The organism is Paenibacillus zeirhizosphaerae, from assembly GCF_030705605.1.
Lineage (GTDB): Bacteria > Bacillota > Bacilli > Paenibacillales > Paenibacillaceae > Paenibacillus > Paenibacillus zeirhizosphaerae.
On the sequence record NZ_JAPCKK010000016.1, the window covers coordinates 749,727 to 807,397 of the forward strand.

60 protein-coding genes and 1 other RNA gene (1 of these 61 only partly in view) are annotated in these 57,671 nt (G+C 49.7%); 20 read left to right on the plus strand and 41 right to left on the minus strand.

What is annotated here, in order from left to right; genetic code table 11:
* Nucleotides 1–136: 136 nt before the first annotated feature.
* Complete coding sequence (locus tag OIN60_RS13155; protein WP_305755302.1) at nt 137–376, minus strand: ferredoxin; 240 nt, start codon at nt 374–376, stop codon at nt 137–139.
* A 113-nt stretch (nt 377–489) separates the two neighbouring features.
* Complete coding sequence (locus OIN60_RS13160; RefSeq protein WP_305755303.1) at nt 490–1,770, minus strand: DNA polymerase IV; 1,281 nt, start codon at nt 1,768–1,770, stop codon at nt 490–492.
* Nucleotides 1,771–2,033: 263 nt separating this feature from the next.
* Between OIN60_RS13160 and cimA the strand changes: the two genes are divergently transcribed.
* The gene (cimA, locus tag OIN60_RS13165; protein ID WP_305755304.1) at nt 2,034–3,653 is read left to right on the plus strand and encodes a citramalate synthase; all 1,620 of its coding nucleotides are present in this window, start codon (nt 2,034–2,036) and stop codon (nt 3,651–3,653) included.
* Nucleotides 3,654–3,707: 54 nt separating this feature from the next.
* Here the strand turns inward: cimA and OIN60_RS13170 are convergent, their stop codons facing one another.
* Nucleotides 3,708–4,271 (minus strand): TlpA family protein disulfide reductase, encoded by a 564-nt coding sequence (locus tag OIN60_RS13170; RefSeq protein ID WP_305755305.1) that lies wholly within the window; start codon nt 4,269–4,271, stop codon nt 3,708–3,710.
* Nucleotides 4,272–4,430: 159 nt separating this feature from the next.
* Here OIN60_RS13170 and OIN60_RS13175 point away from each other — a divergent pair, with 159 nt between their 5' ends.
* Nucleotides 4,431–5,735: an MFS transporter gene (locus tag OIN60_RS13175; RefSeq protein WP_305755306.1), complete on the plus strand. Its 1,305-nt coding sequence runs from the start codon at nt 4,431–4,433 to the stop codon at nt 5,733–5,735.
* A gap of 107 nt (nt 5,736–5,842) precedes the next feature.
* Nucleotides 5,843–6,292: a M67 family metallopeptidase gene (locus OIN60_RS13180; RefSeq protein ID WP_305755307.1), complete on the plus strand. Its 450-nt coding sequence runs from the start codon at nt 5,843–5,845 to the stop codon at nt 6,290–6,292.
* Here OIN60_RS13180 and OIN60_RS13185 read toward each other — a convergent pair.
* From OIN60_RS13185 to OIN60_RS13195, 3 genes are read right to left on the minus strand one after another with little or no spacing between them, the layout of a single operon-like run.
* Nucleotides 6,278–7,015, minus strand: coding sequence for an exonuclease domain-containing protein (locus OIN60_RS13185; protein WP_305755308.1), 738 nt, complete (start codon nt 7,013–7,015; stop codon nt 6,278–6,280). The genes OIN60_RS13180 and OIN60_RS13185 overlap by 15 nt on opposite strands.
* Complete coding sequence (locus OIN60_RS13190) at nt 7,012–8,094, minus strand: DUF294 nucleotidyltransferase-like domain-containing protein (protein WP_305755309.1); 1,083 nt, start codon at nt 8,092–8,094, stop codon at nt 7,012–7,014. The genes OIN60_RS13185 and OIN60_RS13190 overlap by 4 nt, the downstream gene beginning before the upstream one ends.
* A gap of 36 nt (nt 8,095–8,130) precedes the next feature.
* Nucleotides 8,131–9,531, minus strand: coding sequence for an ammonium transporter (locus OIN60_RS13195; protein WP_305755310.1), 1,401 nt, complete (start codon nt 9,529–9,531; stop codon nt 8,131–8,133).
* A 287-nt stretch (nt 9,532–9,818) separates the two neighbouring features.
* On the opposite strand from OIN60_RS13195, the gene OIN60_RS13200 reads away from it, so the two are divergent.
* Together OIN60_RS13200 and OIN60_RS13205 are read left to right on the plus strand one after the other, a co-directional pair.
* Nucleotides 9,819–10,244 carry a MerR family transcriptional regulator gene (locus tag OIN60_RS13200; protein WP_305755554.1) on the plus strand — a complete coding sequence of 142 codons (426 nt, stop codon included), beginning with the start codon at nt 9,819–9,821 and terminating at the stop codon, nt 10,242–10,244.
* Nucleotides 10,245–10,289: 45 nt separating this feature from the next.
* The gene (locus tag OIN60_RS13205) at nt 10,290–10,964 is read left to right on the plus strand and encodes a zinc metallopeptidase (protein WP_305755311.1); all 675 of its coding nucleotides are present in this window, start codon (nt 10,290–10,292) and stop codon (nt 10,962–10,964) included.
* Between the two features lie 78 nt (nt 10,965–11,042).
* Here the strand turns inward: OIN60_RS13205 and gltC are convergent, their stop codons facing one another.
* Together gltC and OIN60_RS13215 are read right to left on the minus strand one after the other, a co-directional pair.
* Nucleotides 11,043–11,966 (minus strand): glutamate biosynthesis transcriptional regulator GltC, encoded by a 924-nt coding sequence (gltC, locus tag OIN60_RS13210; RefSeq protein WP_305755312.1) that lies wholly within the window; start codon nt 11,964–11,966, stop codon nt 11,043–11,045.
* A gap of 44 nt (nt 11,967–12,010) precedes the next feature.
* On the minus strand, nt 12,011–12,631 hold the full coding sequence (locus OIN60_RS13215) for a rhomboid family intramembrane serine protease (protein ID WP_305755313.1): 621 nt from the start codon (nt 12,629–12,631) through the stop codon (nt 12,011–12,013).
* Between the two features lie 133 nt (nt 12,632–12,764).
* On the opposite strand from OIN60_RS13215, the gene tpx reads away from it, so the two are divergent.
* On the plus strand, nt 12,765–13,283 hold the full coding sequence (gene tpx / locus OIN60_RS13220; protein ID WP_305755314.1) for a thiol peroxidase: 519 nt from the start codon (nt 12,765–12,767) through the stop codon (nt 13,281–13,283).
* Between the two features lie 82 nt (nt 13,284–13,365).
* Here tpx and OIN60_RS13225 read toward each other — a convergent pair whose 3' ends face one another.
* From OIN60_RS13225 to cshA, 4 genes are all read right to left on the minus strand, one after another.
* On the minus strand, nt 13,366–13,758 hold the full coding sequence (locus OIN60_RS13225; protein ID WP_305755315.1) for a DUF1499 domain-containing protein: 393 nt from the start codon (nt 13,756–13,758) through the stop codon (nt 13,366–13,368).
* Between the two features lie 217 nt (nt 13,759–13,975).
* Nucleotides 13,976–14,168, minus strand: a non-coding RNA gene (ssrS, locus tag OIN60_RS13230) — 6S RNA.
* 55 nt (nt 14,169–14,223) lie between these two features.
* Nucleotides 14,224–14,985, minus strand: coding sequence for a YesL family protein (locus OIN60_RS13235; RefSeq protein WP_305755316.1), 762 nt, complete (start codon nt 14,983–14,985; stop codon nt 14,224–14,226).
* A gap of 211 nt (nt 14,986–15,196) precedes the next feature.
* Nucleotides 15,197–16,771 (minus strand): degradosome RNA helicase CshA, encoded by a 1,575-nt coding sequence (cshA, locus tag OIN60_RS13240; RefSeq protein WP_305755317.1) that lies wholly within the window; start codon nt 16,769–16,771, stop codon nt 15,197–15,199.
* Between the two features lie 337 nt (nt 16,772–17,108).
* On the opposite strand from cshA, the gene OIN60_RS13245 reads away from it, so the two are divergent.
* The 4 genes from OIN60_RS13245 to OIN60_RS13260 all read left to right on the plus strand — a co-directional run bounded on the left by OIN60_RS13245 (nt 17,109) and on the right by OIN60_RS13260 (nt 21,234).
* Nucleotides 17,109–17,930, plus strand: coding sequence for a YitT family protein (locus OIN60_RS13245; protein ID WP_305755318.1), 822 nt, complete (start codon nt 17,109–17,111; stop codon nt 17,928–17,930).
* Nucleotides 17,931–18,101: 171 nt separating this feature from the next.
* On the plus strand, nt 18,102–18,290 hold the full coding sequence (locus tag OIN60_RS13250; protein WP_305755319.1) for a hypothetical protein: 189 nt from the start codon (nt 18,102–18,104) through the stop codon (nt 18,288–18,290).
* Between the two features lie 214 nt (nt 18,291–18,504).
* On the plus strand, nt 18,505–19,689 hold the full coding sequence (locus OIN60_RS13255) for a putative glycoside hydrolase (RefSeq protein WP_305755320.1): 1,185 nt from the start codon (nt 18,505–18,507) through the stop codon (nt 19,687–19,689).
* A 171-nt stretch (nt 19,690–19,860) separates the two neighbouring features.
* On the plus strand, nt 19,861–21,234 hold the full coding sequence (locus tag OIN60_RS13260) for an MATE family efflux transporter (protein WP_305755321.1): 1,374 nt from the start codon (nt 19,861–19,863) through the stop codon (nt 21,232–21,234).
* Nucleotides 21,235–21,263: 29 nt separating this feature from the next.
* On the opposite strand, the gene OIN60_RS13265 is transcribed toward OIN60_RS13260, so the two are convergent.
* From OIN60_RS13265 to OIN60_RS13285, 5 genes are all read right to left on the minus strand, one after another.
* Nucleotides 21,264–22,946, minus strand: a complete 1,683-nt coding sequence (locus OIN60_RS13265) for a glycoside hydrolase family 13 protein (protein ID WP_305755322.1) — start codon at nt 22,944–22,946, stop codon at nt 21,264–21,266.
* Nucleotides 22,947–23,083: 137 nt separating this feature from the next.
* On the minus strand, nt 23,084–24,055 hold the full coding sequence (gene pfkA / locus OIN60_RS13270; RefSeq protein WP_305755323.1) for a 6-phosphofructokinase: 972 nt from the start codon (nt 24,053–24,055) through the stop codon (nt 23,084–23,086).
* Nucleotides 24,056–24,075: 20 nt separating this feature from the next.
* A complete protein-coding gene (locus OIN60_RS13275; RefSeq protein WP_370872495.1) occupies nt 24,076–25,101 on the minus strand; it encodes a tetraprenyl-beta-curcumene synthase family protein in 1,026 nt (341 codons plus the stop codon).
* A gap of 150 nt (nt 25,102–25,251) precedes the next feature.
* Nucleotides 25,252–26,655: an MATE family efflux transporter gene (locus OIN60_RS13280; RefSeq protein ID WP_305755325.1), complete on the minus strand. Its 1,404-nt coding sequence runs from the start codon at nt 26,653–26,655 to the stop codon at nt 25,252–25,254.
* 148 nt (nt 26,656–26,803) lie between these two features.
* Nucleotides 26,804–27,001: a cold shock domain-containing protein gene (locus OIN60_RS13285; RefSeq protein WP_305755326.1), complete on the minus strand. Its 198-nt coding sequence runs from the start codon at nt 26,999–27,001 to the stop codon at nt 26,804–26,806.
* 157 nt (nt 27,002–27,158) lie between these two features.
* Between OIN60_RS13285 and OIN60_RS13290 the strand changes: the two genes are divergently transcribed.
* From OIN60_RS13290 to OIN60_RS13310, 5 genes are all read left to right on the plus strand, one after another.
* Nucleotides 27,159–27,392, plus strand: a complete 234-nt coding sequence (locus OIN60_RS13290) for a hypothetical protein (RefSeq protein WP_305755327.1) — start codon at nt 27,159–27,161, stop codon at nt 27,390–27,392.
* A 6-nt stretch (nt 27,393–27,398) separates the two neighbouring features.
* The gene (locus OIN60_RS13295) at nt 27,399–27,581 is read left to right on the plus strand and encodes a hypothetical protein (protein ID WP_305755328.1); all 183 of its coding nucleotides are present in this window, start codon (nt 27,399–27,401) and stop codon (nt 27,579–27,581) included.
* A gap of 195 nt (nt 27,582–27,776) precedes the next feature.
* A complete protein-coding gene (gene pepF / locus OIN60_RS13300) occupies nt 27,777–29,564 on the plus strand; it encodes an oligoendopeptidase F (protein ID WP_305755329.1) in 1,788 nt (595 codons plus the stop codon).
* 134 nt (nt 29,565–29,698) lie between these two features.
* Complete coding sequence (locus OIN60_RS13305; protein ID WP_305755330.1) at nt 29,699–30,040, plus strand: LapA family protein; 342 nt, start codon at nt 29,699–29,701, stop codon at nt 30,038–30,040.
* 16 nt (nt 30,041–30,056) lie between these two features.
* Nucleotides 30,057–31,094 carry a M42 family metallopeptidase gene (locus OIN60_RS13310; RefSeq protein ID WP_305755331.1) on the plus strand — a complete coding sequence of 346 codons (1,038 nt, stop codon included), beginning with the start codon at nt 30,057–30,059 and terminating at the stop codon, nt 31,092–31,094.
* Between the two features lie 79 nt (nt 31,095–31,173).
* Here OIN60_RS13310 and OIN60_RS13315 read toward each other — a convergent pair whose 3' ends face one another.
* The 7 genes from OIN60_RS13315 to hemE form a co-directional block, all read right to left on the minus strand.
* The gene (locus tag OIN60_RS13315) at nt 31,174–33,117 is read right to left on the minus strand and encodes an ABC-F family ATP-binding cassette domain-containing protein (protein WP_305755332.1); all 1,944 of its coding nucleotides are present in this window, start codon (nt 33,115–33,117) and stop codon (nt 31,174–31,176) included.
* A gap of 13 nt (nt 33,118–33,130) precedes the next feature.
* Entirely contained in the window at nt 33,131–33,937 is an 807-nt protein-coding gene (locus OIN60_RS13320) for a DUF92 domain-containing protein (RefSeq protein WP_305755333.1), read from the minus strand.
* Nucleotides 33,938–34,183: 246 nt separating this feature from the next.
* Complete coding sequence (locus OIN60_RS13325; protein ID WP_305755334.1) at nt 34,184–34,807, minus strand: fumarylacetoacetate hydrolase family protein; 624 nt, start codon at nt 34,805–34,807, stop codon at nt 34,184–34,186.
* Nucleotides 34,804–35,583: a glycerophosphodiester phosphodiesterase gene (locus OIN60_RS13330; protein ID WP_305755335.1), complete on the minus strand. Its 780-nt coding sequence runs from the start codon at nt 35,581–35,583 to the stop codon at nt 34,804–34,806. The genes OIN60_RS13325 and OIN60_RS13330 overlap by 4 nt, the downstream gene beginning before the upstream one ends.
* A gap of 39 nt (nt 35,584–35,622) precedes the next feature.
* A complete protein-coding gene (locus OIN60_RS13335; protein WP_370872484.1) occupies nt 35,623–36,714 on the minus strand; it encodes a CapA family protein in 1,092 nt (363 codons plus the stop codon).
* A gap of 113 nt (nt 36,715–36,827) precedes the next feature.
* Nucleotides 36,828–37,772, minus strand: a complete 945-nt coding sequence (hemH, locus tag OIN60_RS13340) for a ferrochelatase (protein WP_305755336.1) — start codon at nt 37,770–37,772, stop codon at nt 36,828–36,830.
* Nucleotides 37,773–37,811: 39 nt separating this feature from the next.
* Nucleotides 37,812–38,876 carry a uroporphyrinogen decarboxylase gene (hemE, locus tag OIN60_RS13345; protein ID WP_305755337.1) on the minus strand — a complete coding sequence of 355 codons (1,065 nt, stop codon included), beginning with the start codon at nt 38,874–38,876 and terminating at the stop codon, nt 37,812–37,814.
* 224 nt (nt 38,877–39,100) lie between these two features.
* Between hemE and OIN60_RS13350 the strand changes: the two genes are divergently transcribed.
* Nucleotides 39,101–40,318, plus strand: a complete 1,218-nt coding sequence (locus OIN60_RS13350) for an MFS transporter (RefSeq protein ID WP_370872486.1) — start codon at nt 39,101–39,103, stop codon at nt 40,316–40,318.
* A gap of 323 nt (nt 40,319–40,641) precedes the next feature.
* On the opposite strand, the gene OIN60_RS13355 is transcribed toward OIN60_RS13350, so the two are convergent.
* Nucleotides 40,642–41,271, minus strand: coding sequence for an O-methyltransferase (locus tag OIN60_RS13355; protein WP_305755339.1), 630 nt, complete (start codon nt 41,269–41,271; stop codon nt 40,642–40,644).
* A gap of 148 nt (nt 41,272–41,419) precedes the next feature.
* Here OIN60_RS13355 and OIN60_RS13360 point away from each other — a divergent pair, with 148 nt between their 5' ends.
* The gene (locus OIN60_RS13360) at nt 41,420–42,577 is read left to right on the plus strand and encodes a THUMP domain-containing class I SAM-dependent RNA methyltransferase (RefSeq protein WP_305755555.1); all 1,158 of its coding nucleotides are present in this window, start codon (nt 41,420–41,422) and stop codon (nt 42,575–42,577) included.
* 195 nt (nt 42,578–42,772) lie between these two features.
* Nucleotides 42,773–44,731, plus strand: coding sequence for an LTA synthase family protein (locus OIN60_RS13365; RefSeq protein ID WP_305755340.1), 1,959 nt, complete (start codon nt 42,773–42,775; stop codon nt 44,729–44,731).
* Nucleotides 44,732–45,009: 278 nt separating this feature from the next.
* Here the strand turns inward: OIN60_RS13365 and OIN60_RS13370 are convergent, their stop codons facing one another.
* The 11 genes from OIN60_RS13370 to OIN60_RS13420 all read right to left on the minus strand — a co-directional run bounded on the left by OIN60_RS13370 (nt 45,010) and on the right by OIN60_RS13420 (nt 51,222).
* The gene (locus tag OIN60_RS13370; RefSeq protein ID WP_305755341.1) at nt 45,010–45,279 is read right to left on the minus strand and encodes a hypothetical protein; all 270 of its coding nucleotides are present in this window, start codon (nt 45,277–45,279) and stop codon (nt 45,010–45,012) included.
* A gap of 145 nt (nt 45,280–45,424) precedes the next feature.
* On the minus strand, nt 45,425–45,664 hold the full coding sequence (locus OIN60_RS13375) for a YuzB family protein (protein ID WP_305755342.1): 240 nt from the start codon (nt 45,662–45,664) through the stop codon (nt 45,425–45,427).
* A gap of 22 nt (nt 45,665–45,686) precedes the next feature.
* Complete coding sequence (locus tag OIN60_RS13380; protein WP_305755343.1) at nt 45,687–45,989, minus strand: iron-sulfur cluster assembly accessory protein; 303 nt, start codon at nt 45,987–45,989, stop codon at nt 45,687–45,689.
* Between the two features lie 141 nt (nt 45,990–46,130).
* On the minus strand, nt 46,131–46,406 hold the full coding sequence (locus OIN60_RS13385; RefSeq protein WP_305755344.1) for a hypothetical protein: 276 nt from the start codon (nt 46,404–46,406) through the stop codon (nt 46,131–46,133).
* A 170-nt stretch (nt 46,407–46,576) separates the two neighbouring features.
* Nucleotides 46,577–47,512 (minus strand): M14 family metallopeptidase, encoded by a 936-nt coding sequence (locus OIN60_RS13390; protein WP_305755345.1) that lies wholly within the window; start codon nt 47,510–47,512, stop codon nt 46,577–46,579.
* Between the two features lie 180 nt (nt 47,513–47,692).
* Entirely contained in the window at nt 47,693–48,508 is an 816-nt protein-coding gene (racE, locus tag OIN60_RS13395) for a glutamate racemase (RefSeq protein WP_305755556.1), read from the minus strand.
* 194 nt (nt 48,509–48,702) lie between these two features.
* Nucleotides 48,703–49,044 carry a YtxH domain-containing protein gene (locus tag OIN60_RS13400; protein WP_305755346.1) on the minus strand — a complete coding sequence of 114 codons (342 nt, stop codon included), beginning with the start codon at nt 49,042–49,044 and terminating at the stop codon, nt 48,703–48,705.
* A 179-nt stretch (nt 49,045–49,223) separates the two neighbouring features.
* Nucleotides 49,224–49,859, minus strand: coding sequence for a helix-turn-helix transcriptional regulator (locus OIN60_RS13405; RefSeq protein WP_305755347.1), 636 nt, complete (start codon nt 49,857–49,859; stop codon nt 49,224–49,226).
* Between the two features lie 16 nt (nt 49,860–49,875).
* Nucleotides 49,876–50,316 (minus strand): DUF86 domain-containing protein, encoded by a 441-nt coding sequence (locus tag OIN60_RS13410; protein WP_305755348.1) that lies wholly within the window; start codon nt 50,314–50,316, stop codon nt 49,876–49,878.
* Nucleotides 50,317–50,406: 90 nt separating this feature from the next.
* Nucleotides 50,407–50,694, minus strand: coding sequence for a Dabb family protein (locus OIN60_RS13415; RefSeq protein ID WP_305755349.1), 288 nt, complete (start codon nt 50,692–50,694; stop codon nt 50,407–50,409).
* A 111-nt stretch (nt 50,695–50,805) separates the two neighbouring features.
* Nucleotides 50,806–51,222, minus strand: coding sequence for a phage holin family protein (locus tag OIN60_RS13420; RefSeq protein ID WP_305755350.1), 417 nt, complete (start codon nt 51,220–51,222; stop codon nt 50,806–50,808).
* 256 nt (nt 51,223–51,478) lie between these two features.
* On the opposite strand from OIN60_RS13420, the gene OIN60_RS13425 reads away from it, so the two are divergent.
* Entirely contained in the window at nt 51,479–52,063 is a 585-nt protein-coding gene (locus tag OIN60_RS13425; protein ID WP_305755351.1) for a helix-turn-helix domain-containing protein, read from the plus strand.
* 151 nt (nt 52,064–52,214) lie between these two features.
* On the opposite strand, the gene OIN60_RS13430 is transcribed toward OIN60_RS13425, so the two are convergent.
* The 4 genes from OIN60_RS13430 to OIN60_RS13445 form a co-directional block, all read right to left on the minus strand.
* Nucleotides 52,215–53,906, minus strand: a complete 1,692-nt coding sequence (locus OIN60_RS13430; RefSeq protein ID WP_305755352.1) for a ribulokinase — start codon at nt 53,904–53,906, stop codon at nt 52,215–52,217.
* Nucleotides 53,903–54,610: an L-ribulose-5-phosphate 4-epimerase gene (araD, locus tag OIN60_RS13435; protein WP_305755353.1), complete on the minus strand. Its 708-nt coding sequence runs from the start codon at nt 54,608–54,610 to the stop codon at nt 53,903–53,905. Before araD ends, OIN60_RS13430 begins: the two co-directional genes overlap by 4 nt.
* A gap of 280 nt (nt 54,611–54,890) precedes the next feature.
* Nucleotides 54,891–55,988 carry a GntR family transcriptional regulator gene (locus OIN60_RS13440; RefSeq protein WP_305755354.1) on the minus strand — a complete coding sequence of 366 codons (1,098 nt, stop codon included), beginning with the start codon at nt 55,986–55,988 and terminating at the stop codon, nt 54,891–54,893.
* Between the two features lie 90 nt (nt 55,989–56,078).
* The gene (locus OIN60_RS13445; RefSeq protein WP_305755355.1) at nt 56,079–57,218 is read right to left on the minus strand and encodes a sn-glycerol-1-phosphate dehydrogenase; all 1,140 of its coding nucleotides are present in this window, start codon (nt 57,216–57,218) and stop codon (nt 56,079–56,081) included.
* A gap of 175 nt (nt 57,219–57,393) precedes the next feature.
* Between OIN60_RS13445 and OIN60_RS13450 the strand changes: the two genes are divergently transcribed.
* A complete protein-coding gene (locus OIN60_RS13450; RefSeq protein ID WP_305755356.1) occupies nt 57,394–57,606 on the plus strand; it encodes a hypothetical protein in 213 nt (70 codons plus the stop codon).
* A gap of 29 nt (nt 57,607–57,635) precedes the next feature.
* Here the strand turns inward: OIN60_RS13450 and OIN60_RS13455 are convergent, their stop codons facing one another.
* Nucleotides 57,636–57,671 carry the end of a GNAT family N-acetyltransferase gene (locus tag OIN60_RS13455; RefSeq protein ID WP_305755357.1) on the minus strand. The gene runs 513 nt beyond the window's last position, so only the last 36 of its 549 coding nucleotides appear in the window; its start codon lies beyond the right edge, outside the window; its stop codon occupies nt 57,636–57,638.

The following is a 57,671-nucleotide window of genomic DNA, read 5'->3' on the forward strand; positions in this document are numbered from 1 at the left end:
TATGTATATTTTTCGGTTATAGTTGTTATGCTTTACTTATATATCGGCAGCTCGTTCAAAAAAAATAAAATGACATCTCCCACCGCCTTTACGGTAAAAAGATGCCATTTCAAAGCTACGGCAGTGCTAGTATCGATTAGTTTTTATTAAAAGGCTCATCCGAGATCTTGATCGAATCCGTCGGGCATCCGTCGCAGGCATCCTGCATGTCATCATACAGGTCTTCATCTATAGCCATAATCCCGCGGTTATTATCCCCTTCATAGATCACTTCAGCAAGACCTTCATCATCATAATCAAAAATGTCAGGTGCAGTTGCGCCGCAGGCGCCGCAGGCGATGCACGTATCTTTCTCAACCCAAGTGTATTTAGCCATAGTATTCCCTTCCTCCTATACAATAAAACGAACCTAACTTTCCCGCTATAGAAACATATTAATACAAAAATATTGTGAATACAAATCATTTTGATTCTGCCAAGCATCCAGCTTCATTCCAGGGGCGGTAAATTATCTTTCTGCAGCGAGGTTCCTCGCAGCTTGCTGTTGCGAAGCAGAACGGAAGGATCGTCCCCCAACATTCCTGCCGTCAGAACAGCGTTCTCGCCAAATTTGTCACGCAGCGCATCCATCGCTTTGATCAGGTTTTCTTTTTTAGGCTGCTTCTCATACTCAAACAGATCTAGCTGTACTGCCGCTTCTTCCTTCGGTACAAGCTGCTGCAGCGTAATCCCGAGCAATCTTACGGGCTTCTCCTGGCTCCAGTGGCGTCGGTATAGCTCACAGGCTTCCTTATATATTATTTCAGCATCCTCCGTCGGGTTCTTCAACATTTGAGAACGGGTAAATGTCCGCATCTCAGGTGTCCTGATCGTAATCTGCACTCCGCCTGTCAGCATATTCTGACGGCGTAGCCTCCGCGCTACCTGATCACTGATATTAAGAAGTATGCGCCGAACATCCTCCGGCTTATTCACGTCCTGCGGAAGTGTTGTGGTGTGTCCAATGGATTTGTTCGGCTCCCTCTCCGTTCGGACAGGTGATTGGTTAACTCCGTTGGCGGCAAGCTTCATCCATGACCCGTTCACGCCAAAATGCTCAATCAGAAGCTGTTCATCAGCCTGAGCCAACTGTCCGATCGTCCGGATATTAAACTGCAGCAGCTTATCGGCCGTTTTGCGCCCGATTCCGAAGAGCTGGGCACAGGGGAGAGGCCATAGGACCTTCGGGACATCACGCAGCCGGAGAATGGATATTCCGTTTGGCTTTTTCATGTCAGAGCCCATTTTCGCCAGCAATTTGTTGGGAGCAATGCCGATTGAGCACGGCAGCAACAATTCCTCCGCAATGCGCTGCTGAATCGCTTCGGCAATCTCAATAGGAGTCCCGAACTGCTTGGAGCCCGTGATGTCAAGATAACACTCATCAATGGATGTAGCCTCCAGCATAGGTGTATAGGAATAGGCGATCTGCATGAAGGCTCTGGAGTACTGTCTGTAAAGATTAAAATCCGGCTGAATGATTATGAGAGACGGACAGATTCGGAGCGCCTGATTGACGACCATGCCTGTGGATATGCCCAGCTTGCGGGCTTCGTAAGAACAGGTTACAATAACCCCTTTGCGCAGCTCGCTGCTTCCTGCCACAGCGGTGGGGCGTCCCTTATATTTATGCGGCTCTTCCGCCGCGTGCACCGAGCAGTAAAATGCGTTCATGTCGACATGAAGAATGACACGGCCATCCGCAGGATAGTAGTCACTGACCTTTTTCACTCGCACCCCTTCTTACTCTGTATATTTCACATTTGCCGGGAATGATCCGAAGATATCATCAATAGTTTTATTTTACACCAGCTATATGTAAAATTCATGTCTCAGGCATCCCATTCTGGCGCAAAATATCTTTTTAGGTTACACTTTGGGACAATTAATTGATATAATTCTGAATTATATATTCTTCATTACACAAACGCTTTACTGTAATTTATTCCAATCCCAAATTTGTTTATGAGACGCCATTCCAAAGGAGGATCTTCATGTCAAAGACCATCTCCATCTTTGATACTACCTTAAGAGACGGGACCCAGGGAGAAGGCATCAGCCTGTCTGCGGACGATAAATTGAAAATTGCCAAAAAGCTTGATGATCTTGGTGTTCATTATATTGAAGGCGGCATCCCTGGCAGCAACAGCAAGGATATCGAATTTTTCAAGCGAGTTCAGCAGCTAGGACTGAAGGCCAAAATAACAGCATTCGGCAGCACCCGCCGTAAAGAAAGTGTTGCGGATCAGGATGCCAATTTGCAGCGGATCCTCCAGTCTGGAGCTCATGCAGCAACGCTGGTTGGAAAGTCATGGGATTTTCATGTGCACACCGCACTGCAGACCACTCTGGAAGAGAATCTCGCCATGATCTATGACTCCATCGCCTTCCTGAAGCGGAGCGGTATGGAAGTTATATTTGATGCCGAGCACTTTTTTGACGGGTACAAGCATAACCCCGAATACGCTGTGGCAGTCATGAGAAAAGCACAGGAAGCCGGTGCGGACTGGCTTGTCATGTGTGATACGAACGGAGGCTCCATGCCTCATGAAATTTATGAAATCGTGACGAGCCTTGGACAATCGGTCGAGTCGGCCCGTCTGGGCATTCATACGCATAATGACTGCGAATTGGCTGTTGCTAATGCTCTTACTGCAGTTCAGGCTGGAGCACGACAGGTGCAGGGCACCATGAACGGATATGGTGAACGATGCGGTAACGCTAATCTCTGCTCCGTGATCCCGAACCTGCAGTTGAAGCTTGGTTATGAGTGCATTCGCGAGGAACAAATGAAGCAGCTTACAAACTCCGCCCGCTATATCAGTGAGGTTGCTAATGTCAACATGCCAGTGAACCAGCCTTATGTCGGTAACGCAGCTTTTGCTCACAAAGGGGGCATTCACGTTTCAGCCATTATGCGCGACTCCCGCACCTATGAGCATATTGCCCCAGAGACGGTTGGCAACAAACAGCGTGTCCTTGTATCCGAGCTGGCCGGACAAAGCAACGTGCTGTCCAAAGCGAAGGATATCGGCGTCCATTTGGACCCAAGCAGCGAAGAAGCCCGCTCCGTCATCGACAAAATCAAGGAGCTCGAGCACCAAGGCTACCAGTTCGAGGGAGCTGACGCCTCGCTGGAGCTGCTGATCCGTGAGGCTAACGGTGAAATGAAGGAGCTGTTTACCTTCGAGTCATTCAAGGTTCTGGTGGAGAAATCCGCCGGCAAGGCCGTCGTCTCGGAAGCATTCGTCAAGCTGAACGTTGCGGGCAGCAGTGTGTACACCGCCGCAGAGGGGAATGGACCGGTTAATGCGCTGGACAATGCGCTGCGTAAAGCGCTGGCCCAATATTTCCCTGCCCTGCGGGATATGCATTTGTCCGACTATAAAGTTCGTGTGCTTGATGAAAAAGACGCTACTGCAGCGAAGGTTCGTGTTTTGATAGAATCGAAAAACTACGAAAATACGTGGAATACAGTCGGCGTTTCCGGCAACGTGATCGAAGCTAGCTGGGAGGCGCTGGTGGACAGCTTCCGCCACGCCCTGCTTTCTGAGAACATCGAGCCTCCTCCTTCCGGAAGCGCCGTTTCCTCTAACGGGATTGTAAATCATTAGTATATTCTCTCCGTTAAAATTCAGGGGTCACATGATGTGGCCCCTGAATTTTTTTCATTTCGTCTCAGACTCCTCTATCAGCTTCTGAATTTTTTCTTCCAGTTCTGTTTTGCTGTACACGCCTAGCAGCACCTCACGCACTGTTCCCTTCCCATCAATTAACACACTAGTAGGAAAAGCCGCCCCACGATAGATATCGAATACATCCCCTGATTTGTCCAGCAGGATGGGATAAGTTAATTTAAGAGATTGTACAAATTTTCTAACATCCTCCTGACGGTCGTATTTGGTCACATTGATCCCATACACATCAAGGCCAGTCTTGTATTTGGATGCCAGCTCATTCAGCATCGGCGCTTCCATCCTGCAGGGATCACACCAGGAGGCCCAGAAGCTCAGTAGCTGTATTTTACCGTTCCCCCTACCTACCGTGTATGTTTTGCCGTCCAATCCCTTCAAATTGCTTTCAGGCGCCTTAGCCCCTTCCTGAGCCATCACCGGTGCTGCCTCTGCTATTGGCATATTACCAAAGACTGATGTGAACGCCAGCGATGCTATCATGACCGCTGCCACAATGCTAGTGCCTATCGTGTTAATGGCTCTGATCCTTATACGCATATCCTTCTCCTTTGCATGTACGTCCATAAACGTTTTTCTTAACAGTCTCCCCTTTTCCCCTTTTTTTATATCCTGTTCTGTTCATCCCTACAGTCCTTGCATGATCTCAAGTTAGACGGGTTACATTACAAACTACAGAATGATGAAGGGACTGGTACCATGAACGGAACAAGAGGCAGGGGCAGATGGCTGCCAGATGGAAGACCGCTCCGAGGCCGACACATCAGCCATATCCAGCACAATGAACAGAATAAAGAGAAATCCTCGAAAGGCGGAGACAAGCGGAAGGAATATACGGCTTTGGCCAGCGTCCCCCTCGTTCTGGTGCTGGGCAACTCGATGCTCGTGCCGATTTTGCCTGAGCTGCAAAGCAAGCTGCACATCAGTCAATTCCAAAGCAGTCTGGTGATCAGTGTCTTTTCCATTGCTGCAGGAATCATCATCCCCATCTCCGGTTATTTATCAGATCGTTTCTCCCGCAAAGCTGTCCTTATTCCAAGTCTTATTTTGTATGGTAGCGCAGGCATCCTGGCCGGGATGGGCGCAGTTTGGAACTCCTACACCATTCTGATGAGCGGCCGGGTCTTGCAAGGGATGGGGGCGGCAGGCACCTCCGCCATTGCTATGGCCCTCGTGGGAGACATGTATAAAGACGGCACCGAGTCCCAAGCTCTCGGCTTAATTGAAGCAGCCAATGCAGGCGGCAAAGTATTAAGCCCGGTACTAGGTTCACTGCTGGCTTTAATCGTCTGGTATGCTTCCTTCTTTGCCTTTCCCGTTTTTTGCCTGCTCTCGTTGCTCGCGATTATTTTTCTAATCCACGAGCCGAAGAACAAGCGCCCGTCAGTCCCTATCGGCGAATATGTCCGCAATATATTGAACGTGCTGAAGCAAAAAGGCAGATGGCTGCTGAGCTCTTTTTTTACAGGAGCTGTAGGACTGTTCATTTTATTCGGAGTCCTGTTTTATTTATCCGATAAGCTTGAAGAACCACCTTACGATATCGACGGGGTAATGAAAGGGCTGATATTGGCGATTCCGCTGCTAGGGATGGTAACGACCTCCTTTATAACAGGGTCCAAAATCAAGAAAAACGGTGTTGTCATTCGTAGATTGACCATGACCGGACTGCTTACGATGGCTGTCTCAGAAGCTGTCGCCATTTTTACCGACGAAAACATCTATCTTCTGATCGGGCTGCTCACGTTAGGCAGTATTGGAACCGGTTTGCTTTTGCCATGTCTAAATACGATGATCACCGGTTCAGTTGAAAAGAACCAACGCGGGATGATTACCTCACTGTATAACAGCCTGCGTTTTTTGGGCGTTGCCTTTGGGCCTCCACTCTTCGGCTGGCTGATGGGAATCTCACATGCAGCGGTGTTCGGCACCGTAGCCGTGCTCTCTCTCCTTACCTTCTTTCTTGCCTTCAAGCTGATTAAGCCCTCAGCAACGGTCCAGTAATGGCCTTCCCCTTGCAGCCGCTCCCTTTCCGCATTAGTATTAGACATGTCTAAAAATGAAAAAAAGCTCCCATACAGGGAGCTTCTATAAAGGGAGCAGATATACCATTGACTTTGGTCTATTCTTCGGTGCAGATGTCCTCCACGCTTCTAGAACGCCTTGAGCAATATGTCCTCTCATGTCTCCCGCAGGAAGGCTGCGGTGCATTGTTGGGCCATACCGAGCGGGGAAATGTACATATTACAGAGTTTATTCCCATTCCGAACATTTCACCTGATCCGTATCATCATTTTGAATTTGACGGTCCGACATGGGTAAGATGTGTAATACAGGAACAGGCACTAATCGGCATATTTCATTCTCATCCCTCTACGGCCCCGGTTCCATCCAGAGAGGACTTACAACAGCTCCAATTGTTCGGAACGGGAATGATCGCCTATTTGATCACAGGTGCCCGAGATTCATCCCAGTCGTACACCGAGGCCTATCTGGTCAATCCTATTGCCACACTTCCTCTGTTACTCACCTTAAAACCCGTACCTTTACGCGTGACTTAAATGATTGTATAGGTCGGCCAGATTGGTTACGCCTCGCTTCATAATTTCCTTCATGTAGCAGACCCATAATTGCGCGGTCATCTTTGCGTCCTCCAGCGCATGGTGTCTGCCCATGACAGGTATGCCTTTCGAATTGAGCAGATCATCCAATGCATAGCTGAAAGGCCGGGGATCCAGCCATTTGGCTAACATCATGGTATCGATCACCCGATGAGTCAACTGAACCTTGGACGTTTTCCAAAGCGCAGCATTCAAAAAAGCTTTATCATGAGAGCTTGCATGGGCGACAAGCACCCTGCCCCCGACAAATGACATAAAATCATGCAGTCCGTCCATCAGAGCAGGCGCATCATTACACATTTCCTGGGTAATACCTGTCAATTGGGAGATATGCTCCGGAACCTGTATACTCGGTTTAACCAGCGTATAGAACTGTTCCTTCTCCATAATCGTATCACCCACCACACGCACAGCGCCGAAAGATAAAATTTCATCTCCATGCTGTGGCGAGAAGCCGGTGGTTTCCAGATCAAACACCACGGTTTCCAGCTTTTCCAATGGAGTCCGCATGGCTTCCGACCGGCGCTGTTCACGAGCGAGTGAACGAATGAATGCCATTTGCTGCGCGGTCGGGGCCCCCAACACGGAAGCAATAGCTGACGGCATACCGCCCTGACGGAACACACTCCAAAATCCGCTGCCGCCCCTAACCGGCTCTTTCATAATTTTCTCCTTTCCATAAAGCGCAACTGTCTCTGCAACGCCCTGTGCATCCTTCTGACTACAGTAAGACTTTCCCGGAGCTCATACCATAACACACGCTGCTTCAACTGTTGAACAGGCATATATCCGCTGCTGACCAGAAGCCCATCCTTCTCCTTGTAAGGAGTACTGTTTCTGAAATGGAGGGCTATTAAAAAAGCTCGCTGACAGGAATCCAGCAACGGAAAAGGAGCCGCTTCGAGCGAAGCCAGTTTTTTCAGCCTTCTTAATGTCGAGGTTTCCGTTACGCCATTTTGCAGCGCCATGAACCTGACAGCGTTCACCAGTGGAATATAACAGCCGTATTTAATATCGAAATCTCCGGCATGCTCACCGAAGCGTTCGGTCACAATTTGACCCAGAATGTTCAAGGTTGCTTTATGCTTGACCGTATTGCGAAGAACTGCCCCAGCCAGTCCGGGATCCTTGCGAAACACCTCGCTGAAGGCTTCCTTCCACTGTCTGGACAAGCCTTCATCCCCCGCGATATGTCTCATGTCCGAAGCGATAATCAAATGCCGGATCGGATCCCAACTGTAATCGGAGCTCCACTCTTCCAGTTGCCTCCTCCACTCCGTAACCTCTTGCCGCCATAAAGGCTCGGAGCTCATGACCTTGCCTTCACATTTCTGATAACCAAGCCCCTCGAGCATATCGGAAAGGCGTGATCCGAAGGCGGCAAAATATGCTTCCTTGCCCTCGCCTGCTTCATCGCTAATAATCATTCCATTATCCTGATCGCTCCAGAGCGTAGATTCAGAGCGCCCCATACTCCCGAAAGCTATAAAGGCATAAGGGACGGGAGGAGGGCCAAAGCCATCCTCAACCATCCCTTGTTCGCATAACTGTACAGCTTTTACGGATATTGCATCATGCATTTCATTAACCTGCTTGAGCCAAACCTCCGTAGAAGCTCCCGCCCTTATTTCCAGCAGGTGATGCTGGGCATCGATCCTTGCCTGTCTCAGCGAATCAGGCGAATCGGCGTTATGAATCGCCTCAAATGATATTTTGCACGCCTCTGTGCGCTGCGATTCCATACCGCCAGCCTCCCCGCTCGACTCCATCCATCAAAATTAGTTCAACGTACCTTTCTTAGCATCAGCAAGGAGCTTCATTTGCTCTGGATAACCGTATGTGCCATGTTCACTCATATCCAGACCCATCGTTTCTTCTTCTTCGGTAACACGAATGCCCATCACAGCTTTCATCGCACCAAGAATAATGAAGGAGATGACCAGAACGAATGCGAATGTGCCGACCAGACCAAGCAACTGCACACCCAGTTGTCCGAAGCCGCCGCCATAGACCAAGCCCGCTTGACCTACACCCGTAATTTCAACCAGCTCAGGCTTTGCAAAAATCCCCGTGGATATCGCCCCCCACATCCCTGCAACACCATGCACGGAAAACGCGTAGATCGGATCATCAATACGTCTGCGCTCCAGCCATTGGGCCGTGAAGAAAGTGATGATACCTGCAACCGCACCGATAATGACAGCCGCCCATGGAGCTACAAATGCACAGGAGCCTGTAATCGCTACGAGTGCCGCCAGCACGCCATTCAGCATGCTAGGAATATCCGCTTTGCCGAAGACCATCCAAGATACGGCCAGAGCGAAGACTGCACCGGCAGCAGCCGCGATATTGGTTGTCAGAGCCACATAACCGAAGAAGCCGTCATTCATAGCAGATACTGCACTGCCCGGGTTAAATCCGAACCAGCCGAACCACAGAATAATTACACCGAGAATGGAGTACACCTGATTGTGTCCAGGAATTACATTCGGCTTGCCGTCCTTGTTGTACTTGCCAAGACGCGGTTTCAGCATGATCGTCGCCACAAGCGCAGCCGTTGCACCTGTCAGATGGACTACCGTCGAGCCTGCATAATCCTGCATGCCGAGCTGACCGAGCCAGCCGCCGCCCCATACCCAGTGAGCTACAACGGGATAGATCACAATAGAGAACAAAATGCCGAACACAATATATACGCTCAGTTTAGCCCGTTCAGCCATACCGCCACAAGCAATCGCTAGGGAAATGGCGGCAAAAGCAAAGTGGAACAGGAACATGATTGTTACAGGAACATCATAAGCGGACAAAGAATCAAAAGATGGCGCCGCATCAGTCCCGCTTACAAAGAAGCCCGTAAGTCCCATAAAACCATTGCCATTATCATTACCGAAACCAAGACCAAAGCCCAGTGCCCAAAACGCAAGGGCAGATACGCCAAGCGTCAAAACCGTTCTGCCGGCCACATGACCAGCATTCTTCATTCTTGTGGATCCCGCTTCAAGCAGTGCAAATCCGGCCTGCATGAAGAAGACGAGGATAAACGCCAGGAAAGTGAACGCAGAGTTCAAGCCGGCCTGGAGTTGAACATTCGTAGGACCTTCCTCCGCTGCAAACGCCCCGACCGGAAAAGCCAGAATCGTTAGTAGGGCAAGCAGTGGTATTAACCATTTTTTCTTCATCAAGAACACTCCCCTTAATGTTACTTATCTTTACATATCGTGAAATCGTTAATGTCATTATAATCAGAAGATAAGAAAGTTGACAAGTGAATTTTTTTGAAAAGAATGAAAAAACATGAACAGGCTTCATACCTATGTCTATAAGTCCTTTTTCCCTGCTCGTTTTCCCCTATGAAAGTGTGACGTTTGACTGTACGGTTGCCGATCATGTATCATTTATATTAACGAAGCCGCTGTCTGTGGGGCCAATGATTTATAGGAATCGCGAGGTGAGCGCAAATGGGGATATGAAGCTGTACCGAATCGGCGAGCTTGCCAAAGCTGCCGGAGTTAGTGAGCGTACAATCGATTATTATACGAAGCTGGGACTGATTGCTCCCGAGGAACGCTCTTTAAAAAATTACCGCCTATATAGTGATGAAACCTTGAACAGGCTTGAGCGTATTAATCAAATGAAACAAGAGAAATATAGCTTGGAGGAGATCAAGCAGACACTAGTGAAATGGAGCGGGGTATGCAGCGAGGAACAGGTGAGCGACAAACTTACTACCCTAGAAATGCATATGCAGCGCCTGGAGCGAGAAGTGAATGAATTACAGCCTCTTCTGAAGCAGTTAAAGCCGGTTCAAGCCCGCAAGGTGCTTACCGGGCTTCTTCCGCAGAGCGCAGCCTGTATTGAGGCACTGAAGTATTTACTCGAACACAGCATGTAGTAGGCATTCTACTACAATTCTACTTTTCTTTGGAGGTAATTGAATATGTTTAGCGGCATGTATCTTTTGGTAATCATCGCCTTTATCTTTTCGTTGTGGGCGCAATTTCGTGTCTCTGGCACGTTCAAGCGCTGGGCCAAGGAACGCAACCAAAGCGGAATGACCGGTTATGACGCCGCCCGACACATGCTGGATTCCAACGGACTTCATGATGTGCCGATTGAGCCGGTGAGAGGTACGCTCTCAGACCATTATGACCCGATTCACCGAGTGGTAAGGCTGTCTGAGCCCGTCTATTACGAAAGCTCCATCTCCGCTATATCCGTTGCCTGCCACGAAGTGGGTCATGCTATCCAGCACAAGGAGCATTATCCGTTCTTGACGATGCGGCACCGTATTTTCCCGGTGGTGAACATCGCTTCCGGCATCGCGCCATTTCTGCTGATTGCAGGGATGCTGTTCAGCTCTTTTAATTTGATTGGTCTGGGAATTATTTTCTTCTCGGCTACCGTTGCGTTTCAGTTGATCACACTTCCGGTTGAATTTAACGCCTCGAACCGGGCTCGTGAAATTATGGTTTCTGAAGGGTACATCCGGAATGATGAAGAACGGGGTGTAGCTAAGGTGCTTAACGCAGCAGCTCTGACATACGTTGCGGCGGCACTGGTCTCTCTGCTCGAGCTGATTCGTCTGATCGGGATCTTCAATAACCGCGAATAACGGCAATATGAACTAAAATGAAGGGTGCCCTGAGCCAATGGCTTGAGGCACCCTTCATCGTGTTGCATCGTCTGCATCCTAAGTATCTTGCTCTTGTGTTGCACTATTATTATACTTCAGCCCAAAATAATTCAGCAAAAAAGTTCGGAATGATTGCGCAACTAAAGGAAGCTTGCCGTCTGTCCGGTGAATCAGCCCGATGGTGCGGGTCACTTTCGGCTCCGATATTTTCACTCTGGCAGGCTGAAGGCGGTTCGTCTGAAAGAGCGCCATTTCGGGAAGTAAACTTACTCCCATACCGGCCGCGACCAGACCGCGGATCGTATCGGTCTCCTCCCCTTCAAAAGAGACATGCGGCGTAAAACCTGCCTGGATGCACGCCTCCCACACGATAGGCCGTAGTGAGTAACCGCTTCCGAATAATATAAACTTCTCATCCTTCAACTGCTCCAGCCGGATGCTCTCTTCCCCTGCTAGCGGATGATTCGGGGGCAATATGGCATCAAGCTCCTCCGTCAGCACAATATCGCCGCCTATTTGTTCATGGCTGTGCGGAAAGGGCGATACAAACGCCAGATCGATCTCGCCTGACAACACATCCCGAATCAATGTGGGGTACATCCCCTGCTTAAATCGGAATTTTACATTAGGATAACGGTTTCGAAACTCTGCCACGACTGAGGGAATCAGATGAATACCCAAACTGTGTGGAAATCCGATTCGAATTTCGCCATTTTCGGGATCCAGAAACTCATGAACCTCCACCACCGCACGTTCAAGATCCTTCATGATGCCCTCCACCCGCTTGCAGAAGAGCTGCCCGACAGGAGTGAGTTGTAAATTCCTGCCTTTTTGCATAAACAAATGCACGCCCAGCTCCTCTTCCAACTGATGAATCTGCCTGCTTACTGCAGACTGCGCAACATGAAGCTCTTCTGCTGCTTGCGTTACGTGTTCTTTCTGGGCTACCTTCACAAAATACTGCAACTGTCTTAGTTCCACTTCGCTTTATCGCTCCATTCTATTTACCTTCTACGGTATGCTCATCAGGCCCGGGTTCGACGCTTGAACAAGCGGATCATGACTCCATAAATAAAGAATCCGCTGATCAAGCCTCCGAAGTGCGCCATCCAGTTGATGTTAGCCATGGCTACCGAGAAGAGAACACCTATGATCAGCAGGGAATACAACGTTTTTCTGGACGCCTCATCCATAAGATGACGCTGGAACAAGGCAATGTATAAAAACGCTCCGTATACTCCATATATAGCACCGGAAGCGCCTACCGAAATGGTGATTTGCCCAATCGATGTATAATAGGCATCAGACAGGATGTTCCCCACAATACCTGCGCCCAAATACAAAACAAGATAGCGTACGGAGCCGAGAAGCCTTTCCAGGGGCGGCGCGAACACCAGAATGGCAAACGAGTTAAATAGCAGGTGACTGAAGCCCCCATGCAGAAAAATAGCAGCCCCATAGCGCCAGTACTGTGTACTATAGTCCTGCCAATTCACCTGAGCCCCGAATTCAATCAGCGTCTCATTGGTAAATCCCCCGTTCAGCAGCACCAGCCCCGCCATAATCAGATTGGCAAGCAAAATGAGGCAAGTAACGGGATAATAACGAATATAATTCTTCCAGCTTTCATAGCGCAAAAAAATCAATATGAGGCCCCTCTCTTTAATGCCGTTTTCTCACAAGTGGACATCGTCTTTGTACTTCGATAGACGTTTTTCATATAGAAGATTATAATTGATTTTGGCACCAATAACCAATGTTATAAGGAGGAAATACAATATGACCCAGGAACGTACTGGCGTTGCTACCTTCAAAGGAAATCCAATCACACTCATTGGCCCCGAATTGAAGGCGGGCGACAAAGCCCCAGATTTTATACTGAACAAAGATCTGCTGGAGGAAACTTCATTGAAGGACTTTGCCGGCAAAATCAAGCTGATCAGCGTAGTCCCTTCTCTGGATACAAGAGTTTGCGATGCGCAGACCCGACGTTTTAACGAGGAAGCAGCAGGCCTGGGAGACCAAGTTGCCGTGCTGACCATCAGTGTGGATCTGCCGTTCGCCCAAGCGCGCTGGTGTGGAGCCGCCGGAATCGACCGTGTCATCACCTTGTCCGATTATAAATATCACTCCTTCGGCGAAGCTTACGGCGTATTCATTAAGGAGCTTCACCTGGACATGCGTTCCATCTTTGTCATTGATGCCGACGACAATCTTGCTTACGTGGAATATTTGGGCGAAATGGCCGACCATCCTGATTACGAGAAGGCACTTGAAGCCGTAAAGAAGCTTATTTGATCAACAGCCCCTCAAAATAAAATAAGCGAGGAAGGTCTGTCCTTCTCTCGCTTATCAACTTTATATTGATATGCTTCGCTCATTACTCGCGCATTCTGTAGGCACCGATTTTTTTATCCAGCACGCTGTACAACTGCAAGATGATACGGTAATTCGCCCCCAGATCACCCATGGAGCCCCGTGAGGCGGAGTAAATATCGATCGCGCTGCGCACCGGGGAGACCGAAAGAACAGAGACGGTAATATCGATGGTGCGACCAAAGGCCGTACGTTTCTCCAACGTAATTTCCCCTACCGAGGATACCTCATGCAGCACCTTGAATCCGGGTATTTTTTTTAAGGTCGATGAGACTTCTTCCCACGCCTTGTCCCTCGATAAATTATAGTATCGTGTTTTGAGCAGAGGATCCTTCACTTTGTCACCCGTTCCTTCGTGACTGCGGATAATCCCTACAAGCGTCCTTTTCAACGACAACACATTTCCTCCTTCACCCTCACCGTGCCCCTGCGGTATTCTCTGCCGATACGTAAAGCACTCATTTGATTGCAAACGCTTTAAAACATACTGAACTTACGAACCCTTCTCTTAGGCAGACGGTATTTTCCATTCCATATTAACAGTTTATCATTGTTACATAACAAAAAACACCCCTGTTTCTTCGTAAAAGAAAAGAGGTGTTCTCGTTTAACAAATTGTACCCGCCGATGCCGTCCGACCATAGTGTCTTCTGAACCTGCTTCAGCAGGTGGGTGATCGCAGGAATAGCATTTGAAGTCCCCATGTCAAAAGTGACAGGGCTTTTCAGCCGCTTCCCATGTAGATCTCCCTAGACAATGTCATTGGTTCAAAACAACGAATGGTCGTAACGTACACAGCAGGAGGTGTTACTACGTATTATAGACGTTTCAACTTAAAAAGTAAATATTGACGATTTATGTTTTATTTCTTCGTTTCCTCTACCGCCGTTTCTTCCCCTTCCGACTCCCCGTTGATCTTCTGCTTCTCCAACTGCTCCTGCATTTTCATAAAGGTTCCGTAGAAATTAAAGAAAGCAAACCATGCGATCAGGCAGGGGACAAAGAAAATAAACAGCACAGGATAACGAATTCCTATATATACAAGGACAGCACTGCCGAGCAGTGTAGAAAATACGCGGAATGGTCTGATCAAAGTCAGCAGGATCGCGTTTTTAATAATTTGCCCGATGGTCATGTGATAATGCGCCACCATAGAGAAAAAGTTAAACATCGACACAAATAGGATAATCAGCAAGATCAGCATAATTACACCGATCATCTGCAGATTCGGAAACTGTGTCATATACACGGTATAGTCCACATACATAACAACTGTCAGCAGGGTGTAAAACAGCCCCCCCACCAGGCTTTGCTTATAATTCTGTTTATATCCCGAGAAAAAGGTGCGGAATACCGGTATATCGCTATCCCCCATCACCCATTTTCGCACTACGGTGAACATGGCAGCCGTTGCCGGAAATAAAGTAAGCGGTGCCACGATCGCCATCGCCCAGTTCATCTGCAAGGACTCATTGGTCAATTGCTGGCTCATGACGATCAGCTTCATGACGATAAAGAACAGAAAAGGCGATGAGCAAAGCGCCCACAGCAGGTTGGTGGCAGCAAATCGTGTGATCCATTCCGTCAGACGATAAATGCCGCCCATTGCTCCCTTGAATTCCAATTTAGTCTCCCCCTCAGCGGTTACCAATCTCTTTCAGCTATTATTTATACTATAACTTAATTGGCCCCTTTTCCGCCAGCGTAATCAAGAACTGAGGCTGTTTTGCATGATGTCCGTATTAGCCTAGGTTGTCCAGACAGCAAAAAGCCAGAGTGGGAACACTCCGGCTTTTTGCTGTCTTATTTACTGTCTAACTGCTCTCGGCTTGAATTTAGGATTCGAATGAATCTTCGCTTCTAGGTGCACGGCGTGTATCTGTGCTTCCACTTGGACGCGGTTTGCGGTCCCCGCGGTTATCACGATTATACCCGCCGCCTCCCCCGCTGCGATTGCTGTCACGGTTATAGCCGCCTCTTCCGGCGCCGCCGCTGCTGCTGCGGTTGTCGCGGTTATAGCCGCCACGGCCACTGCCAAAGTTGGAAGGCTTACGCCCGCCTGAACGGATATCCGGCTTACGGCGCTTCGCACGAATCGGATCCTCAGGTGTCAGCTCGATGGTCGTTTCACGCTTCTCGCCAGTCAGGAGCTTCATAGCGGCTGAAAGCAACTGCACAGAGTCATACTGCTCAAGCATTTGAATGGCAAGTCCTTTGTATTCGTTCAGTTCGCCATTCTCCACAACTTCAAGCAGGCGTTCTGCAGTGATGCGCTGCTTGCCTTCAATCGCTTCCGCCAAAGTAGGCAATGGTTTGCGTGGAATACGATGACGCGTTACACGCTCGATAAAATGAAGATGATCGATTTCACGCGGAGTTACGAAAGACCATGCTGCACCTTCCTTGCCTGCTCGTCCGGTACGACCAATCCGGTGCACATAGCTTTCAGGATCCTGCGGAAGATCGAAGTTCACGACATGAGTCACACCGGATACGTCGAGACCGCGTGCGGCCACATCCGTCGCAACCAAAACATCAATGCTGCCGTCGCGGAATTTGCGCATAACTGTATCACGCTGGTTCTGCGACAGGTCACCATGCAGTCCGTCAGCGGAATAACCACGTTTTTGCAGCGCTTCAGCCAACTCATCAACACGGCGCTTGGTACGGCCGAATACGATAGCCAGTTCAGGGGATTCCATGTCCAGCAAACGGCTCAAGGCTTCAAACTTTTGACGCTCAGGAACCTCAATATAGGCTTGGTCAATCAATGGAGCGCTGACTTGTTTTGGAATAACAGATACATGCTCTGGATTTTTAAGAAACTGCTGTGCCAATTTTTGAATGTTCGTTGGCATGGTAGCCGAGAAAAGCATCGTTTGGCGTTCATCTGGAACCTGCTTGAGGATGGCTTGAATGTCCTCCATGAAGCCCATATCCAGCATTTCATCCGCTTCGTCCAATACAACAGTATTTACGTCTTCCAGCTTGATGGTTTTGCGGTTGATATGGTCAAGCAAACGTCCTGGTGTACCGATAATAATTTGGGGTTTCTTCTTAAGGGCACGGATCTGGCGCACAATATCTTGTCCACCATAAATAGGCAGTGTGCGCAGACCTTTGAAGCGGGAGAGTTTTTCTATTTCTTCGGCCACCTGAATTGCAAGCTCGCGTGTAGGTGCCATAATGAGGGCTCTGATTTTTTCGTCTGTTTTGGAGATTTTGCTGATCAGCGGAATACCAAATGCTGCAGTCTTACCTGTACCGGTCTGCGCTTGGCCAATCATGTCGCTGCCTGTCAGTGCGATCGGGATCGATTTAGCCTGAATTGGAGTTGCTTCTTCAAATCCAAGCTCCGTAATAGCCTGAATTACCTTGGGTTCTAAATTAAATTCTGCAAATGTCGTCAAATTTATTCATACTCCTTCTTATAACGGATGTAGTGGACAATCCGCGGTCTTGTCTGTATTCTTAAGTAGCAGTATTATGGTATAGGCTTCCCCTGATTCAGCGGCAACTTGCAGCTCATTTTCATCCGTCCGCCCCATGTATTTCCGCGTCACAAGGGAATGACCTTATCACATGAATCGAAAAATACGGCTTAGAGCCAGTAAAGCATTTCAAATTTAAAGCGATCAGTTTGGAAATAGCTCCCTACTCAAGAATATCCACATCGCATTATAGCACAAAACAAATCAACTTTACCAGCAAGCAGGTCTACATATCTTTAAATGAGGTGAACTCACCGTGCCTAAATTGGCCTGGAACAGTTTTGTTATCATTCTTGGAGCCGCTGCCATCGCTAGCGGTTTTAATTTGTTTTTGATTCCACATCACCTGCTAAGCGGGGGTGTCTCCGGCTTGTCGATGCTTGTCGGCTATTTTACGAACGTTGATATCAGCGTCATGTATTTTGTGTTCAACATTCCCATCCTGCTGGCAGGTTTATTCATCCTGGGCAGAAGATTCATCGGATTAAGCATACTGTCCGTTGTCGTCACAACCTGGCTCATCGCCGCCATTCCTGTTGAGGCTATCGTATCAGACGCTCTGCTTGCCTCCGTCTTCGGAGGGGTACTTGTCGGTATCGGAGCAGGCATCTCGTTTCATGTCGGAGGCTCCTCGGGCGGTTTCGATATCCTTGGCTCGATTGTAACCCGTTACCGTGATTTCCCTGTAGGTACCGTCCTTGTCGGATTGAATGGACTGGTCATTCTGGCGGCAGGCTATTTAAGTGATGATTGGAATACGGCCCTTGCCTCGATGGTATCCATCTATATCGGCGGCAAAGTCGTCGATGTCATTCATGTGAGTCATACCAAAGTCACGTTATTTATTATTACCGATCGGACTGAAGAAATGCTGTCCCGCTTGCTCGCACTTCCCCGCGGGGTAAGTAAAATCAGAATTGAAGGCGCCTTTTCCCATAAAGAGAAGGATATGCTGATGACGGTCACAACCAGATATGAGCTCGCTGAGTTGAAAAGGATCATCAAGGAATCCGATCCTGCAGCGTTCGTAAATATCGTGGAGACGGTTGGCGTGATGGGAGCTTTTCTAAGAAGATAATCAGGTGCCCGTGCACGAATGAAGCAATTTGTGTTATACTGGTATTGCACGGTTCCACTAAGACCAGCTTTTCCAGCTTTTTCACAGGGCCTCGGCTTTTCCGATTTACGCACTGAATGATTCGTTGTGAATGATTCCGAGCAGAAACAGGAAAGGGTGATTTTTGTGGAAATGGAAACGGTAAGACTGTCCGATATCGTGATGAAGTGGTTTCCCGAAATGCTTCCTTTTCTTAGGGAAAATGAGCTTAATTCCCGGATTATGCTCAGAGACGGCATCGGTATTCTTGAAGCAGACGATGCCATGGAGATTATTCAGTACAGCATTTGCGAGCACCAGAGTCATTCTTTTCTCCACTGATTTTTGTTAAAATCTCAGCTAATATAATGCACAACATGCCGTTGCTCCGCCGGGTTTTTCCCCGCTGGTGCAGCGGCTTTTTTATTGGGACCCGTATTTCAGCAGCCGATTCAGCCCTTTCTTACAGGTTTAATGGTTACAAACATGTCCTTTTTCGACAAAAAGCATTTAGTATAATCAGGTAGACACAGCAAGAAAGGGAGAGAATTTAGAAATGAACATCGTCTGGGCAATCATGGCAATGACTTGGGGAATCCTCGGGGGAAGCGGGGATCCTGGCGATACTGCAGGCAGCTCCACTCCAAAAGCAACTTTGGAGACGGCGATCAACAACGCAATCATCCGGTCGCATGGAGAAACTAATGCCGTAGATGCAGACCGTCCTCCAGCCAAGATTGATCCGCAGCCGGGAGCTCCGCTCGTAAAGGGGGTTTACGTGACAGCATATAGCGCTGGCGGAGAACGCATGGCCAAGTTACTCAAGCTGCTGGATGATACGGAGCTGAACTCCATGGTTATTGATATCAAGGATGACGCAGGATACATAACTTACCCGACCCCAAATGCAGAGCTGAAGAAAATGGGCAAGCCTCAGCTCTTTATCAAGGACATTTCGGCTTTGATGGCCCGGTTGAAAAAACATGACGTCTATCCTATTGCCCGCATTGTCGTGTTTAAAGATACGGTGCTTGCCAAGAAAAACCCGGAGCTCTCCTTCCGAAATCCTGACGGCTCCGTATGGAAGAACGGCGGCGGTGACAGCTTCGTAAATCCATACAGCAAGGAAGTATGGGATTACAACATCGAAATTGCCAAAGAGGCTGCCAAATTGGGTTTTAAAGAGATCCAGTTCGATTATGTCCGTTTCCCGGAAGGCTTTGAGAAAAAGGCCAATAAGCTGAAGTACATCAAGACAGAGAAATCCCGGGCGGATGCTGTTGCCGAGTTTGTCCAGTATGCCCGCCAGCAGCTCGCTCCCCTGGGAGTTAGAGTATCAGTGGATATCTTCGGTTATGCCGCTTCCGTCCCTGCTGCGGAGGGGATTGGCCAAGATTTTGTGAAAATCTCGGAGAATGTTGATGTCATTTCGCCGATGGTTTATCCAAGTCATTACTCAACAGGCTGGTATGGTGTAAGAGATCCTGATAAAAGTCCTTACAAGGTCATTAAAGGTTCGATGGAAGACACACATAAGAAACTTGAATCCACAAAAGATCTGAAGCCGGTCATCCGCCCCTGGATCCAGGATTTCACAGCCAGTTGGCTCGGAGGCGGGCATTATATCAAATATGGAAAGAAACAGGTCGAAGACCAGATCCGTGCCATGAAGGACATGGGTGTAGAAGAATATTTGCTCTGGAACGCTTCCAATCGCTACACTTCAGGCGTCAATTATTAAACTTACTGCCATCATCACTTCATCCCACAGAGACCCGCGAATGACGCGGGTCTCTTGTATTTTGCTTCATTATTTCTTTATCGGAATAGACTGTTCAGAAGCCAGCTCATCGCTTACAATAAAGCTCTGACATCAGATGGAATATTAAATATTGATAAAGGATGCGCTGGAATGAAAACAACCTTTACGACTGCTGAGAAATGGAAGCAGTTTGCTATTATTCTTCTTCCTATTTTAGTAACACAGATCACTTTATCCGCCATGACGTTTTTCGATACCAATATGTCCGGTCTCTATGGCCCAGCCGATTTGGCCGGGACGGCCATAGGCGTCAGCCTTTGGAATCCGATTCAGACGGGACTTAGCGGCATCCTGATTGCCGTTACGCCTATCGTGTCGCAGTTGATCGGCAAACAGCAAAAAAATAGAGTGTCATTTTATGTAATGCAGGCCTTATGGTTCTCACTCCTGCTTGCCATCCTTGTCATTGCGGCCGGCTTCTTGTTTCTTAAACCGATTCTGACGGGAATGAGCCTGGAGCCAAGAGTCCATAACGTCGCCTTTTATTATCTGACTGCCCTTGCCTTCGGCATTATCCCATTCTTCGGGTATGCTGCCCTGCGCAGCTTTATTGATGCCTTGGGTCAAACCAGAATTTCAATGATGATTACCCTGATCTCTTTACCCATCAACGTGCTGCTTAATTATGTGCTCATCTACGGAAAATGGGGATTTCCGGAGCTTGGGGGTGTTGGATCGGGAGCCGCAACCGCTTGCACCTACTGGATTGTCTTTATCACGGCACTCGTCATTGTACACCGTGGCGGAGCATTTGCAGAATATGGCGTGTTCCGTAAATTTCACAGCATCTCGGGTGCAGGATGGCTTGAACTTGCCCGGATCGGGACGCCGATGGGCTTCGCCATTTTTTTCGAAACTGCTGTATTTGCAGCGGTGACACTCTTAATGAGCAGCTTTAACACGGTGACAATAGCAGCTCACCAGGCCGCAATCAATTTCGCCTCAACCTTGTATATGATACCGCTTAGTATCTGCATGGCACTGACTATCCTTGTCGGTTATGAAATCGGTGCAGGCCGGCCGAAGGACGCCGCAAGCTATAGCCGCATCGGTATTGGAACAGCCGTCTCTCTGTCCCTCGCTGCTGCTGTCGTGCTGCTGCTTTGGGGAGACAAGGTGGCTGGAATCTATTCGCATGACCCTGAGGTCATTGCAATGATCCAGCAATTTCTTATTTATGCAATCTTTTTTCAAATATCGGATGCCATCGCGACTCCAATACAAGGGGTGCTTCGCGGCTACAAAGATGTCAATCCGGCATTCTTCCTTACCTTTATTTCATACTGGATTATCGGTCTGCCTGTCGGTTACATGCTTGCGATATGGACAGATCTCGGCCCTTACGGCTATTGGATTGGCCTGATTACAGGCCTCGCCGTGGGAGCGGCCACTCTTCTTCTCCGCCTTTGGGTCGTCCAGCGGCGGTTCAGAAGCCGAGACAGGGTACAAGGATTAAATCATTAAGCTGTTGTTTTCCGGAAAAATGGAGCGTCTTAGAACATATACACTCTGGCTTCATAAGGGCGGAGGAGCATCCCTTCCTTACGCTCCTCCGGAACTTCTTCATAATTTCCGATCAGCAGCTCTCTTGCCTCATAGGCAAGCTGATCCGGCCACTCAAATTCAATGGTGTCATGACTGAAATTCAGAATGACCAGCAGACACTCCTCTGCCAGCGTACGCGTATAGACATACAAATCCGGGTCCAATGGCAGCATAAGCTTGTACTCCCCGTAAACTATTACTTTATGCTGCTTGCGCAGGGCAAGCAATTTCCGGTAATAGTGATAAATAGAGTCCGGGTCCTGGATAGCCGCCTCGACATTGATATCCTTATAATTATCATTCACCTTAATCCATGGCTCAGCATCCGAAAAACCAGCATGCTCGCTGGCATCCCATTGCATTGGCGTTCTGGCGTTATCCCGGCTTTTGGCATGGATGGCAGCCATCGTTTTGTCCTCCGGCATTTGCTTCGTTTTCGCGAGCTCAAAAAAATTCAGGGTTTCAATATCTCTGTAATCGCCAATTTGCTGAAAAGAAGCATTGGTCATCCCGATTTCTTCCCCTTGATAAATATAAGGAGTCCCTTCAAGAGTCAAGAAAAAAGTAGCCAGCATCTTCGCGGATTCCACCCGGTATTCTGTATCATTCCCAAAACGGGACACCTGGCGGGGCTGGTCATGATTCCCCAGATAGTTGGCGTTCCATCCTTTGTTATGCAGCGTAGTCTGCCAGCGGCTCATGATTTTTTTCAGCTCCAGCAGAGTCCACGAACGGGATTCCCATCTGCTGGTTCCAGTCGAGGGAGAGTCCAATGTCATATGCTCAAACTGAAAGACCATGTTAAGCTCATGCCGTTCGTCACCCACATATTCCAATGCCTGTTCCGGTCCGAGACCGGAGGTTTCCCCTACAGTCATAATATCGCACTCCATCAGCACCTCCTCGTTCAGCTTACGAAGCAGGGTATGGACATGCTCTAAATTCGAAAAAAACTGATAAGCTTGAACAACAGGCAAATGCTTGGGGTTATCCGCATCCGGGAGGCCTTTGGCTTTAACGATATGCGCAATAGCATCGAACCGGAAGCCGTCGACTCCTTTTTTCAGCCACCAACGGATCATTTTGTACAGTTCGTGAATCATTTCTTCATTCTGCCAATTCAAATCCGGCTGGTATTTAGAATACAGATGCAGGTACGACTGTCCGGTTTTTTCGTCCGGCTCCCAGACGGATCCGCCAAAATATGACTCCCAGTTGTTTGGGGAAAGCCCTTTTTTGCTATCACGCCAAATGTAATAATCCCGTTTCGGGCTCGACTTGGAGGATTTGGATTCGATGAACCAGGGATGTTGGTCGGAGGTGTGATTCAATACGAGATCCATCATGATTTTAAGACCTCGTGCATGAGCTTCCTTCAGAAGTTCATCGAAATCATGCATAGTGCCGAATTGTGGTTTTATCCCGTAGTGGTCGCTGATATCATATCCGTTATCTTGACCGGGCGACTGATAAATCGGACACATCCAAATGACATCTACCCCTAAATTCTGCAAATAGTCCAATTTCGAGATAATCCCCCGCAGGTCACCAATACCGTCTCCATTGGAATCCTTAAAGCTGATAGGATAGATTTCATATACAACCGCCTCTTTCCACCACTTCGTATTCATCGGTGATTCCCCCTGTTGAAGACTGTCTGCCCTACATACATTTTGCCCATAAAAAATCCCTTCCATGTAAATTGCCGTGGTTTTTGACACGGTCAACATGAAAGGGATCATTTCTGTCTAATATGGAATATATGATATTATTGGGATAGACGAAGAGCAAGCTCGTACAGGTCCATATTAAATGGTTTCTTCGTACTCACTACTGTATTAATATCGGTGGCAACCAGTTCACCTTTAATAATACCACACGCTTTATCCGATTGGCCTTCAATCAACTGACGTACCGCAAAATCACCGAGCCTGCTGGCCAAATTGCGGTCAAATGCCGTAGGTGTGCCACCACGCTGAATATGACCAAGCACCGTTACACGCGGATCATTCGTCGGGAAGCGTTTGACAAGCTCTGCCGCCACATCTTCCCCTTTGCCGACACCTTCAGCAACGATAATGATACTATGTCTTTTGCCATGGGCGAAATTCTGTTTCATCCGTTCAGCTACTTCATCCATATTGAATTCAACCTCAGGAACCAGAATCGTCTCTGCTCCTGAAGCCAGTCCGGCATGAAGAGCAATATCGCCGCAGTGGCGGCCCATGACCTCAACAATGGAAGAACGCTCATGGGAAGACATCGTGTCCCGCAGCTTGTTGATGGCATCCACAACGACGCTGACAGCCGTATCAAAACCGATAGTATGATCCGTAAATGAAATATCATTATCAATGGTGCCAGGAAGCCCCATAGTATTAATGCCCTGCTGGCTCAGCTTGTTCGCGCCCTGATAGGAACCGTCACCGCCGATCACGATAAGCCCGTCAATGCCGCGGTCACGCAAAATTTGCGCGCCCTTCTGCTGCCCTTCCAGCGTTCTGAACTCCTTGCAGCGCGCGGATTGCAGTACCGTTCCGCCCCGATGGATGATATCGCCCACACTGCGCAAATCCATCGGAAAAATGTCGTTGTTCAGCAGACCCTGATAACCGCGCTGTACGCCATAAACTTCCAATCCGAAATAGAGACCGCTGCGCACAACGGCACGAACGGCTGCGTTCATCCCCTGAGAGTCCCCACCACTGGTTAATACTGCGATTTTTTTAACTGCTGTCATCTTCATTTCCTCCTAAATTCTCATAAATGCCTTCGAATCCATCGACTGTTCACGCGAAAGAACAAACGCATCAGCGGACTTTTCTTCATTAAGCGCTTGGAGACAAGATACACCTCCTGCTGCTCACGAACCTTTGGATCGGATAAATATAACGCAAGCAATCCCTCAATAATCATCCGGTGAAAGGAGCTCCCAACTACGGAGGATACATCCGTCCGCGCCCGATCTGCAATTAAAACGAGCCGGTTAAGCATGGTTTCGGTATCTTCGTAATAATTGCAAAAGTTTAAATCTCCGCCTATACGGTCCTCGTGCTGATCGATCAGATAATCCAGCAATATATGTAGACTGCAGACATGGGGAAAATACGACCGGTGAATTATAGCGGCCCCCGCATCCGTCAGATGGGGATCAGTAGCAGCCTGAAATAACATAAATACACCAAGCGTCGAGCCTGTTGCCGCCGCAAATTCATTCCATCGCAATTCCGGTGTCCGCTCTTTATGAAGGTGCCACCAATCCATTAAAGCTGCTTCTCGGAGCTCCGGCTTGATATGCTTGTATACCTGCAGATCGGTATAAAGCCTTGCCAGATCAAGAATATAAGGCATAGCAGCTTCATAGCCCGGAAGCTTGCGTATGCATGACTGACAAGTCTCCACCAGTTGAAGCAGATATCCTCCATCTTCCTGTTCTTCCCGCAAAGCATAATAATGAACAGGTTCCGCCTCCGGATTAACCGCATCGAGCATGGACTGGTGCAGCAGTCTGAAATCTTCCGGGTCCAAAGACGTACTTCGGTCACACAAATTATCAAGATAATCGCTGATCGTCTGGTATGCGACAATCAACTGAATCAGCGTATGGCGAACCTCCAGGTTAACCGCCGCGTATACCGCGCCGCCGATACAGTGAAACGCCTTGCCCGATATGCTTGCAAGCGCCTGCTTCTTTAATTCGATATCCGGAATTTGCTCAGCCGTCTGGCGCCAATATTCCAGGGTTCGCTGTGTCTCAGGAAGTATATATCGATACATACGGTTCATGAGCCCAAGGGGACCACGCGGAGCCTGAAACTGTCTTAGCTCAATATCATTCAAATGACGGTGCCTCCACATTGATGTCTACGTTTTTCGTAACCTATCCAAACCAACCTTATTATAATATGATCGTCCCTTTAGCACAAATAAAGAAAGTCACTTTTCAGCAAGCTTCGACTGCTTTTCCATAGATGCGTTTTTCCACTTTCCTGACACATAATACACGATTCCGGCGGTCATGGCGACAGCAAAACCTGTTGGAAAACTCCACCATACCGCGTTCAATCCGAAATCGTTCACAAATATATAGGCTAGTGGAATCCGTATTCCCCACAATGCCAGAATGGTGATCAATAACGGCACAATGACGGCCCCTGTCGAACGGACAACCCCTGTAATCACATTCATGATGCCGAACAGCACAAAGCTCCATAGCGTAATTTCATTAATTCTCATGCCTATTTCCAGCGCCTGACCGGTGGAGGGCAGAAACAGCAGCAAGGCCTCTCTGTTAAAGACATGTATCAACACCACCAAGCTTCCTGTCATCAGCAAATTGAACAGAACACCGATCCAGGTTGTACGATGGACACGATCCCATCTTCCGGCGCCGATATTCTGGGACGCGAAGGAGGAAACCGCGGCTCCCAACGCCATAGCCGGCATTTGGACATAGCTGGACAGATTGTTCGCCGCCGTGTATGCGGCAGCCGCTTCGATGCCGAAGCTGTTGACCAGATGCATCAGTGCGATCGCACTGGAGGTGACAACGATCATTTGCAATCCCATTGGCACCCCTTTACGAATCAACGTCCAAATGATATCGAGATCCATGCGCAGCAGATGCAGTTCCTCCGATGTGATACGCAAAAAATATTTTGTCCTGTACAGATAGAACATAATACAAATAAAGCTGATAAACTGTGCCATAACCGTCGCCAGTGCAGAGCCTCCAATGCCGAGCTCCGGTACGGGTCCGAACCCGAAAATAAAAACCGGATTCAGAGCGATATCCAGCACAACGCACAAAATGAGGAAATAAAAAGGTGTTTTCGAATCACCAGATCCCCGCATTACCGTCATAATATAATTGTAACCAAACATAAACGGAATGCCTGCAAAAATAATTCTCGTATAGATAATCGCCATTTCAAGCGATTCCACAGGTGTATTTAAAGCTGTGAGGATATAGGGCGAAAATAGAATGCCCGCTGCGCCTACAGCCAGAGACAGCAGAAGAAAAAATACGGCGCTTGTGCCCACGACCCGCTTCGCCCTGCCGATATCCTTTGCCCCGATGCTCTGACCGATCAGAATCGTTGCGGCCATCGTTACTCCGAAAATAGAGCTGATCAGAAAAAAAAGAATAATGTTGCCGTTGGAGGCTGCGGTTAAGGCTGCTTCACCGAGAAATTTACCCACCCAAATGGAGTTAACGGTACCATTCAGCGTTTGTAGCACATTCCCCAGTAGCATGGGGAGAGAAAAGAAAAAAAGCGTTTTCGCAATCGGTCCCTCCGTAAGAGACGGCGCGGAACGCGGGGCTACAGCCGTGGCCATGTCGATCAGCTCCTCAATATCCAAGTTATGTATATCATAACACCATCAAAACATGCGGAAGCAAAAAAGCGCAGCTCCCTACGGGGAAACTGCGCTTTCATGACGTTCAGCCGAACTTTATAAGAGATCCGTTTTACCGGAAATGTTCTTACAATTTAGTTACGTTAGCTGCTTGAGGTCCACGGTTACCTTCTGTGATCTCAAATTCCACTTCTTGACCTTCATCCAAAGTCTTGAAGCCGTCGCCTTGGATTGCGGAGAAATGTACGAAAACGTCCTCGCCGCCTTCAGTGGAGATAAAGCCATAGCCTTTCTCTGCGTTAAACCATTTAACTGTACCTTTCAAGTGAACAACCTCCTAAAAATACCGCCATCTATGGCGAATATCCATATTATACTCCATCATTTTCAACAATGCAATTGATGTTTTGGACCGCTGAAACGATTTGTTTTTCCCTGCCTTCTGCGGTATTATGGACCAAAACACTTACGGAGACATGCATATGATGAAAAAACATGAAATATACAAAAAAGACAAGTGGAACATGATGACAGTTGAGGTTCAGGGCCGCTACATTGTCCTTCGTGAAATTACCGACGACTGGGGAGAGGAAGCGCATACGTTTCTGAGCCGCCCTGCTATGATGCAATGGGCTAATAACCGTTTCCCCAAGGAAGCTTATCAAGGCAACGAAGAAGAATGGCAGCGTATCATGGACGCTTTCAAGCAGGTGTAAGAAGGCATGGATACAAGCAGCGCTGTCATTTTTATTATCCTTGCTTTTACGTTGGGGACCGTGCTCCTGATGAAACGTGACAGCATCCCTGCCCCACTTAAGAAGTGGATGGCCCTGGCCGCTGTCATTATGATCTGTTTTGCCTTTTTCCTTATCATATACGGTTTGATGCTGGGGGGTTCCAACTAACGGCAACAAATTATATTTGCTTCCCCCTGAGGTCATACTATGGCTAACAAGTCATGGTAAAAGGAGGATGCGTTTTTGCGGCCTGCCAAACCCCTAGCCGTTCTGCTTGCCATCAGCCTGCTTTCTCCGCTGGTGCCTGCAGACGCCCAAACCGAAACCCGCGCATTGCTGATGAAAGATCAAAGGAGGCCCTTTATGAGCAAAGTACTGAAACGTGAAGAAGTGGCACAGGACAATAGCTGGAAGCTGGAAGATTTATTTCCGGATCAGCAAGCCTGGGACAAGGAATATGAGGAAATCAAACAGCTGATGAAACAAGCTTCCGCCTTTCAGGGCAAGCTGGACCATGCTGAGGCGGTTCGTGACTGCTTCAAGCTTGAGGATGAATTATCATTGAAAACCGAGCGGGTATATGTATATGCCCATCTCCATCATGATGAAGACACTGCGGAGCCTACATACCAGGCTTTGTCGCAAAAAGCGAAAAAGCTCAGCGTTGAAGTCAGCGAAGCGCTCTCTTTTATTACTCCCGAAATTTTATCTCTGCCTGAAGACAAGCTGGATGAATTCATCGCCGCCCCAGAGCTGTCCCCCTATAAATTCACACTGCAGGAGATGAAACGGGAGAAGGCGCATATTCTGAGCAAGGCTGAGGAAGCGCTGCTGGCCCAGGTGGGCAACCTTTCGCAAGCCCCTCAGACCATCTTCGGCATGCTGAATAATGCAGATATGAAGTTTCCACGGATCAAGGACGAGAACGGCAAAGAGGCTGAGCTGACACACGGCAGTTATATTCAATTCCTTGAAAACCCTAACCGCGAAGTGCGCGAGCGGGCCTTTAAAGCGGTATACGATACGTATGCTGCTAATAAAAATACGATAGCTGCCGCACTCAGCGCAAATGTAACCAAAAATATTTTTTATTCCCGGGCCCGCAAATACCCTTCTGTTCTGGAAATGTCCCTTTATGGCGACAACATTCCGAAGGAAGTGTATACCAATCTGGTCGATACAATCCATGAGAGCCTTCCTTTGCTGCACCGTTACATGAAGCTTAGAAAAAAACTGCTCGGCGTGGATGAACTGCATATGTACGATTTGTTCGCCCCGCTGGTAGATGAATATAAGATGGACATCACCTATGATGAAGCCAAGGAGCTTACGCTTGAAGGGCTTAAACCGCTTGGTGAGGATTATCTGGCCGCTTTGAAAAAAGGGTACACCGAGCGCTGGATCGACGTATATGAGAATGAGAACAAACGCACCGGCGCTTACAGCTGGGGAGCCTACGGCACCCATCCATATGTCCTGCTGAATCACAAGGACAACCTGAACAGCATGTTTACACTGGCACATGAAATGGGCCATGCGCTGCATTCGTATTACTCAGATAACACGCTGCCGTACCGTGACGCCCAATATACCATTTTCCTCGCGGAAGTGGCTTCAACGACCAATGAAGCGATGCTCATGGATTACTTGCTAAAAAAATCGCAGGACCCGAAGGAAAAGATGTATCTGCTCACTTATTATGCCGACCAGTTCCGTACAACGGTATTCCGTCAAACGATGTTTGCGGAATTCGAGAAGATCATTCATGAACGGGCGGAACAGGGAGAATCCTTGACTCCGCAGCTTCTATCGGATATCTACTACGACCTGAACGTAAAATATTATGGACCGGATATGCAGGTGGATAAGGATATCGCCATGGAATGGGCACGCATTCCGCATTTTTACAACAGCTTCTATGTGTACAAATATGCGACCGGCTTCTCTGCAGCTACGAGCTTCTCGAAGCAGATTCTGGAGGAAGGACAGCCGGCGGTGGACCGTTATCTTGGCTTCCTCAAAAGCGGAGGCAGCGATTACTCCATCAACATCCTGAAAAAAGCGGGCGTCGACATGTCTTCACCGCAGCCGATTCGTGAAGCTATGAGCGTGTTCAAAGAATTGATCGAGGAAATGGAAAAGCTATCCTAAGCAACGCTGATTTCTAACAGCATTCTAACGGTTGCCTGGCATTTACAAAAACTGTCGAATTTTGAACTGTATAAAATCCCTTGCCTTTACCGGACAAGGGATTTTATACTTATTATGCCAAGGAGGTGGCCCAAATGAAATTACAATGGTCTCTGATCTCTGCATTAATCATCGCTTTGCTGACAGCAATCTTCGCCGTCATCAACGTCAAAGCGGTTCAAGTAAACCTGCTGTTCCAGGTTGTCGAAATTCCGCTTATTCTGTTGATTGTAGGCTGTACCTTGCTTGGAGGTTTGATCGTATTCTCCCTGGGGATGTTCCGCCAATTCAAACTGCAGCGTGAGGTTAAACGCCTCAAGCGCCAATTGGAGCTTCTTCAACAGGAGCCTGCAGCTCAAAATGCGGCCGGGGGAACCAAGGAAGCCGTCGCTGCGGAAGCATCTCCCGTCGAGAATACTGACCCACTGGCCAAATAAGGAGGAACCTGCTTCGATGAAAATTCAACCTAATGAAGAATATATTATATCTCTGCTCAAGAAACTGTTAGACACCCCAAGTCCGAGCGGGTACACCCGCTCGATCATGGAAATTGTGCGCGAGGAGGCGGACAATCTCGGATTCCCCTTGGAATGGAACGCCAAGGGCGGCGCCATCATTTCGCTGAAAGGCGAGAATACAGGTAACACGATAGCGCTGAGCGCTCACGTGGATACCCTCGGGGCTATGGTGCGTTCGGTAACCAGCCACGGAACACTGCGCATTACCTCGGTTGGCGGATTCATGATGAACAGCATCGAGAATGAATACTGCCAAATACATACCAGAGGCGGAAAAGTCTACACAGGCACCATTCTTTCCGCACATCCTTCTGTTCATGTCTACGCAGATGTGCGTACCTTTGAGCGCAAAGAAAGCAATATGGAAGTACGGATTGATGAAATGGTTGAAACCAAGGAAGATGTCCTGAAGCTGGGCATCGCCGTAGGAGATTTCATCTCTTTTGATGCCCGTGCTGTCATAACGCCAAGCGGGTATATCAAATCACGCCATCTTGACGATAAAGCCAGTGTTGCGGCGCTGTTCGGCTTGCTCGAATCTAGCAGGCGTGAAGCGTGGATGCCAAAGTATGACGTCAAACTGCTGATTTCCAACTATGAGGAGGTTGGTCACGGCGCTTCCTATATTCCCGCCGACATCCGTGAGATGATCGCGATAGATATGGGCGCCATTGGTGATGATCTGAGCTGTAAGGAAACCGACGTTTCTATTTGTGCCAAGGACTCGTCCGGTCCGTATGACTATGACATGACCAGCCGACTCATTGAACTAGCCAAGCAGCTTGAACTCCCTTACGCCGTTGATATTTATCCACAATACGGCTCGGATGCATCGGCAGCGCTTAAAGGCGGCAGCAACATTCGTGCTGCACTGGTCGGTCCAGGCGTACATGCTTCCCATGCGATGGAACGTACTCATAAGCAGGCCGTTGTGAATACTTCCCGCCTGCTCGCTGCCTATATCCGAGCATAACGATGCTCTTATGAACTAAAAGGCCTCCTGGAACCGCAAACATGCGGAATTCCAGGAGGCCTTTGTCATACAGCTTTATTTATCCTTTGCTTTGCTCGATTTTCTCAGCCAATTCGTTCAGATAGGCCCAACGCTCCATAAGGTGCTCCAGTTCCTGCGCCGCCTCCGCCTGCTGAGTCAGCAGCTCTTGCAGGCGGGCCGAATCGCTGAATGAATGTTCCATGTCTACAGCGATCTGGGCGATCCGCTGTTCCGCCTTCTCTATCGTCTCATCGATCTGCTCATACTCTCTCTGCTCTTTATAGCTGAACTTCAGCTTCTCTTTCACTGGAGCCTTCACGATGTCTGCCACAGATTTCTCGTTCTTCTCTGCTTGAGCGGTCCGCCCCCTTGGCGCAGCGGACATCTGGGGTTTATCCAGCGCACTGCGGGCGATCCACTCGCTATATTCCGTATAGTTGCCCACATGCACTCTAACTTGACCGCCGCCCTCAAACGCAAATATTTTGTCAGTCGTCCGGTCCAGGAAGAAGCGATCATGGGAAACCGTGATGACCACACCCGGAAAATCATCCAGATAATCCTCCAGCACACCCAGTGTCTGAATATCCAGATCATTCGTCGGCTCATCCAGCAGCAGCACATTCGGTGCCTCCATCAGGACACGCAGCAGATATAGACGGCGCTTCTCTCCGCCCGATAAACGGGAAATCAAGGACCACTGCATGTTCGGCGGGAACAAGAATCGCTCCAGCATCTGCGCGGCTGTAATGGCGCTGCCGTCATCGGTGCGGATGACCTCCGCCCCTTCCTTGATGTATTCAATAACCCGCTGATTCGGGTTCATTTCCTGATGCTCCTGGGTAAAGTAACCCAGCTTAACCGTAGCCCCCAGCACAATCTGCCCGCTGTCCGGCTTTATTCGGCCTGCAATCATATTCAGCAGGGTGGACTTGCCGCTCCCGTTCGGTCCAACAATCCCGATCCGGTCCCCGGGTACGGCCGTGTAATCCAAATGCTCAATCAGTGTCCATCCGTCAACCGATTTGGAGAGTCCGTCAATCTCCAATATTTTTTTGCCCAGCCTTGTTGATGCGACCGACATATCCATGGTGCCTCCGCGCTGCTCGGGCTGCTGTTCCACCAGCTTTTCAAATCGCTCAATTCTTGCCTTCTGCTTCGTGGTGCGTGCCTTCGCACCGCGCCGAATCCATGCCAACTCATTGCGCAGCAGGTTTTGCCGCTTCTGCTCAGAGGCTGCTTCTCTTTCCTCACGCTCAGCCTTCAGCTCCAGAAATTTGCTGTAATTCGCTTCATAACGGAACATCTTTCCTTGATCCAATTCCAGCATGACAGTAGCCACCCGATCCAGAAAGTAACGATCATGGGTAATCATAAGCAAGGCACCGCGTCTTTTCTGCAAATACTGCTCCAGCCATGCCACGGAATCGTTATCGATATGGTTGGTAGGCTCATCAAGAATGAGCAACTCGCAGGGCTGAATCAGCGCCGCTGCCAGAGCTACCCGTTTGCGCTGTCCGCCGGAGAGGTTCTCCATCTTGGCATCAAATTGGGTAATGCCCAGCCTCGTAAGCACACTTTTCGCATCACTTTCCAGTTGCCATGCTCCCAGTGTGTCCATCTGCTGATTGGCCGACAGCAGCCGTTTCTGAAGCTCCTCGCTGCCCGAGTTCAGCTCCAGCAGCTCCATAACCTCCATATACTCCCTTACCGCCTTCATTTCCGGAAGCGTTCCCTGGAAAATCTGCTGCAGGACATTCGCGTCCGGGTCAAAATCAGGATTTTGGGCCAGGTACTGAATGCGAACATCGTTGTTGATGGCCATATTGCCGCTGTCTGGTGTATCCAGCCCTGCGATGACCCGCAAAAAAGTAGACTTCCCTGTGCCATTGACCCCCACGACACCAATTTTGTCGCGCTCATCCATGCCGAAGGAAGCATCTTGGAACAGTATTTTTTCTCCGTAGCTTTTTGAAAGATGTTCAATTGTTAATATATTCATCTATATTTACTCCTCACATCCATATATATCCCAGAACTAAAGCGACCAGGCCGCCTGCTATGGAGCTGATTATATTTACGGCGTCATTGGTCATCCATGACCATCCCCGTGCCTTCTCCGTCGCCTGGCCGCAATGCGTGCTGACCTCCACTTCACGTCCGCAGACACGGCAGCGGCTCATGTATTGTACTGTTGCTCCCAGGTATGAATCGGCAAAAGCACCCGCGGCCCCGGCTATGCCACCGGTCATGATCCACGCCCACCACGACAAAATGCTCTCGCCAAGAACATACAGAAACAACCAGGCACTTAGACCAATCAGAGCCCCACCCGCCACGGCCGCGCTGGTTCCCAGAGCAGATACGCCCCCAGAGGTTCCGGGAGGAAGCGGACGCCCATTCAGCACCGAACGCGGGGACTGGCGGCTTAAGCTTCCAATCTCGGTTGCCCAGGTATCCGCAGTCACCGTCGCCATGACCCCGATAAAGAGAAATATCCAGGCCGGATGAGGCCAGACAGCATAACCAGCACACAGCAGCATGCCAAGCCCGCCGTTGGCAAACACCTGACCGGCATCCCGGTTCCCCGTTTTGGCATAAGATTTCTCCAGCTCTGCCTTACGCTCCTGCTTATATCTCGACAACAGCGTGGACGTTATAAAAAATACCAGTAAAATACCAAACCAGAACAAATCCCCGGCTCCGTAGTAGACCGTGCCCATTACAAAGGCCGCTGCAAAACCGGACAAAGTCAGTGATTTCTTTCGATATGCAGCCCCTCCGACAAGAAGGGCTCCCGCCGCTCCAATCAACCAGTCCACCATATACCTCCTATCAAGTCCAGAACCCGCCTGCGACAATACGTTCGCAAACCTATTAACGATTATACCATGTTACCTGTCACCCAGGAAAAAGGGGGATTCCGCTAAAACATAATTTGAAATTCAGGGGCAGCAACGATTGGAGGAAGGACTCGTTCCCGCAGTGTCTCAGAGCATGAATAAAGGGAGCCCCTAGGTCAATCAACCTTTAAGGACACCCCTGATTAAGATAGTACAATTATTCCATTAACCGATCGTGCAGGCTCCCTGTATTTCATCGGCCCAGCGCAACTCCAGCACATCGCCTTTAGCCACCGGCCCTACACCGGCCGGAGTCCCGGTAAAGATCAGGTCTCCCTTGCCCAAGCCATAATGGTCGGCAATATAATCCGCAATCTGCTGCAAGGAAAAGATCATGTCTTTCACATTGCCGCGCTGCACCTCAACCTCATTTTTGCGTAGTGAGAAGTCATGGTTCAGCAGGGCTGCTTCGCCTGCGAACGACAGGAAAGGAGTAAGCGGAGCTGAATTTTTGAAGGCTTTAGCTGCCGTCCATGGAAGCCCTTTTTGCTTGATGACGCTCTGCACGTCACGAAGTGTAAAATCGATGCCAAACGCAAACGCCTCGATGCATTCATCCACCTTCACACCCCGCTCATAGCTTCGTCCCAATCTGACCACAAGCTCGGCTTCATAGTGTAGCTCACCCTGATCCAAAGGAAGCTGAAGTGCTTCCCCATTCATGGGAACGACTGCATGTGACGGTTTGAGGAATATCATCGGTGTTTCCGGTACGGCATTCCCCAGCTCTTCCGCATGCAGCCTATAATTACGTCCCACACAGTACACGTTACGTATTTCTCTGTTCATCGAATCAGCCACCTTTTTATTGTTAATAGTGTATTGCCGAGCAAGCTTGTTCCGTTAACCGCCTGATCCCATGTCTCAGGCCGGTTCGTGCAAATCATCAGGTCAGGGTGGAGGGAGACGAGCCTGCGAATGGCTCCCGCCTGATCCGCCGTCCAGGCCATCACCGCAACCCCCTGCTTGGTCATTTCAGTCATAAGCTTGGCATCAATCTTCGGATAAGCCATGGACAGAAAAGAGCATCCCAGTGATGAAAGTCTCGTCGACAGATCGGCTGGCCGAATATCCGTAATCAGACCTGTACCGATACCCGGCATAAGCTCCTTCACCCTGCGCAATGCCTGCTGGTCGAACGATGTCAATACGACATCCTGCTCCATACCGCGTGAAATAATCAGACGGAGCACCTCCCTTTCCAGCCCGGGATACATATCTCCCGTAGTCTTCAGCTCAATGTTCAAATGGACTTTGCCCTTGCACAGATCAAGCACCTCCACGAGCGAAGGAATCGGTTCGCCACGGTAGCGAAGACTCTTCCAGGAGCCCGCATCCAGCCTGCGCAGCTCGTCCCAGGACTTGTCTCTGACTAGACCCGTCCCGTTGGTCGTACGCTCCAAACTAAAATCGTGAATGACTACGGGCACGCTGTCCCGTGATAACTGTACGTCCAGTTCTATCCACTTCACAAAAGGAAATTCCATGGCCTGCCTGAACGCAGCCAGCGTATTCTCGGGAGCTGAATAGGAAGAGCCCCGGTGAGCCACGCAGAGATTATGCATTCTGCTCCCCCTTAGACACGATAGTTGCCTGATATGAAATCAACCTGCCGACGCTCTGCCCTTGTTATCGATGCTTATATTAGAAGAGGACATTCCCTCTACCTTTTTGAGGATTTTGGCAGATTTCTCTCCATACAGCGGTATGGGCTGCCCTAGCGCCGCCCTGAAGGGGATCAGCTTCATGGTACATGCGCCTTTTTTGGTACAGGATGCCTGAAAAACAGCCGTATCCCAGGTAGCTTCTGTTAATGATTTAGAAAAAATAAAATTGCCGGTACTGTAAGCGATCCATTTGCCTTTATACTTCTCCAGTCCTTGCAGGACATGCGGATGGCTTCCAATTACGAGATCCGCCCCTGCATCAATGAAGGCATGAGCCAGCTCAGTCTGATGATCCTCAAGGACAGATGTGCGTTCCTTGCCCCAATGTGCTGTTACGATCACCAAATCGGCCTTCTTACTGGCCATACGAATGGCCTTCAAAGCGGCTGCCGGATTGTAAACTCCCGCTACCCCCGCACGATTCACGCCAGCATACCAGCTCGCCTCGGGGATCACTCGGCTGTAGCCAAGCAGTGCAATGGTCATTCCGTTGCGCTTCACATATACCGGAGCATAGGCTTCCTGCGCATTCTTGCCGGCTCCCATAGAAAGAATGTCGTGATCACGCAGATGAGCCAGTGTATCCTGCAGTCCTTGGATACCTTGGTCGAGAATATGATTATTGGCTAGACTTACAACGTCCATCCCGGCAGCCGCAAGCTCAGGAAGGGCCTCCGGCGATGATTTATATATGTAGGTTTTATTGGCGGCACCTGTGCCTCTGTCCGTTACTGGTGTCTCCAAATTGCCCACCGTCAAATCATCTGACCTGAACAGGTTGCCCAGCCGCTTGTATGGATAATCATAGCCCTTTTCCTGCAGAAGCTCCTCCACTTTACCGGAAAATTGTATGTCACCGACAAAGTTGAAAGTTACATTGTTCGAGCCAGATGATGAATATGCCGTCAGAGTCGGCAATCCGACGATCATAAACAACAGGATAATATTGATTGCGGTCACAGCTCTAATCTTTTTGCGCCGCTGCCGCTTCTTCAGAGCTTCTCGCTCCTCGATTCTTGAGGGGGGCATAACTCCTCCTTGTTTTAAACTTTGTATTTCGGACTTCTTCATTATATATCATGATTCTCCGCAAAGAGAACCCCCGCCGAACACTTCACTCGGCGGGGGCTACTTGGAGTTATTCAATTGAGTTGCTTCCATTTGTCGATAATGATATCGCTCAACGTTTCCATGTATAAAGGATCACTGTTCAGCGAATCGATACGCATCAGCCGCATATCCAGCTCCCTAGCCACCGCCTGTGCCTCGATATCCAGATCGTACAACACTTCCAGATGATCGGATACAAAGCCGACAGGCGCCACCAGCACATCCTCCACCTGCTCCTCGCTGAGCGTATGGAGCGTCTCCAAAATATCGGGACCAAGCCATGGTTCAGCCGTGCGCCCAGCACTCTGCCAGGTGAACTGCCAACTGCTGATCCCGGCACGCTCGGCCACCACCCTGGAAGTTTCCATAAGCTGATCAACATAGGGATCACCCGCCGAAAGAATACGTTCCGGCAAGCTGTGGGCGCTGAACAGTACACGAACCGAATCTCGATGGGCACCTGCCTCCTCGAACAGATCCAGCTTGGCCGACACTCTTTGTACTAGAGCCTTGATCAATTTCGGATGCAGATGGTAGCTTTCGATAAAGGCCATGTTCAGGCCAAGTTCCACTGCCTTCTCTTGTGCCCGTTTGATATAACCGCCCACGCTCATAGAAGAATAGTGTGGAGCCAATACAATACCGATCGCCTGCTTGATTCCGTCGGCAGCCATTTGCCCGATTCCGTCCTCAATAAAGGGCCGGGCATGCTTTAAGCCCTGATAACATACAAACTCGACATCAGGATTGCGATTCTCACGGTTCAGCGTCTCCTGCAGGCTATGCACCTGACGGTCCGTATTTTCGCGCAGCGGGAATACACCTCCGACAATCGCCTCATACCTGTCCTTCAGTTCCTTAAGCTGCTCGGCTGAAGGAGCGCTGCCGCGCCGGATATGCGTATAATATGCCTCTACCTGATCCAAACTTTCCGGTGTGCCATACGACATGACAAGTACGCCTACAGTCTGCTTCAAGTTATATTCACCTCTTTTGTACTTCTTTTTGTGCAGGTTTTATAGATTGTACTGGCCTACCCGCTGCCTGATCATTGTGGCAGAATACTCATGCACGTAATGAGTCAGTTCTCTCAGCTTATCAAGCGAGGCCTCCGGAAAGAGTCCGTGCCCCAAATTAAAAATATAGCCGGGTGCTTGCACTCCCTCGTCCACAATCGCTTTGGCCTGCTGTTTAATTACATCCATAGGTGCCGTTAATACATAAGGGTCCAGGTTGCCCTGAACTGCAAAACCATCGTTCAGCCGTCGGCGACCTTCCGCAATGGATACGCGCCAATCCAGACCAATGACATCTGCCTCAAGCTTGTGCAGCAAGGGCAGCAGCTCACCCGAGCTGACACCCGGAAAGTAAATCTTCGGCACCTTCAGGTCGGACAACTCATGAAATATCCGCTTGATTGTAGGCAAAACGTATATTTCGAAGTCTTTCGGTGCCAGTGCCCCGACCCAGCTATCAAATAACTGGAACGCCTTACCGCCGTTCGCTACATGGGCGCGCAAATATGTAATGACCATATCCCCTAGCTTCTCCATTAAGCGAAACCACACCTGTGGCTCACTGTACATAAGCGTTTTAGTATGAATGTAACCTTTGGAGGGACGCCCTTCGATCAAGTAGCTGGCGATCGTAAACGGTGCTCCGGCAAAGGTAATGAGCGGGACCTCAAGCTCCCGGTCGAGAATTTGGATCGTTTCCAGGATGTGAGACAAGTCCTTCTCCACATCGATCGGCTTAAGTCGGTCCACATCATTTGCAGTTCGAATCGGATTTTCTATGACCGGACCAATGTTTTTGACAATATCAAAATTTACGCCAAGGGAGGCGACCGGATTCATAATATCAGAATAGAGAATAGCAGCATCGACACCCAGCTTCCGAACAGGCATCATGGTCACTTCAGCCGCCAGCTCGGGCTGCCGGCATATTTCCAGCAAGGAGTATTTCTCTTTGATTTTCCGGTACTCAGGATCGTACCTTCCTGCTTGCCTCATGTACCAGACGGGTGTGTGGTCCACATCCTCCCCGAAGCAGGCACGGATAAAATTATCATTGTAGGTCATTGGCTTGAGCCCCCAGTTCGAGTGTAAAACCTATACATTTATTATGCCCTTTTTAAAAGTATGTAACAACCAGGCTTTCCGGCTGAACGATGACAATCCGATGACAGTTGGATAAAGTTTCAATGAAGTGTGTTATACTAAAAAGACATGTTTTTTTCAAGGTTTTCCCAGACTACGGGCGGAAATTCTCGATTAGCCCTCCACGGCGAAAGGAAGTGAGCACCATGAAGACGTGGCAGGTGAATCTCATCGTTCTCTGGTTTGGCCAATTTTTGGCCAATGCCGGCATGACGATGATTACCCCGTTTTTATCTCTTTATCTCGCGCAGGATCTGAATGTCAGAGGAGAGCAAGAGATCGGCTTATGGGCAGGTGTGATCTTTGCCGCGAACTTTCTGACATCTTTTATATTTCAGCCGCTGTGGGGCAAGCTTGCAGACCAGTATGGACGCAAAATTATGCTGCTGCGCTCCGGCTTTGGCATGGCGTTGGTGGTCGCCTGCATGGGCTTTGTCAATCATCCGTGGCAGTTGCTTGCTTTGCGCCTGCTGAATGGTACAATTTCCGGATTCAATCCGGCCGCCATTTCGCTCGTATCCAGCACGACTCCCAAGGAGCGAATGGGATTTGCGATGGGCATCATGCAGTCCGGACAAATGGCAGGCACGATCCTGGGGCCGCTGATGGGCGGATTTATGGCGGACTGGCTCGGTTTCAGGCCCATCTTCTTCATTACAGGCGGGCTGATCTTCTCCGCATCTCTGCTCGCACTGTTTCTCGTAAAGGAGAATTTCAGCCGCGCGGAAGCCGCCAAGGCTCCACAGACGTCGGTGCTGGCCGGACTCCGCGAGCTGAGCCATACGCCGCAGCTGCCGGCGCTGTTCACGGTCACGTTCCTGCTGCAGTTTGCCATGATCAGCACGGTATCCCTACTGCCGCTCTATGTGCAGGATTTGTACGGCTCTGTCGAAGGCATCGCTCTCGTGGCAGGCTTCGTTACGGCGGTTACCGGCTTGTCCAACATGATTTCATCTCCCATCCTGGGCAGGCTCAGCGACCGCATCGGGGCGCACCGGATATTGACATACGCCCTGATCGGGGCAGCTCTGATGCTGATACCACAGGCGTTTGTCCAAACCATATGGCAGCTCGTCGTCGTGCGTTTTATGATGGGTGTGTTTATGGGAGGGCTGCTGCCAAGCGTCAATGCGCTGATTCGCTCCTATACGCCTGAAGGCATGGAAAGCCGGGCGTTCGGCTTCAATACAAGCGCGCTCGCGCTCGGCAACATGCTGGGGGCCGTCATCGGCGGTTTGCTGTCAGGCTTTATCGGCATTGAAGGCCTGTTTATCATGTCAGGCGTCATGCTGCTGATCAACACGCTGTGGGTAAGGCTCAAGCTGTACGGCCGCCACAGCGGACAGGCCCATCATTTTCGGTAATATTTGCGAAAGGACAGCCCAGCTCTTCTTTTCACAAGCACAAAAGGAGCTGTTCCTAAAGTGTTCGCATAACATGGGAACATCCCATTTTACAACACGAAAAGGACCCTGATTTCCACTGTATAATGGAAATCAGGGTCCTTTTCAAAGAAATCCATTTCAAAGTAGGAATTTAGTTTAAGTAGGTATAGGCCCGCTGCAGCGGAGAGAACGAAGCAATTCCGGAAAAGCGGAGCGTTCGCCTTTGGCCCGGAGGGTCAACAGCGATTGTAGGAATGCTTCGTTCTCGGAGCGCCCCAGTACATCTAAAGTCCGCGAGCCTGTCATTTCACCCGGGCCAAAGCCAATCCATCATAGGCAGGGAGCAGAGTACTTTCCAACCGTGGGTCTGCAGCGATCATTTCGTTAAATCGTCTGACTGCCTGCACCGACGGACCATTTTTATCGGCATTCAGCGTGCGTCCTCGGAGAAAGCAGTTATCTCCTGCGATGACTGCCCCGGGGGCAGCCAGCTCGATGGCATACTCCAAATACACCGGATAGTTTTCCTTATCGGCATCGATAAAGAAAAAGTCGAAGGTTCGTCCTTCTTCCTTCAGTTGCTTCAAACTGTCCGCAGCCGGACCGATCCGGTACTGCACCAAGCTCCCAAAACCGGCCTCCTCCATATGACTGCCGGCCAGACGGGCATACTCTTCTTTTAATTCCAGCGATACGATGCCGCCATTTCCGGACAGCCCGCGGGCCAGGCATATACCGCTGTATCCCCCAAGCGCTCCGATCTCCAAAATGCGCTGTGCGCCGGAAATCCGAACCAGCAGCGTAAGCAATCGCCCATAGGCATGGGCTACAGATACCTCGGGCATGCCCTGCTCCACGATGGCCGCCTTGACCCGCTTCAGCATTTCATCTTCTTCATATAATTGATCTACATACTGATCAGGAGTCACCATTCTTAAATCTTCCCTTCATTTCTATTGTTCTTCTATCATAAGACAATTGTCTCTCCCCGCACAATCGCCTATACTGAAGAGATTGAATTACACAAACAGGATATCTTAGTCCTGCTTGGCAACTAACCGGATGGAGTGGATTGATTTCATGGCCCAACTGCAATTGATTGCTACTGCGCCGATGGGGCTGGAAGCCGTCGTAGCGCGTGAACTGAAAGAATTAGGATATCACGATCAGACCGTCGAGAACGGCCGTGTTGTATTCAGCGGTGATTTCATCGATATCTGCCGCTGCAATTTGTGGCTGCGCAGCTCGGATCGTATTCTCGTAAAGATGGCTGAATTTGAGGCCACCACCTTTGATGAATTGTTTGAAGGCACCAAGGCCGTTCCTTGGCAAGACTGGATTCCTGCCGATGGCGAATTTCCGGTGGAAGGCCGCTCCCACAAATCCCAGCTTAGCAGCGTTCCTGCCTGTCAGGGCATTGTGAAAAAGGCGATTGTTGAAAAGCTGAAGGAGACCTATCATACGGAATGGTTCCCGGAGGACGGACCGCGATATGTCATTGAAGTGATTTTGCTGAAAGACCGTGCCCTGCTTACGTTGGATACCACCGGAGCAGGACTGCACAAACGGGGTTACCGCAAGCTTATAACCGAAGCACCGCTTAAGGAAACACTGGCTTCTGCCATGATCCAGCTCAGCCGCTGGACACCGGACAGGCCCTTCTATGATCCTTGCTGCGGCTCGGGCACACTGCTAATTGAGGCCGCCATGCAGGCCTGGAACCTTGCTCCCGGCCTACGCCGCTCCTTTAACTCCGAGCATTGGCCGGTGATAGGCAGTCAGTTATGGGATGAGGCCCGCAACGAGGCCATGGATCTGGTGCGGGACGATGTAGAATTTCAGATTTCGGGCAGCGATATCGATCCGAAGTCCATAGAAGTCGCGCAGGCAGCCGTCAAGGCTGCGGGCTTGGCAGGCGAAATCAGGCTTGATGTGATGCCTGCAGCCAAAATCAGACCGGAGGGTGAATATGGATGCATGATAACCAATCCGCCGTACGGGGAGCGCCTTAGCGACGAGCCCGAAGTGGAGAAGCTGATCCGCAGCATGGGACGTACCGCAGCAGGCATGCCGACATGGTCCTTTTTCACCATCAGTCCCACGAAGCAATTCGAGCATTATTGGGGGCGTAAAGCGGACAAACGGCGCAAGCTGTTCAACGGCCGCATCGAATGCCAATATTATCAATACCTGGGCCCACTCCCTCCGCGGCACAGGCAGCCACAGCCCGAAAATTAAAAATCCATTGTGAAAGAGAGCGGATCGCACAAGGTCCGCTCTCTTATTTTCATTCCATGTTGAAAAGAGACGCGCGCAGGATATAATAAATAAAGGCAAAACCGGCTTTTACACAGAGAATACATTCTGTTTACAAAGTAATAGAGTAAAAAAACACTCTGAGACCGGTTAGATTGCCAAAGGGGGAAATGCAAATTGAATAGGTATCATTCTGGCTTCTGGATATTTGCCGTGCTAATTCTATGTAAGCTGGGGCTACTCCACGCTCAACTGGATGCCCAAAATATCGATATGAATCCGCTGGATTACGTCATTGCCTTGGGTTCACTGCTGCTGGTCAGCTTCTGGACCTTTTGGCTGCCGCCGCGCGGGCGGCTTGCGGCAATGGCAGTATTGAATGTACTGCTGACTGCTCTTATCTATTCGGATATGGTCTATTACCGCTATTTTGGAGATTTTATCACCATTCCCGTGTTGATGCAGGCTGGTCAGGTCGAATCGCTTGGAGGAAGTATCGCGTCCCTGATTCATTGGTGGGATATCTTCTTCTTTATAGACTGGATTCTCTTTATTCCATATTTGGTATGGAAGAGCAGACTTCGCAGCAGACGGTCGAACAGTTTGTTCAAGGGCCCTGTTTTTCGTAATCATGGTCAGCGGGCTGGCAGACGGATTCTGCTTCGAATCGGCAGTGGGCTGCTTGCTTTTGGTATAGGCTGTATTTTGACCTTCGGCCCGATCAAGCTGTACACCTCTACATGGGCTACAGGCCTGTTTGTAGGCAATTGGTGGTCACTGGCGCTTTATAATGTTACAGGACTTCTCGGGTTCCACGGATACGACGTGTACCGTTACGGGAAGGAGCATTTAGGCCCGCAGCCCGTACTCGGTCAGAGAGAGATGGACAAAGATCAGGCTTGGTTTGATGACCATCAGAAGCTGATCCATGTGGAAAATGAAACTTATGGAAAATATAAAGACAGCAATGTTATGGTCATTCAGGCCGAAGCCTTTATGAACTTCTTTATCGGCAAGCAGATTAACGGGCAGGAGATTACTCCCCATTTCAACAAGCTGATGAAGGAAAGCATGTATTTCAGCAATTTTTATCACCAGACAGCCCAGGGACGCACCTCTGACGCCGACTTTTCGGTGCAGAGCTCTCTGCATCCGCTGCAGACCGGATCGGTATTCATCCGCTATCCGGATCATTCCTACGATGTGCTGCCTACCATTCTGAAGCGGGAAGGGTACAGTCCTAATGTGTTTCATGCTTATGACAGCAGCTTCTGGAACCGATACACGATGTACAAAGCTATGAATTACGACCATTTTTACAGCAAAAAAGATTTTGTCATTGATGAACCGCTCGGCTGGTCGCTGGGAGACAAGTCCTTCTTCAGACAGTCGGTCAGCAGGCTTGAAGAACTGAACAGTAATCCCTTCTATGCCTTCATGATCACTTTGTCCAGCCATCATCCATATAATATCCATCCGGATGGCAGCGGCTTGGACACGGGAGAATTCGACGGCACCATGTTCGGTGATTATCTGGAATCCGTACATTATGTGGATCAGGCTCTCGGGGAACTCGTGGCACAAATGAAAGCCAACGGAATGTGGGATAACACCATTCTGATGTTCTATGGGGATCATGACAACTCCATCCAGGACAAGGTGATGTATGAGAAGTTCCTGGGCAAATCCCTGACCGACCTCGACATGCAGCAAATTATGAATCAGGTACCCTTACTTGTGCATATGCCGGACGGAGGCAGTGCCGGCGTATATGACGAACCGGCTGGTCAGTTGGATATTACCCCTTCTGTTCTGCATTTGCTGGGCATTTCCTCGGAGCCCTATCATTTTATGGGCAATAATCTGTTCAGCGGCAAACCGCGGATGGTCATACTCCGCTCGGGAGCTTTTACGGACGAAAAAGTATACTACATCCCGTCCAAGGATAATACCTTCCTGAATGGAACATGTTACGATTTAAGCACGGGGAAGCAGACGGATATTCAAGCCTGCGGTCCGGGCTATCAAGAGACGCTGAATCGGTTTACGGTATCCGACCAGGTCATCACCTATGACCTGATCCGCCGCTGGAATCCCAAGGCCATGAACGCAGAGCCAATTTCTTCATCGCCGTGAATATACCCTATACTTAGTCGGGCACGAAAGCAAAAAAATCGAGAACTGGAGAAACCCACTCCTGTTCTCGATTTTTTTTACCTCATGAGAAAACGCCGAAGATTGGCGTTTTCTCATTTGAGCATTTTTAAGTAAGGATATGCACGTTGCAGCGGAGAGAACGAAGCAATCCCGGAAAAGCGGAGCGTTCGCCTTTGGCCCGAAGGGTCACAGCGATTGCAGGGATGCTTCGTTCTCGGAGCCTTTCAGAACATGAAAAGGCGCTGTATCCTGCACCTTTATTTCAAACCTGTCTTTTTAACGGAATCGAGCCTGCGTTCCTCGGTGGCCATCATGTCCTCCGCCGCCTCCATCACATCGTCCCCAAGGCTTTCCTTGGCCTGCTCCAAGGCATGCCTCGCATGAACCCGGGAGTGCTCAGCCTGCTCCACAAGCTGCTCGCTCGGATGTGACATGGCCTGTGATACCGCATTATGAAACCTGTCCACCGAGTTTTGCGTTTGGGCGGCAGTGCTCTGATTTTGCAGATTGGAATCGTATTGCGACATTACCAGATCCCCTTTCTTACTAATGAATATCCGACTGTTAGCATGGACAGAAGGGAGCAGGACTATGCAAAAATCCTCGTTGCCATCACATTGGCAACGAGGATTTCTGTTGAAAGCTTATACATGTTAACCTGAGAAGGCCGGATCAAGCTTTGACGCTGGGCTGCTTGATAAAGGCTGCAGCCTTGGCCAGCACTTCGTCCTCTGTCGGTGCACTCACATAACGCCCGTTCACATACACAAACGCACGCTTTCCGCAGGGCCCGCAATACGATTTGCAGCCGATTTTGATCTCGGCATCAGGCGCCATTTTCTGGAGCTTTGGAACAATCGTCTTCATCCGGACGAACTGACATTTATCACATACGCGAATATCGTTAGCCATAATTCATCCTCTCCGTGTGGCCTTAATGATCGCCGTGATTGCCCATCGAAGGATTCGTAATCACAAAGCCCTCCTCAGGGAAATACAAGTAGTCGATTTTTACGCCGTCCAGAAACGGCTGACCTTCTTCAAGAATAACGTCAATGCCTTTATCTGTAGAGACAACGGTGTCTCCGTCCTTCGGTGTATCGAGATCAAGACCATAGTGTGCATGGTCGCCATGCGCGTGGGTTACGACCACTCTAAGCAATTTTCCGCTGTTCTCCGGTTGATCCAGTTCAAGCTTGAGCACTTTGGCCGCGTTGCGTGTAATTTTGCATTTCATTTGATTCAACTCCTATTGGCAGCATAATTTATAACGATTCAGGATGTGCAACACCCCTGATAGTTAAAGTCAATATTCCTATTGTAATGAATAATTTGTAGAATCGCAATACTAGTTATTTGGACAAAATGCGAATATTGTTCATTCGCCATGGTTACGGCTCGGCTCGGAAAGCTGGGGATATTTTCGTTCCATTCGAGTCACGAACCAGTTCATCAGAAGCATGGTCACCCCAATATCGTCTAGAGGCATAAACGGAATCGGAATGATGATGTCCGGCAGCACCCAATACAGCAGCGCGGGAACAAAAAACAACAGCTTGTCCCCAAGAGATACATGAGAAGAAATAAACAGGCGGGGAAGACGACGAAATACATGGGTCCACTGCCGCAGAGACCCTAATTTTCTCCATTTCATGGACATCACTCCATTCCAGCGTTCTTTGCAGCCATCTTAATATAAGCCTTCATGTATAGCATACCCTATTCATATAAAAATGAAGAAGACCGGCGAAAAAACAGCCTTCCTCCCGGAAGCGCTGCTTTCTCGTTAGTTGAAATACGCGAATTTCCACAAAAGGTGTCAAATCATGATTCGCTAAAACCGGAAAGTGCGGCTAACAACACCTGTTCTGTTTCTCTGTATAAGCTGTCATAATCATGCAACGGGAGCGGGTTGACGCCCTCCCCTAACTCCACCGTAAAGCCGGGCCTGCCGAATTCAAGAATGAACCAGTCCTTGTAGCCTGCATCGCTGTCCATAAGCTTGACGGTCCTAAGCCCTGAAGCAGAGGCCAGCCTTTCCCCCCAAGCCAGACTGTCCGCAGGCTCTCTGTCCCGATAATTCCAATAAATTTCGCGCCCCTGGGTATGAAATGAAATCGCCATGTCCGGCAGCAGGCGGCGTGTCCAATCGACCAGAGCGCGTGCTTCCGGCTCGGACAGCGGCTCTGGTCCGCCATAATCGCGCGGACCCGGTCCTGTCATGCCCCGCCGATGCAATTCATCCTGCCAATAAGCCGGAAACTGGTCGTTCAAATCGATTCCGCGAATATTAGCCTTCCATGAGCTGAAATCCGTGCTTTTCTGATTCCATTTCAGTAAATTATGCCGCTCAGGATGATCATCCCCCGCACCCGCAATCGCAAGCTCCACGCCGTCCGGATTGACCATAGGTACGACACTTAGCGTAACATCCTGCAGCCACCTGCCCGGCTCACGCCCTTGGAGCCTCTTCCCATCTGCTATGGCTGCTGCATAACATTCCAGAAAACGCAGCACACAGGGCGCGGTAATCCATTCATTCGCATGCATGGCGGCATTCACGACGATTTTGTGCTTGCCTTCACCAAGCTCCACACAGGGTATCGTTCTCTCCATCACACTTTTGCCTATGCAAGTCACTTTCACAAAATTATATTTTTCACGCAAATGCCCAATATCTTCTATTAAATGCTCATACCGGTATTCCCCACGCAGCTTTACAATCCCGACATCATCAGAACGAACACCAATCTCTCTCATCCCTATTCCTCCCGGCAGCATGACTCCGTTCTTCGACTTTAGTTCAATATAGCTCTATATTCCAATTTATGCCGGACCGCCCAAACCGTGATTATCAAGAATAAAGTAACAGAATGCACATGAAATGAAAAAAAGCCGTCCTGAAAGGAACGGCAATATTAGAGCTTCGGAAGCCTGTATTCATGGCCCTCCAAGACGAGTCACCTGCCATAAGACAGGGATGTTGCGGATTTGCTCCCCAAGCCACTGTCTCGCAATACGCCGGAACAGAAGAGGGTCCCCGGAGCAATAAAACTGATGAATCGGCAGTGTATCCCCGGTGGCCAGCTTTCCCTTGTTATAAAGTATTGTGCTTGTCTCTCTTGCCGTTTCATCAGCGGAGCTGATCAGCTTGACCTGATGACCCATTATTTCCTGGATCGTATCCTTCAGAAAAGGATAATGGGTACACCCGAGAATAAGACAATCAATGTTGTGATTTCTCATAGGCAGGAGTGACTCTTTGATAATCCGTGAGGTACTGTCCGACCAGAACTCCCCCCTCTCCACAATGGGAACGAGCGACGGACAGGCCAGACTAACTACGTCGATATAAGGAGACAGTTGCTTCAAGGCTGTGGTATATGCGCCGCTGCGAATGGTCCCGACGGTACCGATGACTCCCACATACCCCGTAGTGGTTGCGCTGATGGCGGCACGGGCTCCGGGATGAATGACTCCGATTACGGGTACGTTGACCCTGCTGCTGATGTCGTCCAGTGCCGCTGCCGTTGCCGTGTTGCAGGCAATGACAATGACCTTGGGATCAAATTGAATGAGAAAATCAACGATCTGCCCGGTGAATTTCAGAATTTCATCAGCCGGACGTGGTCCGTACGGGGCCCGCGCGGTGTCTCCGAAGTAAATGATCTTCTCACGTGGGAGCTGCCGCATCACTTCCTTGACAACGGTCAACCCCCCCACGCCAGAATCCAAAATTGCAATAGCCTGCTGCACGAACACACCGCTTTCCTCATGGTTGTTATCTCACTTTTGCTATCACCCTTCTACATAACTTATGTGAGCCAAATTGAAAAGGTACGTCAAAAGTGAACAAAAGGCGGCTCGCCTATTCAGGCCATGGCTGTGTACCATCAGCGGCATACAAAAAGCCGGACTCATTTTCCGAAGAACGAGTCCGGCCGCGGGGTTCAGATATAGTAGCCTTCGTTGCTTGTCTTGCGGTCTTCAGACTGCTCCTTATCAACCGCTGAAATAATTACCTTCTCTTCTTCCTCCTGCTTACCATACGCCTGGCGAACCTCCTGAACCGCATAGGAAGTCGTATCCTTCACGATGTCCACAAGCTGAAGGCCCGCTGTACCGATTTTATCCGCCACAGACAATCCTGCTTCGCTGAATTGCTGGGTGCAATCCGCCAGATCCTTGCGCAGCTCGCGTCCTGATTTCGGTGTCAGCAGCAATGCTGCGGCTGAACCAAGGATCGTACCGGCAATAGCACTCCACATCATGATTTTACTCTTCTCATTCATAGTCCATCTCTCCTTCGGCCGGACTCCGCTATGGAAAGAACCTTGCCGAACAAGTGCGCTCGAGGCTTGATTATGAATCGCCCCCGTTAACGGCGCTGTTTCTCCGGGCGGATGCCCATCGTTTTAATGCATTATAAGCAGGATGGGCTTGGCTTGATACAAGAGACATGTTATCGACCTTAACTCTGGCGGGGAAAGATTTTGTACCTACAGCAGCGGCCGCCTTCCGCCAAACAATCGGTGCGAAGAACCTCCGCTTCCAGCAATTCCTCGAACATGTGATGCTCACACTCGCAGGCTTTGCGGTAACGGTTCGCTGCCTGGGCAATCGGACAGTTATACTCATAAAATGTGAAGCTTCCGTCTTCTTCAGTGTTCCAGTACGTCATATAACCCGCAGCATGCTGTATTTCAGCCAGCTTTTTGATCCGTGCCGGCAGTGCATTGCCTTCAAGCTGCGGTTTATAGCGACGGATCAGCTTGCGCTTTCTTCCTTCGAAAAGGGCATTGACAGCCGATGCCCCCTGAAGCTCATTCAGCTCCTCCAGCAGATCCACCAGCAAATGGTCATAGTTGCGCGGAAACTGCTCATCTCCACGTTCACTTAGACCAAATTTGTAGACAGGTCGTCCCATAGCTTGGCGTACAACTGTGACCTCCACAAGACCTTCCTGCTCCAAAGCCTTCAGGTGTCTTCTGACCCCCATCTCAGTAATACCAAGTTCCGCTGCGAGGGACGAGACTCCCAAAGACCCTCTGGTTTTCAGCAAGGTCATAATCAAACGTCGTGTAGACATTTCAGGTACCGTATTCATTACATTCTCCAGACCTTTAACCACGCGCCGGCTGAGGGCCCAACTCACGGTTGAGATAACCTTCCACGCCAGCTCCAAACCGCTCCAGCACCTCAGGCAGTAACGGAGTCAGCTTATGTAGTTCTGTACGGTTCCAGCGGAAATACTCCTGAACCAGGGGCTTCCGCAAGGATACCAGCTCATAAATCGGTGCAAAGACAGAATCATCAATCACTTTCTCCTCATGAATAATGCTGATGATGTCTTCATAGCTGCTGGCGTCACGCATAATAAAACCGTCAATCAGGTAGCTGCCTGCATCCGTTACCGTTTCAATCGCCAAATGCAGGCAGCGTTCCTGCACCAGTCCTTGCATAAAATCGCCTGTCCAGGAAGATGTTACCTGGCGCAGTCCTTCCGCAATCTCAGGAATTGCCTTGAGACGCAGCTCAATCTGCTCTCTGTTCACATAGTACATGGTGCCGCACCTCCTTCCCGGCAGAACGAATGACTGCCGTCAAACCGGTCATTTACGGTATGCCGGCATTTCAATCCTGCCCGATTCCAGTCAGATTTCGTAGTCAACTGCAAAAGAAACATCCTTTACTTCATTGATATGCTGAACGATTTCCTGATGAACCGGGTGAACCTGATAAGCCTGAAGATCTTCAAGATTTTCCAGCACCGCCGTCAGCGAAATATCAAAGGAACGTTCAGAACGGATCATATCTATTCCTACTTCCAGCGACAGGACCTCTTTAATTTTGCCGTTCATGCTGCGCAGCACGGAGGCCGTATGTGCAACGCTTTCAGGAGAGCGGTCTTTCAATTTGAAGAACACGATATGTTTAATCATCGGACAAACTCCTTATTCCTAATTTGAACAGCTTGTCCTGAAATTTTATCACAGTTCTCCCTAAGAGGGGAAGATGCCGCAGCACCCCCCATTTATCCATAAGTTTGAAGTTTAGTTATCTTTATCCTTCGTATTTCTCTCTTGCTTGTCCCTCATGCCCGCAAGCATATCCCTGAACATAGGGGGAAGCGGCAACCCTAGTACATTGAAATTCTCTGCAATGGAAATGACTTCGTTAAACAAATAAAAATAAATGGCACCTGCTTGTACGGCATCAATGCCCAAGAGCAGGTCGATTTGATGGGCAAGGCTGACTACCATCAGCATGATTCCTTTACGGGTTAGGCCCCAAAATCCCGTCTTGCTGCTCAATCCCTTCCCCGATTTAATCGCTGCCGCTATCCCGGTAACACAGTCTATAGCCATCGTTACGATAAACACCCCAAGCAGCGGGTTCCATCCCCCGAAGGCATAGGTGATTATCCCCCCTGCCACAGCACAAAAGATATTGATTAACGGGTGATTCATCGTCGTCCCCCCTTCCATTCAAACCTGTTACATTATATGTAAATCGAGGGAGAATGGAAGCTAATTTGTCCCTGAGCCGCACTAAAATTAATAGATTCATAGAAACCCGTGCCAATTACCCTTCATATAGTAATAAGGACCCTATATTGTGCAAATCTAATCTATGACAATAGTTTTATAAAAAATTGATTCGGCCGTACACTTGCAAAATGCCCTGTGTGTATTGTAGTATTTGTTTAAAAAAATCGGAGGATATATGCCTAAACAACAAGAACGACATTCCATTCAGGCGTGGTCTCTGATCAACCGCAAGTATTTGGGAAAGGGTGTGCGTGTTAAGCGCTTTCGTAGACCAACCCGCTGTCAAATACGTAACAGGGTTCTCCTAGCAGTGCTGATGGCTAACGACATCAAGCTATCGCAGCTTGCCGAAGAATTATCCATTTCATCCCGGAGCGTCAGCGCCTGGGTCTATGAGGGACGTATTCCCGGCAATACAAACTTGGAGAAAACATGCCGATTGCTTGGTTATCCACGCCATATTCTCTTTAATGAGGATGTGGTGCGCGGTTGTCCGATTATCTGTCAGCCTGCCCCTTCCCGTTTCATGAAGAGGACGGTAACACGATCCCCAGTGAAAAACCGAATTTTGGCTGGATTATGTATGGTTCATGATCTGTCTGTGACCGATGTGAGTCATTGGATCGGTGTCCATCCGGGAACATTCCGCAAATGGCTGCATCAAGGCACAGTGCCTTCGCAGGCGTTTCAGGATCAGGCGGAACAATTTTTCCGCATCCCTAAATCCATTTTGTTTGCAGACGCCATACTGGCCAAGTAAGTAAGCTTCTGTCTGAGGCTACATTTTTTAACATTTTAAAATTGTGCAGGTTATTTCATCCACTGAAGCACAATGAGCACTGTCAGCCCAGGGGCCAACAGTGCTTTTTTATTTTGTGCAGAGGATATCGTCACTTTTGGGGGATGTTTTATTATTTCACCACGGTTTCCGCTGAATGCGTCGCTTCTTCCTTCAAAGATTTGAGACGCTTCATAACCGGATTCTCCCCGCGTCCGAAGTAATCATGCAGCCTGCTGTATTCGGTGTATAGTTTATCGTAGACAGCGGCATTCTCAGGGATCGGCTGATAGCTTTCTTCACGCACACGGGCCATATGACGGGCTGCCTCGACGACATCGTCATACCCTCCAGCTTGCGCTCCAGCGGCCACAGCAGCGAACATCGCCGCTCCCAGAGCCGGTGTCTGGGTGGAGGCGGCCACCTTGATTTCCCTGCCGGTCACATCGGCATAAATTTGCATCAACAGTGCATTCTTCTGCGGTAATCCCCCGCAAGCATACAGTACGTCCACAGGCACGCCGTTATTATGGAACGCATCAACGATTTTGCGTGTACCGAATGCCGTTGCTTCCAGCAATGTACGATAGATTTCTTCAGGCTTGGTAAGCAAAGTAAAGCCCACAATCAGACCGGTCAGATTCGTGTCCACGAGCACCGAACGGTTGCCGTTCCACCAGTCCAGCGCCAGCAGACCGGTCTCACCCGGCTTATACGCGGCGGCTTTACGTTCGAGCAGCGCATGGACTGAAATGCCTTCGGCATCTGCTTCCTGCTTCACGGACTCGGGAACTCCATGCTCCACGAACCAGGCGAAAATATCTCCCACCGCAGACTGGCCCGCTTCGTATCCGTAGTACCCGGGAATGATGCCGTTCTCGACGACACCGCACATCCCCTCTACTTCCTTCTCCTCCTCGCCCAGCAGCATATGGCAAATCGACGTTCCCATGGCCATCACAAGCTTGCCAGGAGTCACCACGCCTACCGCAGGTACAGCAGCGTGAGCATCGACATTGCCGACTGCGACTGCCGTCCCTTCGTTCAATCCCATCAGAGCCGCCATATGTTCGGTCAGACCGCCGGCACGACTGCCAAGAGCATAGATTTCCCCTCTCAGCTTCGTGGCTGTAAGATCTTCGAGCCGAGGATCCAAGGCTTTGAAAAATTCACGGCTTGGATAACCTTCACGATGATGATAGATCGACTTATAGCCGGCAGTGCACTGATTGCGCTTCAGTTCACCACACATCTGCATAATGACCCAGTCGGTCGCTTCAACGAAGCGGTCCGTTTTCTCGTAAATGTCCGGTGCCTCATTTAAAATCTGCCAGATTTTCGCGACCATCCATTCGGAGGATATTTTACCTCCATAGCGAGGCTGAAACGCCTCTCCACGTTCGGAAGCGATTTCATTTAAACGATCAGCCTCATCCTGGGCGGCATGGTGCTTCCACAGCTTCACCCAACTGTGCGGATCTCCCTTCAGCGACTCGTCAAAACACAGCGGTTGGCCTGCGGGATCAATCGGCAGCATCGTGCATGCCGTAAAGTCGATGCCGATGCCGATGACATCGGCCGGGTTAATCCCCGATTCCTTCATGACCGCCGGAACGGAGGTCGTCAGAACTTCAATGTAATCAGCCGGGTGCTGAAGTGCCCAGTCCATTTCGAGCTTGCGGCCACTGCCGGGCAGCACCTCATCAATCACTCCGTGCCTGTACGGTGTCACATGCGTTGCAATTTCGGCCCCGTTCGACAGGTCGACAAGGACAGCGCGACCGGACTCCGTGCCGTAGTCCACGCCAATTGTATATTTACTCATTTCGCTTCCTCCTTCTTCACTTGGCCGTAATAAGCGCCCGCTCCATGCTTGCGCAAAAAGTGCTTATCCAATAAATGCTGATCCATCGATTCCAGCCCCGGATTCAGCATCAGCGAACGATAGGCCATCTTCGCCACTTCTTCAAGAACGACAGCATTATGGACGGCATCGTCCGCGTGTTTGCCCCAGGCAAACGGGGCATGCTGATTCACAAGCACACCGGGAATCGTCATAGGGTCTCGATTGTCAAAGGTCTCAATAATGACATGCCCTGTCTCCAACTCGTACTCCCCTTCGATCTCTTCCTTCGTCATCGGGCGTGTGCACGGGATGCTACCGTAGAAGTAGTCTCCTTGTGTCGTTCCCAACGCGGGGATTTCCCGACCTGCCTGTGCCCAGCTTGTTGCCCAGGGTGAATGGGTATGAACGATACCCCCGATCTGTGTAAAAACCCGATACAGTGCCAGATGAGTCGGTGTATCCGACGAAGGACGCAGATCCCCTTCCACTACATTACCCTGCAAATCCACAACGACGAGCTGATCCGCTCTCATTTCCTCGTAGGAGACACCGCTCGGTTTAATGACCACAAGTCCCTGCAAGCGGTCGATTCCGCTGACATTCCCCCAAGTAAAGGTAACCAGGCCGTGCTTTGGAAGGGCAAGATTAGCCTCCAATACTTCCTGCTTCAAGCTCTCGAGCATGTATTAGACACTCCTTTTCTTATTGAAGTGATTGATTTCGCTTTCATTATACACTTGTACGTACAACTTATCCAGCATTTTTTGCAACCGCATTCTCATTTTTATCGGATCAGAGTTCATTGCAGAATACGGTTGAAAAACAAGACAAAAAAGCCTCTTTCCCAAAATAGGGAAAAGGCTTGGTCCAAAGCATATTTACAAGTTGTTCAGATCAAAAAACGCCCAAAGCGGAGCTGAACAATTAACTTGTCATTACATTTGATACAAAAGCTATAGAAGATTAACCTTCCTTGTGAAACGCGGCGGTTGATTCACGCACGATCAGCTCGGGCGGTATGATCCATTCATGATTCCGGGTCAAGGGATCGCCACCTTGGATCATGGATAAGATCATATCCGCCGCTTGCCTGCCCAGCTCCTCCTTCGGATGCTTCAGTGTAGTGAGCTTGATTTCCGTAGCTGTAGCGAGGAAGGAATCGTCAAAACCGACCACCGATAAATCGGCAGGGATAGACAGTCCCTTCGACCGTACGATATCCAACAGCCGCACGGCCAATTCATCATTATACGTTACCCAGCCGGTAGGACGCTCCTCAGGCACCAGGTCCAGCAGCACCTTGGCACGCTGCAATGGACCTTCATTTTTATCCTCTGTTCTGTAGGTGAACACGGCGTCAGGATGCAGTGTCACGCCGTATTTGCGGTGCGCTGCCACAAAGCCTTTCATACGCCGGATTCCTTGCATATCATCGGTCTTAAAAAAGCCAACAAGCCGGCGGTGTCCCAGCCTGATCAAATGCTCTGCAGCCATATAACCTCCGCGCTCATCATCCACTCGAAGACAGGGCGCATCCATCTCCTCATACCGTGCGTTAATCATGAGATAAGGCAGCCGCCGGTTCTCCATTGTCAGATAATAACTGAGATTTGGATTGCGCTCCCCGCTCTTGGTCGGCTCCACAATCAAACCACTCAGCGGCTGATTCAGCAGCATCTCCAGGCACTGCCGTTCCTGCTCAGGGTGATTGCCCGTGCTTGACAGCAGCAGCTTATACCCTTCCTTGCTCAGCCTGGACTCGACTCCCTGTACGATAAGGGGAAAAATATAGTCAGATATGTAGGTTGTTACGACCCCGATCGTCCGGGGATTTTCCGGCAGCTTGGCACCCGGGACAGCAACGAACGTGCCTTTGCCCTGGATTCTGGTGAGCCATCCCTCCTGAACGAGCTCTCCAAGCGCCTGTCTTACAGTCTGGCGGCTTACACCAAACTGTTCGGTCATTTCATGCTCGGAAGGAAGCTGGCTTTCAGGAAGCAGCTTAGACGAATGAATCCAGGAGAGGATCTCCTGTTTGACTTGAATATATTTAGCGGTCATAAGCTCCTCCGTGAGTACAGTTGTGTTGAAGGATTATACCACACTTCACAGTTGTACGTACAATTAACTAAATAGCTCATTGGCAAGACGTCACTGCCGCTCATTCATATACTTTAAGCCGGTGTATCTGTTGCGTAGTGTATGCGCCGTATGAAGCGCACGGTCCAGTTGCTCCGCGCTGACGCCAAGCTCGTCTATCGTAGCCGGACCGCCGACCTGATGGAGCCAGGAACGCATCTGTTCCGTTGACGGAAGACTGCGATATACTTGGAACGCCTCAACATGTTCATGCTCCGCCAGCTCTTTATACATATCCGCCAGAAGAGCCGAGGCCACCCCGACCTTCGCCCCGTGAAGAATCTGCTTTCTTCCTTCCGCAATCAGCTCCATTTCAATGCGGTGAGACACATGATGCTCTCCTCCGGATGCCGGGCGGGAATGATCAATAATGAGCATGGATATGCCGGAAGCAATCAGCGCATCCATCAGAATGCCCGCTCCCTCCGTGCTGCCTTGTGCGATCGCGTCCACTCCGGTGACGCAAGCCTCCAGCGCTTCCTCGGTAATACGACTGCCGAGCGAGCAAAAGGGCTCATGCCCCAAATCCCTCGACACATGCCAATCGGCCAGCGAGGTATATTTGCCCAGCATGTCGCCAAAGCCGGCCGCCGTCATATTTTGCGGAGCCGCTGCCAGCACGGACAAATCGGCAAAGATGGCTTCCGGCGGCACAGCCTGAAACGTCTGCTTGGTCCCATCCACAATCAGCGGCGCTCCTGCGGAGGTAAAGCCGTCTACGGAAGCAGCCGTCGGTATGGAAATGAAGGGACGCCCCATTTTATAACAGACAAAACGGACAAGATCGTGGATCGTGCCGGAGCCAACAGCCAGCACTGCTCTACTGGCATCCGCGACATCAAGCAGCACCTTCACAATATAGGACTCATCTGCAACGACATCCCCAACGCTGTTCCCTTGAAGCCGTATTTCATCAGCCTGCAGTCCTGCTGTGCGCAGATCGCTCAACACCCGTTCGCCGGCTGCCTTGAAGGTTGGATCATCATTAACGACCGTAACATGGCCGTAGCCTTTGCGCTGCAGGTATGGAGCAACCTCACTCAGGGCACCATCATGCATGTGAATCTGCATGTCCACCACACGATGCGGGTTTCCGCAGGGACACTGTCTCGCTTCTTCATTCCACTGCTGGATGCGTTCGTTCAAATTCATCGCCATACTCCTCCCGGTCTGGAATATTTCACACAAGAATGTAAATAATGATTAGCATGAACAGTAAATCAAACGCTTTCTTAATCTAATTGTACGCACATGTACCCATAAAAGTCTACTGCATATCACACATGTACGATCCATTAATTTTGAATATATTTGGAGGAAGTATAACATGAAAATAGCCAAAGATACGGCCTGCGCCCTTGGGTGGCTCGCCGGCACTACGATAGGCACCGGCATTGCCTTTCTGCTCCAATGGCAGTCCTATGACGCAGTCTGGTCGGTAGCGATCGGCGGGACCTCGGGGACTATCATAGCACTCGTGTACCGTTTCTTCATGCGCCGCGCACAGTGGCATGGAACTCAAAAAAACAGCCCTCAATAATTTTTGAGGGCTGAGGGCTGTTGGCCATATTAGTCCAGAAAATCGACAACGCTGCACAGCCAGAC

Coding starts and splice junctions, on each gene's coding strand:
- OIN60_RS13155 (WP_305755302.1), bottom strand. CDS start 376: ATGGCTAAATACACTTGGGTTGAGAAAGATACGTGCATCGCCTGCGGC.
- cimA (WP_305755304.1), top strand. CDS start 2,034: ATGTCAAAGACCATCTCCATCTTTGATACTACCTTAAGAGACGGGACC.
- OIN60_RS13170 (WP_305755305.1), bottom strand. CDS start 4,271: ATGCGTATAAGGATCAGAGCCATTAACACGATAGGCACTAGCATTGTG.
- OIN60_RS13175 (WP_305755306.1), top strand. CDS start 4,431: ATGAACGGAACAAGAGGCAGGGGCAGATGGCTGCCAGATGGAAGACCG.
- OIN60_RS13185 (WP_305755308.1), bottom strand. CDS start 7,015: ATGAAAGAGCCGGTTAGGGGCGGCAGCGGATTTTGGAGTGTGTTCCGT.
- OIN60_RS13190 (WP_305755309.1), bottom strand. CDS start 8,094: ATGGAATCGCAGCGCACAGAGGCGTGCAAAATATCATTTGAGGCGATT.
- OIN60_RS13195 (WP_305755310.1), bottom strand. CDS start 9,531: ATGAAGAAAAAATGGTTAATACCACTGCTTGCCCTACTAACGATTCTG.
- OIN60_RS13200 (WP_305755554.1), top strand. CDS start 9,819: ATGAAGCTGTACCGAATCGGCGAGCTTGCCAAAGCTGCCGGAGTTAGT.
- OIN60_RS13205 (WP_305755311.1), top strand. CDS start 10,290: ATGTTTAGCGGCATGTATCTTTTGGTAATCATCGCCTTTATCTTTTCG.
- tpx (WP_305755314.1), top strand. CDS start 12,765: ATGACCCAGGAACGTACTGGCGTTGCTACCTTCAAAGGAAATCCAATC.
- OIN60_RS13250 (WP_305755319.1), top strand. CDS start 18,102: ATGGAAACGGTAAGACTGTCCGATATCGTGATGAAGTGGTTTCCCGAA.
- OIN60_RS13255 (WP_305755320.1), top strand. CDS start 18,505: ATGAACATCGTCTGGGCAATCATGGCAATGACTTGGGGAATCCTCGGG.
- OIN60_RS13260 (WP_305755321.1), top strand. CDS start 19,861: ATGAAAACAACCTTTACGACTGCTGAGAAATGGAAGCAGTTTGCTATT.
- OIN60_RS13265 (WP_305755322.1), bottom strand. CDS start 22,946: ATGAATACGAAGTGGTGGAAAGAGGCGGTTGTATATGAAATCTATCCT.
- pfkA (WP_305755323.1), bottom strand. CDS start 24,055: ATGACAGCAGTTAAAAAAATCGCAGTATTAACCAGTGGTGGGGACTCT.
- OIN60_RS13275 (WP_370872495.1), bottom strand. CDS start 25,101: ATGAACCGTATGTATCGATATATACTTCCTGAGACACAGCGAACCCTG.
- OIN60_RS13280 (WP_305755325.1), bottom strand. CDS start 26,655: ATGGCCACGGCTGTAGCCCCGCGTTCCGCGCCGTCTCTTACGGAGGGA.
- OIN60_RS13290 (WP_305755327.1), top strand. CDS start 27,159: ATGATGAAAAAACATGAAATATACAAAAAAGACAAGTGGAACATGATG.
- OIN60_RS13295 (WP_305755328.1), top strand. CDS start 27,399: ATGGATACAAGCAGCGCTGTCATTTTTATTATCCTTGCTTTTACGTTG.
- pepF (WP_305755329.1), top strand. CDS start 27,777: ATGAGCAAAGTACTGAAACGTGAAGAAGTGGCACAGGACAATAGCTGG.
- OIN60_RS13305 (WP_305755330.1), top strand. CDS start 29,699: ATGAAATTACAATGGTCTCTGATCTCTGCATTAATCATCGCTTTGCTG.
- OIN60_RS13310 (WP_305755331.1), top strand. CDS start 30,057: ATGAAAATTCAACCTAATGAAGAATATATTATATCTCTGCTCAAGAAA.
- OIN60_RS13315 (WP_305755332.1), bottom strand. CDS start 33,117: ATGAATATATTAACAATTGAACATCTTTCAAAAAGCTACGGAGAAAAA.
- OIN60_RS13325 (WP_305755334.1), bottom strand. CDS start 34,807: ATGAACAGAGAAATACGTAACGTGTACTGTGTGGGACGTAATTATAGG.
- OIN60_RS13330 (WP_305755335.1), bottom strand. CDS start 35,583: ATGCATAATCTCTGCGTGGCTCACCGGGGCTCTTCCTATTCAGCTCCC.
- OIN60_RS13335 (WP_370872484.1), bottom strand. CDS start 36,714: ATGCCCCCCTCAAGAATCGAGGAGCGAGAAGCTCTGAAGAAGCGGCAG.
- hemE (WP_305755337.1), bottom strand. CDS start 38,876: ATGACCTACAATGATAATTTTATCCGTGCCTGCTTCGGGGAGGATGTG.
- OIN60_RS13350 (WP_370872486.1), top strand. CDS start 39,101: ATGAAGACGTGGCAGGTGAATCTCATCGTTCTCTGGTTTGGCCAATTT.
- OIN60_RS13355 (WP_305755339.1), bottom strand. CDS start 41,271: ATGGTGACTCCTGATCAGTATGTAGATCAATTATATGAAGAAGATGAA.
- OIN60_RS13360 (WP_305755555.1), top strand. CDS start 41,420: ATGGCCCAACTGCAATTGATTGCTACTGCGCCGATGGGGCTGGAAGCC.
- OIN60_RS13370 (WP_305755341.1), bottom strand. CDS start 45,279: ATGTCGCAATACGATTCCAATCTGCAAAATCAGAGCACTGCCGCCCAA.
- OIN60_RS13375 (WP_305755342.1), bottom strand. CDS start 45,664: ATGGCTAACGATATTCGCGTATGTGATAAATGTCAGTTCGTCCGGATG.
- OIN60_RS13380 (WP_305755343.1), bottom strand. CDS start 45,989: ATGAAATGCAAAATTACACGCAACGCGGCCAAAGTGCTCAAGCTTGAA.
- OIN60_RS13385 (WP_305755344.1), bottom strand. CDS start 46,406: ATGAAATGGAGAAAATTAGGGTCTCTGCGGCAGTGGACCCATGTATTT.
- OIN60_RS13390 (WP_305755345.1), bottom strand. CDS start 47,512: ATGAGAGAGATTGGTGTTCGTTCTGATGATGTCGGGATTGTAAAGCTG.
- OIN60_RS13400 (WP_305755346.1), bottom strand. CDS start 49,044: ATGAATGAGAAGAGTAAAATCATGATGTGGAGTGCTATTGCCGGTACG.
- OIN60_RS13405 (WP_305755347.1), bottom strand. CDS start 49,859: ATGAATACGGTACCTGAAATGTCTACACGACGTTTGATTATGACCTTG.
- OIN60_RS13410 (WP_305755348.1), bottom strand. CDS start 50,316: ATGTACTATGTGAACAGAGAGCAGATTGAGCTGCGTCTCAAGGCAATT.
- OIN60_RS13415 (WP_305755349.1), bottom strand. CDS start 50,694: ATGATTAAACATATCGTGTTCTTCAAATTGAAAGACCGCTCTCCTGAA.
- OIN60_RS13420 (WP_305755350.1), bottom strand. CDS start 51,222: ATGAATCACCCGTTAATCAATATCTTTTGTGCTGTGGCAGGGGGGATA.
- OIN60_RS13425 (WP_305755351.1), top strand. CDS start 51,479: ATGCCTAAACAACAAGAACGACATTCCATTCAGGCGTGGTCTCTGATC.
- OIN60_RS13430 (WP_305755352.1), bottom strand. CDS start 53,906: ATGAGTAAATATACAATTGGCGTGGACTACGGCACGGAGTCCGGTCGC.
- araD (WP_305755353.1), bottom strand. CDS start 54,610: ATGCTCGAGAGCTTGAAGCAGGAAGTATTGGAGGCTAATCTTGCCCTT.
- OIN60_RS13440 (WP_305755354.1), bottom strand. CDS start 55,988: ATGACCGCTAAATATATTCAAGTCAAACAGGAGATCCTCTCCTGGATT.
- OIN60_RS13445 (WP_305755355.1), bottom strand. CDS start 57,218: ATGAATTTGAACGAACGCATCCAGCAGTGGAATGAAGAAGCGAGACAG.
- OIN60_RS13450 (WP_305755356.1), top strand. CDS start 57,394: ATGAAAATAGCCAAAGATACGGCCTGCGCCCTTGGGTGGCTCGCCGGC.